This is a genomic window from Bacillus sp. 95MFCvi2.1 (assembly GCF_000374965.1).
Lineage (GTDB): Bacteria > Bacillota > Bacilli > Bacillales > Bacillaceae_G > Bacillus_A > Bacillus_A pseudomycoides.
On the sequence record NZ_KB895714.1, the window covers coordinates 1 to 55,822 of the forward strand.

Below are 55,822 nucleotides of genomic sequence, written 5' to 3' on the forward strand. Positions count from 1 at the left end.
AACCAAATGCCGAATATCATGCCAATGATGGATAATAACCAAATGCCGAATATCATGCCAATGATGGATAATAACCAAATGCCGAATATCATGCCGATGATGGATAATAATCAAAAGCCGAATATCATGCCGATGATGGATAATAATCAAAAGCCGAATATCATGCCGATGATGGATAGTAACCAAATGCCGAATATCATGCCGATGATGGATAGTAACCAAAAGCCGAATATCATGCCGATGATGGATAATAATCAAATGCCGAATATCATGCCAATGATGGATAGTAACCAAATGCCGAATATCATGCCAATGATGGATAATAATCAACCACCGCCAATGATGCCGCAGCAAATACCGATGCCATATCAATCGCAAATGATGCCACAACAGTATCCATATTATCAAATGCCATATCAACAACAGCAAAATCCGTATTATCAAATGCCACATACACAAGGTATGCCAATAATGCCGCACCAAATGCCAGTGCAACATACTTCAATGCCATACCAACCGCAAGCTGGTAATAATGTTCCACAAATGATGCCAGCAGAAGAAGATTGTGGATGTGGTGAGGAAAGAAATTTATATAGTCCACAGCCAGGTGGGCCATATTATCCTAATTCTCCATATTATCCAACAGCTCAAGTCGCATATGCACCGCAGCCAGGTGCGATGAATTATCAGCAAGATCCACCAGAGATTTTTGGAGAACCACTTGCAGAAGATGAGGAGTAGAGAGAGTTGCGTTAACAATAAAGAGGTCGTGTTAGAAAATTCCTAGTGAAATATTAACAAGTGTAAAAATCTCCTTTGTTACTCACTATAAGAAGGAGCTTTTCGAGAGAGAAGTTCAACCTAACAAGGGGGGTTTTTATATTGAGTAAAAAAATTAAAATTATTGCCGCTTCTTTGTTAGTTACCAGTGCATTAGCTGCATGTGGTACACCTAAGAATAAAAGTGCGATGGATGGGCGCAATGCGAACTACAATTATGAACGTACATCTTATTATGATACACAACCATACAGAAATAATGTAGCACGTACAGATCGATATACAGATTATGTAACATATCGAAATGGAAATAGAGTTACAGATAATGTATATGATCGTCGTAATGATGTTGGATATAACTACTACCGTGATGTAAATTACCACGGTCAAATGGCAAATCCATATCCAACTCGTAACGTTACAATGAATAATTCATACATTAATAATGATGGTAAAACTGCAGAAAGAATTACAAATCGTGTTAAGGGTATGAATAATGTGGATCGTGTTTCTACAGTTGTGCGTGGAAATGATGTAGTTATTGCAGTGAAACCACGCAATCCAGTGACAGATGAAAAGGCAATGGCAAATGAAATCCGTCAAGCAGTTGCGAATGACGTGAAAAACCGAAATGTATATGTAACAGTAAAAAATGATATGTTTGAACGTGTAGATGCGATGAATACGCGTCTGCGCAGCGGAACAGTTACAAACAATTTAAATCGTGACATATCAGATTTATTCCGAGACGTTCGTGCTGGTCTTACTGGTACAGTGCGATAACAAAAAAAAGGGAAAGGTTTACGGCCTTTCCCTTTTTACTTTCATAAATATTAAAATAGCGATGCAGAAAGTCATTCATCAATATCCTGCATACGTTTTTTTTTAATAAAGTAACCAACAGAATAAGAAGCTAAAAAGCATAAGAAGAGAATACTTCCCATAAGAATGCCTTCCCATAGCGGTCTTTCAGGGCTGAAAATAACATAAATAATAGCAAAAATGATTCCTACGATAGCAGAGCGTAAAACAAGTTTGTAATAAGGCGTTAGTTTCATTTCTTTTTCATTTTCTTCTGCATCAATAGAGATTCCCATTTGTAAATAGGCTAGAAGTATACTTGTTAGTATGAATAATAACCATAGTGGAGATTTTGTAATTTGATCTATACCTTCATTGAAGCCAATATACCCTAAGATGCCCATTATACCAATTGATTGAAAGAGAAAGGCAATTCGAACGTTCTTTAAATTTTGAAGGATTAAACGTTCATCTTTTATTCTTTTCAATATACTCACTCCTGTTTACCAGATTTTTCATTGTATCTACATTTATTGTAACATATATGTTGCAATAATCAATTTATATTTTACTTTAATGGTTATAGGAATAAATACTGTTATAAAAAGTTAATAAAATTTTTCTATGTTTAGCTTGCGTTCTTTTTACATTAATGTTATATTAGCAAAGCGATGAGCTAATTTACGTAAGACGAGAGATATGCTTAAGTGCTAAACACGCGGATGTGGCCGCCTGGTCTCTCGCCGTAAACGCATCAAGACGCCTGCTATGTGCAGGCGTCTTTCTTATTATATAAAAGTAAATGACTCATGTAGGTAGGGATTACACCTTACCTGCATTTTTTATTTTCATTAAAAATAACCACCGCTGTTACTATGGATAAAACTTCTATTTCCGGAAAAACTACAAACGGAAGTTTTATTTTGCTTAGAAGAGGTGAGCGGAAATGAAATTCATGATGGTTGCAGTTCAAGTTGTAATCGCTATGTTTTGTTTATATCATGAATCAAGTGTGATAGCTGCGGCTTCTGCATTAGAGGTTACGCAAAAAGAACCTCAAGTTACGATTCTATTAGAGCGTATGTATGTAGATGGAGAGGTAAGTGAGGAAATTTTCACTGAAAAAGTAGCAAATTTAGAACATTTTCTTCAGCAGTATAAAGAATGGCAGCTTGTCGATCGTGATGATACGCAAATTGTACTGCAAAAAAAGGTGGATGATATTTCACCACTACTTAAAACGAGTGGGTATTTTGGTGTTTCCAATGAGGGGATACTGCAAATTTTTAACGGTGTACCAAAAAGTGATAATGCGATTCACTCATTCTTCCAAATTGATATGAAAAAGCTAGAAAGTTATGATCGTGCAAAGCTAAAACGTGGTATTCGTATCAAGTCAAAAGAGCGTTTTGTGAAGACGATTGAGAAAATGAAGCAGTATGCAGTGCAAAATAAGAAAACCAGCAGCTGATGTGAGCTGCTGGTTTTCTTATTTGTTTTTATCTAAAATTTGTTTTGCAATTTCATCAATTAGCATATCTTTGCCGATAGGGTTGAATGCTTTTGTGTTAAAGACTTCATTGCTTACTTCGTAAACATGATTATTTTTTACAGCTTTGTTATCTTTCCAAACAGCACTATTTTTGTAGTCATCGAACACTTTATCTGCTTCGCCACCAAAGTTTACGATAAACATTTGATCAGGCTGGAATGCAACAAGGCCTTCTAATGATACTTGTGCCATCGTCTGTTTTAAATCTGTTCCTTTCGTTGCAGGTAGTTTTAAGTCATTAAAGAGAATATCACCATATCCGAAGCTACCATATACACGGAAGTTTTGCGGTGTTACAGCAAGGAACATAAAGTTTTCATCTTTTGTTTTCTCTTTAATTTTTTTAGATAAGGAATCTGCTTTTTTATCGTAGTCTGCAATCCATTTATCTGCTTTTTTCTCTTCGTCAAATAGTTTGCCTACTTCCTTAAATTTGTCGCGCCAGTTTTCTAAGTTTGTTTCTAGAACAACTGTTGGGGCAACTTTTGCTAATTGATCATAAATTTTCAATTGACGGTTGTTTAAAATAATTAAGTCTGGTTTTAAAGCAGTAACCGCTTCTAAATCAACTTTAGGTGCCCAGTACCAACCAACTGCTTTTACATCTTTCAGCTTTTCTTGCAAATGATCTTGGATTTTATCTTTATACGTGTTAGCTGTACCAACAGGTTTATGACCAAGAAGTAATAGTTCTTCAGATGATCCAGATAAGTCGACAATTCTTTTTGGGTTTGTCGGAATTTTAGCTTCACCTTTTGCATGTTTTACAACTTTTGTTTTCGGTTGTTCTTTTGGCTGTGCTTCTTCTTGTTTAGAAGAGCAACCAACAATGGTAAAAATAACAAGAATGAGAGTAAATAGAATAGATAGATTGCGTTTCACCTTTATGTACCCCCCTTTAATTAATATTGATAATCATTATCGTCTTTGTAATATTAATTTGCTTTATGTTGTTCTGTCAATATGAAAAAAATGAAAAAGCTAAATAGAGAACATTTGTTGGGGTAGTCTCGCTTTTCTATCATTAAATATGTTAAAATGGAATACATGATTTGAGAGGGAGAGATCGTATTTTGTTTGAATATGTTACAGGCTATGTGGAATATGTAGGGCCAGAATATGTCGTTCTTGATCATAATGGAATCGGCTATCAAATTTTTACGCCAAATCCATATGTATTTCAAAGAAGTAAGCAAGAAATTCGTGTATATACATATCATTATGTGAGAGAAGATATTATGGCGCTCTATGGATTTAAGACACGTGAAGAGCGTTTGTTATTTACAAAACTTTTAGGTGTATCAGGAATCGGACCAAAAGGTGCACTTGCTATTTTAGCTTCTGGTCAAACTGGGCAGGTCGTGCAAGCAATTGAACATGAGGATGAAAAATTCTTAGTGAAATTCCCGGGAGTCGGAAAGAAAACTGCACGTCAAATGATTTTAGACTTAAAAGGAAAATTAGCTGATGTTGTACCAGATGCGTTTGTTGATTTATTCTCAGATGTAGAACGTTTCGACGAGAAGAAGGGTTCATCAGCTGAGCTTGATGAAGCGCTTGAGGCACTTCGTGCACTTGGCTATGCAGAACGAGAAGTTTCTCGTGTTGTACCGGAGTTATTAAAAGAATCACTTACGACGGATCAGTATATTAAAAAGGCACTTAGTCTTTTACTAAATGGTAAGAGGTGAGTAGAATGGACGAACGTCTTCTCTCAGGAGAATCGGCATATGAAGATGCGGACTTAGAATATTCGTTACGGCCACAGACGCTCCGTCAATATATTGGCCAAGATAAGGCGAAACATAATTTAGAAGTGTTTATTGAAGCAGCGAAAATGCGTGAGGAAACATTGGATCACGTACTATTATACGGGCCACCAGGACTTGGGAAAACGACGCTTGCGAATATTATTGCCAATGAAATGGGCGTTAATATTCGAACGACGTCAGGTCCAGCAATTGAACGCCCAGGAGATTTAGCGGCAGTATTAACGGCGCTTCAACCTGGTGATGTATTATTTATTGATGAAATTCATCGTTTGCATAGGTCAATTGAAGAGGTACTATACCCAGCAATGGAGGACTTTTGTCTTGATATTGTGATTGGGAAAGGCCCATCAGCACGTTCAGTAAGGCTTGATTTACCGCCGTTTACGCTGGTTGGCGCAACAACGCGCGCTGGTGCATTATCAGCACCGCTTCGTGACCGCTTTGGTGTGTTATCACGGTTAGAGTATTATACAGTAGATCAACTATCAGCGATTGTAGAGCGTACAGCAGAAGTGTTTGAAGTTGAAATTGACTCATTAGCTGCTTTAGAAATTGCAAGGCGTGCACGAGGTACGCCGCGTATCGCAAACCGGTTACTAAGACGTGTTCGTGACTTTGCACAAGTTCGAAGCGATGGAACGATTGCGATGGAAATTACACAAATGGCATTAGAACTATTGCAAGTCGATAAACTAGGGCTTGATCATATCGATCATAAATTATTGCTTGGTATTATTGAAAAGTTCCGTGGTGGTCCAGTTGGATTAGAAACGGTCTCAGCGACAATTGGGGAAGAGTCTACGACGATTGAAGATGTGTATGAACCATATTTACTACAAATTGGGTTTTTACAACGAACGCCAAGAGGACGAATTGTAACGCCACTCGCTTATGAACATTTCGGAATGGATATGCCAGGGGTATGACGGATATGCCAAAGCTGCTTATTACAGCTGGTATTCTTCTCATTGTCGTTGGAGTAGCTTGGAAGTTCATCGGAAGGCTTCCAGGCGATATTTTTGTGAAAAAAGGAAACGTTACCTTTTATTTTCCGATCATTACATGTATTGTGTTAAGTATTGTATTATCTTTTGTTATGTATATCATAAATCGATTTAAATAGAAATAGGTGGATATAGTTATGGATATTAATCTGTTTGATTTTCATTTACCAGAAGAACTCATTGCCCAAACGCCGCTTGAACAGCGCGAAACATCAAGATTAATGGTGTTAGACCGTGAAACAGGTGATATAGAGCATAAGCATTTTACTGACATTCTTTCTTATTTACATGAGGGTGATTGTTTAGTTTTAAATGAAACGAAAGTTATGCCTGCTCGTTTGCATGGTGTGAAAGAAGATACAGGTGCACATATTGAAGTGCTTCTTTTAAAGCAAGAAGATGGAGATAAGTGGGAAACGCTTGTAAAGCCAGCTAAACGTGTAAAAGAAGGAACTATCATTTCTTTTGGTGAAGGAAAGTTAAAAGCAACTTGCATTGGAACAGCTGATCAAGGTGGCCGCCAGCTTGAGTTTTCATATGACGGTATCTTTTATGAAATTTTAGATGAACTTGGAGAAATGCCGCTTCCTCCATACATTAAAGAAACACTGGAAGACCGTGATCGTTATCAAACGGTATATGCGAAGGAAATTGGTTCTGCAGCAGCGCCGACAGCTGGGCTTCATTTTACAGAAGAATTATTAGAGAAATTGAAGGAAAAAGGCGTTCATTTAGCATTCATTACGCTTCATGTTGGCCTTGGTACATTTAGACCAGTGTCTGCGGATACAATTGAAGAACACCATATGCATGCTGAGTATTATCATATGTCAGAAGAAACAGCAGATTTGTTAAATCGTGTGAAAGAGAACGGCGGTCGTATTATTACTGTTGGTACAACGTCAACACGTACACTAGAAACAATTGCTACAGATCACGATGGTAAGCTTTGTGCGACATCGGGATGGACGGATATTTTTATGTATCCAGGATATGAATTTAAAGCAATTGACGGTTTAATTACAAACTTCCATTTGCCAAAATCAACATTAATTATGCTTGTAAGTGCATTTGCAAGTAGAGAAAATGTCCTTCATGCTTATAATGAAGCAGTAAAAGAAAAATACCGTTTCTTTAGCTTCGGTGATGCGATGTTCGTTGCATCTCATGCTAAAGAAAGAAGTAAATAAAAAGGAGTAAATCTATGACAGCAATTCGTTATGAATTTATTAAAACATGTAAACAAACGGGTGCCCGTTTAGGTCGCGTTCATACACCGCACGGCTCATTTGATACACCAACATTTATGCCAGTTGGTACACTTGCGACAGTTAAAACAATGTCACCAGAAGAGTTAAAGGCGATGGATTCTGGCATTATTTTAAGTAATACGTATCATTTATGGCTTCGTCCAGGTCATGAAATTGTACGTGAGGCAGGTGGATTACATAAATTTATGAACTGGGACCGTGCAATCTTAACGGATTCTGGTGGTTTCCAAGTGTTTAGTTTAAGTGATTTCCGTCGTATTGAAGAAGAGGGGGTTCACTTCCGTAATCACTTAAATGGAGACAAGTTATTCTTATCACCAGAAAAAGCGATGGAGATTCAGAATGCATTAGGTTCAGATATTATGATGGCATTTGATGAATGCCCACCGTTTCCTGCTACTTTTGAATATATGAAAAAATCTGTAGAACGTACGAGCCGCTGGGCAGAGCGTTGTTTAAAAGCTCACGAACGTCCACAAGATCAAGGGTTATTTGGGATTGTACAGGGCGGAGAGTTTGAAGAACTTCGTCGCCAAAGTGCGAAAGATCTTGTTTCAATGGACTTCCCTGGTTATGCAGTAGGTGGATTATCAGTTGGGGAACCAAAGGATATTATGAACCGCGTACTGGAATTTACAACACCGCTTCTTCCAGACAATAAACCACGTTATTTAATGGGGGTAGGTTCTCCTGACTCATTAATTGATGGTGCAATTCGTGGTATTGATATGTTTGACTGCGTACTTCCAACTCGTATTGCTCGAAACGGTACATGTATGACAAGTCAAGGACGTCTTGTTGTGAAAAATGCGAAGTTTGCAAGAGACTTTGGCCCACTTGATCCAAATTGTGATTGCTACACATGTAAAAAATATTCTCGTGCGTACATTCGTCACTTAATGAAGTGTGATGAAACGTTTGGAATTCGGTTAACGTCTTATCACAACCTTCATTTTCTGTTAAACTTAATGGAGCAGGTGAGACAAGCCATTCGTGAAGACCGTCTTGGCGATTTCCGTGAAGAGTTCTTTGAACAATATGGCTTTAATAAACCGAATGCTAAAAACTTCTAATACATAATTTAAAAGGAGGAACAAAAGATGAATCCAGGTATGATGAATATTGTCATGATTGTTGCGATGTTTGCGATTTTCTATTTCTTATTAATTCGCCCGCAGCAAAAGCGTCAAAAGGCAGTAGCACAAATGCAAAGTGAAATCCAAAAAGGTGATGCTATCGTAACAATCGGTGGCTTACACGGCACAATTGAATCAGTAGATGAGACTACAATTGTTGTTAAATCTGGTGGTGCACACTTAACATTCGATCGCAATGCGATTCGTGAAGTTGTGAAGAAGTAATAGTAAAAAGCCCTGCGAATGCAGGGCTTTTTCAATCTGTACGTTTTGACATGTTAACGCCAAATATGCCTCCAAGTGTACTTGCCCCCATTAAACCAAGTTGATAGAGAAGCTGTGAGTTAGATAAAGCGTGAGAGAAGCCTAAGTAGTTAACGAGAAAAACAAGAATGGCAAAGATAAGTCCGGTTGTGAATCCGACGAACCATCCTTTTCCTTGCGCTTTTTTGCCAGCGATAAACCCGGATATGAGCATGGAAAGAAAAGCGAGTATAAAAATGGTTATAGCCAATGTTCCTTCACTTATATCTGTAAACTTTAATAAAAGAGCAATCAACATACTTGTAATAGAGGCCAATATTAATAAAGTGATAATCCCAAATCCGATTGCTGTAGATAATTTTTTCGTTCCATCCATTATGCATTCCCCCTTTTTAATACAAGCATATTTTCATTTTTGATAAGTTAGACTAGTTTCTTTTTTATAGGGAAACCTATGAGTAGAAAATGTTTAAAAAAGGAGAAAAAAGTAATGGAATGGCTATCGATAATTGGACGGACGATGCTTTTATATGTTGTGATTTTAATTATCTTTCGCCTTATGGGAAAACGCGAAATTGGAGAACTTAGTGTATTAGATTTAGTGGTTTTTATTATGCTTGGTGAGATGGCTGTGGTCGCAATTGAAAATACAGATAAGTCTCTTTGGCATCAACTTGTTCCTATGGTATTGCTCATGGCTGTACAAATAACTTTATCGATGGTTTCTTTAAAAAATCAGCGTATTCGTCATTTAATAGAAGGTGAGCCAGCTGTTATTGTGAATGCAGGAAAAATTGATGAGAAACAGATGCGGAAGCAACGCTATAATATAGACGACTTAATGATGCAATTACGTGAGCAGGGAGTTGGAGATATAAGAGATGTAGAGTATGCTATTTTAGAGCCATCTGGAAAATTATCTGTCTTTCAAAAACAAAAAAGTAAGAAGAGTAAAAATGATACACCGCTGTTTTCGCTTCCTTTAATTATTGATGGGGAAATTCAATATAAACATTTACAGATGATTGAGCATTCGGATGGCTGGCTAGTAGAGAAATTAAAAAACTTAGGGCATAACGATGTGAAAAAAATTTTGTATTGTAGTTTTCAAAATGGACAGTTTTTTGTCGATGTGAAAGAGAAGTAAAGGCTTGCCAGACTAGAGGCAAGCCTATTTACCCAGCTATTTGCGGATAGTGGGGATGGAGAATCCTCTACTGAGTAAAGTTTCACTTTATTTTGAAATCAAAAGTTTACGAACAATAGGAATACGTCGTAATTCTTCTTTACGAATCAGTTTAAAAATAAGAAGAAGCAGAATATAAAGGATAGTGGTTAGTGTAATTTCCCATAATGTTTGTATGCCAAGTGAATGTGAAAAAACAATATATTTATGAAGATAGAATCCGAAAGCTCCTGCAATGGCAATCGTAATTCCCCCGAAAATATAATCTCTCATGTAAATTGTAAATGTAATTTTCTTTAAGACGGTAGCGTAGTGAAGGAATGTTACCGTCACAATGTTAGCGGCAATTGCAAGTGCGACCCCCATCATTTGAAATTCTGGACGTGAAGCGAGTAAGAAAATAACGAGCAGTTTTACAATGGCTCCGATAAACGTGTTCATCATCGCGGCGCGTGCTAAGTTTAAAGCTTGCAAAACAGATGTAAGGGGGCTTTGAAAATAGTGAAATAAAAAGCATGGTGCAAGTAATTGAATGAATGCAGTTGCGCTGTCTGAACCGTACATGAGAGTTAAAACAGGTGAAGCAAATACATAAAGAATAACGACTGACCACCCTCCAGTAATTAAAGAAATGCGGAGCGCTTGTTGCAGACGGTGTTCTACTAATCGATGTTGTTTTTTTGCCATTGCTTCACTAATGGATGGTACGAGTGCTGTAGAAAGCGCATATGTAATAAAGGCTGGCAATGATAAGAGAGGAAATGCATAGCCGTTTAATATGCCGTATTGCTGTGTAGCAACTGAAGCCGCAACACCAGCTAGCGCTAAGCTTTGCATAACGATAATTGGTTCGAAAAAATAAGAGACTGATCCAATTAAGCGACTTCCTGTAGTTGGAAGTGCAATTTCCATAAGTGAATGAAAAGTATGTTTACTTTCTTTGACAGTGTTTAGAAAACCAGTTCGTATAGAAAGATGTTTTTCACGCTGAAATAAAGTAAGTAAGAATAATAAAGAAGCAACTTCCCCAAGAACAGCTGATAACATTGCACCTGCAGCGGCGTATTCAACACCGTAAGGTAAAAATAACCGAATACATACGGCAATAATGGTAATACGGACAACTTGTTCTAACACTTGTGCATATGCGCTTGGTTTCATATTTTGTTTTCCTTGGAAATAGCCGCGCAAAACCGAGGAAACCGCAATAACAGGAACGACAGGTAAAATTGCCATTAGTGGATAGTACGTTCTTTTATCCGTTAATAAAGTTTCAGCTAAGATGGGCGTTAGAAGCATGATGCCGATTGTTAAGATAATACTAATAACGGATGTAACAGCTAATGATACTGTTAATATCCTCTTTACTTTTTGTTTGTCATTTACTGCTTCCGCCTCTGCAACGAATTTTGCAATGGCAACAGGAAGTCCGATTTGTGTTAATGTAATTGCTAAAATAAAGGTGGGGACAGCCATCATGTAAAGACCGACGCCTTCTTCTCCTAAAATACGCGCCATTACAATTCGGTTTATGAACCCGAGAATTTTTGTAATAAAACCAGCTAGCATTAAAATAAATGCACCTCGTAAAAAGCTTTGTCTCGTCATGATCTTCTCCTACCTTCTCAAAATCAATGGAATGATTTACAATAATTTATATGCACGTATGAGACAAGAATGACAAGCATTTAAGAGGATGCGCTTATAAAGTAAGACTTTCATGGGAAAGAGCAGAGCGATAAAACCCTTAAAGACAGTTATTGCTGTCCATTAGAGCGGGATGAAAAGCGACTTTTCGTGCTGAAATCAGAAGGAGATGTGATGGTATGATTGAAAAAGAAGATTTGGTAGAAGCTTACCGCGGACAGTTACAAGTCGTTTTAGAGAGCAAATTAGAAGAATTCCAAATGTTTGGCTATGATCGAGTGACTGTTAATGATATTTGGAAATGTTTAAAAAGTAAAAAGTGGAAAAAAATAAAAAGTGAAATTAGATTGTATGAGCTTGTGAATGATGTGCTAACATTAACAGCAAATGAGTATATGACATATTTAACAGTAGAAGCGTATCAAGCGCCACTTTGGTCATTTGAAGAATATGAAAATAAATAACCGACTGTAATTGGTTTGTTCTTCCTTTTGCAGTATAATGATAGGTATTGATAAAGAGGAATGTATATGTCAGAGATTTTAAGTAAAGGAGGTAGGAAGCAGAAGTCATAAAAATTTGTAGTAAGATATAGGTTGCAGCCCAGCGTCTAAAATGTAGAACTGAGGTTTTGCCTATATGGCTAGTATGAAAGTTGAAAATTCACAGAAAGGAAGCCTACTAACTAGACAAATGCAGAAGTGTAAAGGAATGCCTGTGAATAAACAGAAATGGTTGTTACAGGAAATTGTCTAGCGTAAATGAATGATATGATTTGTTTATGGTTTTAGTAGCAGAAAGAAGGTACATATGGCAAAGCGCGGTACTAGAATCGTCGCGTTTTTTCTCATCGTTTTATTAATCGGTGGAATTATTGGCGCGACAGGAAAAAACATAACAAAAGGAATTAGTCTTGGACTAGACCTTCGTGGTGGCTTTGAAATCTTGTATGAAGTAAAGCCGGCGAAAAAGGGAGATAAAATCGATCATGATGCACTTGTAAGTACAGTAGGTGCTCTTGAAAATCGTGTGAATGTTCTCGGTGTTAGTGAACCGAACATTCAAATCGAAGGGAAAGATCGCATTCGTGTACAGCTTGCTGGTGTAAAAGATCAGCAAAAAGCACGTGAAATCTTATCTACTCAAGCGAAATTAACATTCCGAGATGTGAATGATAATCTTCTCATGGACGGAACAGATTTAAAAGGCGGGGGAGCGAAGCAAACGTTTGATGATCAAGGCCGACCAAGCGTTGGACTTACATTAAAAAGTGCTGATAAGTTTCGTTCTGTTACAGAAAAAATATTAAGTATGAAGCCTGACAATTTAATGGTAATCTGGCTTGATTTTGAAGAAGGTAAAGATTCTTATAAAGCTGAAGCAGCAAAACCAAATCCTAAATTCTTATCAGCAGCAACAGTAAATCAAGTATTTAATCAAGCGGAAGTATCTATCACAGGTGGAAACTTCACAGTTGAAAGTGCAAAACAGCTTTCATCTTTATTAAATGCTGGTGCACTTCCTGTTGATTTAAAAGAAATGTATTCAACATCTGTTGGGGCAAAATTTGGTCAGCAAGCATTAGAGCAAACGATTTTCGCTAGTGCAATCGGAATTGCTATTATCTTCTTATTTATGCTTGTATTCTACCGTTTGCCAGGACTTGTAGCGGTTATTATGTTAGGGTTATATATTTTCGTAACATTGCTTGTCTTTAACTGGATGCATGCAGTCCTTACGTTACCGGGGATTGCGGCGTTAGTGCTCGGGGTTGGTATCGCGGTCGACGCGAATATTATTACGTATGAGCGACTGAAGGAAGAATTGCGAATTGGTAAGTCAATGATGTCAGCATATCGCGCTGGTAATCACCGTTCGTTAGCAACAATTTTAGATGCGAACGTTACGACAATTGCAGCAGCTGGTGTGTTATTCGCTTATGGTACAAGTTCTGTAAGAGGGTTCGCAACAAGTTTAATCGTAAGTATTTTAGTTGGTTTCCTTACAAACGTATTCGGTACTCGTTTCCTACTTGGATTACTTGTAAAAAGCCGTTACTTCGATAAGAAATTATCTTACTTTGGTGTGAAACAGAAGGAAATTATTCCGTTATCGAAAGGTGTAGAACATGCACCAACGAGATTTGATCGTATTAACTTTGTGAATATCGGTCACAAGTTCTTTTTATTCTCAATTGTAGTTGTTATTGCTGGAGCAATTATACTACCAATTTTCAAAATGAACCTTGGAATTGACTTTGCGAGTGGTACACGTATGGACTTGCAGTCAAAACAAGCGATTAGTGTAGATCAAGTTCAAAAAGATTTACATGAGTTGAAAATTGATGTGAAAAAAGAGGACATTGTACCAACAGGGGATGACAATAAAGGATTTGCTGTTCGTACATTAGGCGTTTTATCAAAAGATGAAATTGCGAAAGCAAAAACATTCTTCCACGATAAATATGGTACAGATCCAAATGTAAGTACAGTTTCTCCAACAATCGGGAAAGAGATTGCACGAAATGCATTTATCGCGGTTCTGATTGCTTCAGCGGTTATCATTTTATATGTGAGTATTCGTTTCCGTTTCACATATGCGTTATCTGCCGTATTAGCATTGTTACATGATGCGTTCGTTATGATTGTTGTGTTTAGCGTATTCCGATTGGAAGTAGATTTAACGTTTATCGCTGCGGTATTAACAATTATTGGTTATTCTATCAATGACTCGATTGTTACCTTTGACCGAAACCGTGAGTTATACAAACAGAAAAAACGAATTCGTGATTTGAAAGATTTAGAAGAAATCGTAAACTCAAGTATTCGTCAAACAATTGGTCGTTCCATTAACACAGTTCTAACTGTATTGTTCCCAGTTATTGCACTGCTGATCTTCGGTAGTGAATCACTGCGAAACTTCTCACTTGCATTAATGGTTGGATTAGTTGTAGGTACGTATTCTTCTGTTTTCGTTGCTTCTCAAATCTGGCTAATGCTTGAAAATCGCCGATTGAAAAAAGGAAAAGGCAAGAAAAAAGTAGAAACTGAAGTATCTGAACCACAAGTATAAAGGTTAGAACAGAACATATAAAAAGATGATGCCTCTTTACATTAGAGGCATCTCTTTTTTCGTTTGTGGATACAATAAAGCGATACTTCCTTTAGCGTTTTTTGCTAAAGGTTAGTGGAACTAATCGGGGTGTTAGGGACAGTGAGACTTCCTTTAGCGGTTTTGTTAAAGGTTAGTAGAGCCAGTTACGGAGACTAGTGGGAAGTGATGCTTCTTTCATTATTTTTTGTAACAATAAAAAAGGTAGTTTGAGAAAAGAAGGGATTTCAGTTATGGAAAAAGATGAACGTTTTAAACAGGCCGAGTTTGGTGCCATTGTTGGAATCGTTGGAAATATTGTCTTAGCGATTGTAAAAGCGGTAATCGGCTATATTGGGAATAGTAAGGCGCTTTTAGCGGACGCAGTTCATTCAGCGTCAGATGTAGTTGGTTCGTTAGCTGTGTTTTTTGGATTGCGTGCAGCGAAGCAACCCCCCGATGAAGATCATCCGTATGGGCACGGAAAAGCGGAATCGATTTCAGCGATTATTGTTGCAGTGTTATTATTTATTGTTGGGATTGAAATTGCGATTTCTTCTATAAAGGCTTTTACGCAGTACCTTGAACCACCGAAGGGAATTACAATTTTTGCGGTTATTCTTTCTATCGTGGTAAAAGAAGGGATGTTTCAGTATAAGTATCGATTAGGGAAACGGATAAATAGTGATGCAATTATTGCAAATGCATATGAGCACCGTTCAGATGTGTTTTCTTCAATTGCAGCTTTAATCGGGATTTGTGCAGCTATTATCGGCAATAAACTAGGTTTAGATTGGCTTGTGTATGCCGATCCTGTTGCGGGATTATTTGTTTCTCTACTTGTTGTAAAGATGGCATGGAGTATTGGAAGAGAAGCGATTCATACAACGCTTGATCATGTACTTCATGAAGAAGATGTTATTCCGCTAAGAGAATCAGTTCTTCAAGTGGAAGGTGTGAAAAAAATTGGTTCTTTGTATGCAAGAGAGCATGGACATTATGTCATTGTTGATATTAAAGTGTCTGTTGATCCATATATCACAGTGGAAGAGGGACATCGCATCGGGAAACATGTAAAAGAGGTATTGATGAAACAAGATAATGTACAAAATGTTTTTGTACATATTAATCCGTATTCTCCTGATTGATACGAAATAAGTAAATATTCATCTGTTTATGGAGATATTCAATCATAACTAATAGAGTTTGTATCATATTGTCACCCCTTAATCTGTCTTGTATAATGGACAGGTTAAGGGGTGATTTCGTGTTACAACCGAAGACGCGTTGGAAAGAAAAGTCATTTAATGAGGAACTGGTGAGTGAATTAGCAAGTAAATTGCAATTATCACCGCTTGTTACTTCGTTATTCCTCAGTAGAGGTTTAGATACAGAAGATAAGATTGTGGATTTTTTAAATACAGGACAGCAAGAATTTCACGATCCATTTTTGCTTGAAGGAATGGACCTTACGGTAGAACGTATAGGGCAAGCCATTCAAAATGGAGAACAAATTTTAATATTCGGAGACTATGATGCGGACGGTGTAAGTAGTACAACCGTTTTATTTCTTGCTCTTCAAGAATTAGGTGCGGATGTTGAGTTCTATATTCCAAACCGATTTACTGAAGGGTATGGACCGAATGAAGAGGCGTTCCGCTGGGCACACCGTGCGGGATTTTCTCTTATCATTACTGTTGATACAGGTATCGCAGCAGTCCATGAGGCGCAAGTAGCAAAAGAGCTTGGTATAGATCTTATTATTACAGATCATCATGAGCCGCCGCCAGAACTGCCAGAAGCACTTGCGATTATTCACCCGAAGCTAAAGGGTGGTGTTTACCCGTTTCATTATTTAGCGGGCGTTGGTGTTGCGTTTAAAGTAGCGCATGCACTACTTGGGCGTGTGCCGGAGCATTTATTAGAAATTGCAGTGATTGGTACGGTAGCCGATTTAGTATCACTTCATGGTGAAAATAGATTGCTTGTGCAGCGTGGATTGAAACAAATGCGAATGACAAAAAATATTGGTTTAAAAGCATTATTTAAAGTAGCAAATGTTTCACAAAGTGAGATTACGGAAGAGAGCATTGGTTTCTCAATTGCACCGCGTATTAATGCAATTGGTCGTTTAGAAGATGCGGCTCCGGCAGTTCACCTCCTTTTATCAGAAGATCCAGAAGAAGCGAAAGAGCTTGCTGAAGAAATTGATGAACTGAACAAGCTTCGAAAAGATATTGTAAAGCAAATTACAGAAGAGGCGATTGCAGAGGTAGAAAACAATTATCCGCCAGAGGACAATAAAGTGTTAGTGCTCGCGAAAGAAGGATGGAATCCAGGAGTAATAGGGATTGTTGCTTCTAAATTAGTAGAACGCTTTTATCGTCCAACAATTGTATTGTGTATTGATCCCGAGAAGCAAACAGCAAAAGGGTCTGCTCGTAGTATTGCAGGATTTGATTTATTTGCAAACTTATCAGATTGTAGGGAATTGTTACCGCACTTTGGGGGACATCCAATGGCGGCGGGAATGACGCTTCATATGAATGATGTGGATGAACTGCGCCGCCGCTTAAATGAACAAGCAGATGCGATTTTAACGTCTGAAGATTTTACTCCGATTACAACAGTTGATGCGATTTGCAAAGTGGAGGATGTGACGCTCTCAGCGATTGAGGAAATGCAGAAGCTCGCACCGTTTGGTGTTGGAAATCCGAAGCCGCGTATCGCAATTAGAGATGCGGAGTTAGAAAGTATTCGTGCCATTGGATCTGATGGTTCTCATTTGAAAATGGCACTTCGTGACGGACAGGCGACGTTAGATACGATTGGATTTGGTTTTGGAGCCTATGCGAAAGAAATTTCTCCAGTTGCTCACGTTTCTGTCGTTGGTGAGGCATCAATTAATGAATGGAATAATTTCAAAAAACCCCAACTTATGATTCAAGATATTGCGGTAGATGCATGGCAATTATTTGATTGGCGTAGTATGCGTAATGTGGAATCGAACTTAGCAGAACTTTCACGAGAAAAAATAACAATGGTGTATTTTTCTGAAGAGGTATTAAATAAATTTTCTTTAGAGGAATATAAAGAACAACTTATACATGCTTCAGAAGTGACTGACCTAGATGGTCGTTATATTGTGTTGCTAGATTTACCAAAGTCAACGGATGAATTACGAGGTTTATTTGAGGCAGGATTCCCAGCGCGAATTTATACGCTGTTTTACCAAGAGAATAATCATTTATTTAGTACAGTTCCAACAAGGGAACACTTTAAATGGTACTATTCCTTTTTACACCAAAAAGCACCATTTTCTTTAAGACAACATGGAGAACAGCTATGTCGTCATAAAGGTTGGTCAAAAGATACAGTAAATTTCATGACACAGGTGTTTTTTGAGTTAGAATTTGTTACAATAAAAGACGGTGTCATTTTTATGGCAGAAGAAATGAAAAAGCGTGATTTAATTGAATCGAACACATATCGTGAGAAAATGAACCATTTACAACTAGAAAAAGAGTTGATTTATAGCACATATCAACAATTATATACATGGTTTGAAACGATTCGTAATCATAAAGAAGTAGAACAGTTAGGGTAAAGGCCTTGTATTTACAGACCTTTTATATCTGAGGAGGATTCAGAAATATGGACTTCAAGCAACATATCGCAATTGTACCGGATTATCCGAAAGAAGGTATCGTTTTTAAAGACATCACACCTTTAATGAACGATGGGCAAGCATACAAAGCAGCAACAGATGAAATCGTTGCTTACGCAAAACAAAGAGACATCGACCTTGTAGTAGGACCAGAAGCACGTGGTTTTATTATCGGTTGCCCAGTTTCTTACGCATTAGAAGTAGGATTTGCACCAGTTCGTAAATTAGGGAAATTACCTCGTGAAGTAATTACAGTTGACTACGGTAAAGAGTATGGAAAAGATGTTTTAACAATCCATAAAGATGCAATTAAACCAGGTCAACGCGTATTAATTACAGATGACCTATTAGCTACAGGTGGAACAATCGAAGCGACAATTAAGCTAGTTGAAGAGCTTGGCGGAATTGTAGCAGGGATTGCATTCTTAGTAGAACTTACTTACTTAGATGGCCGCAAAATGTTAGACGGTTATGATGTATTAGTGTTAGAAAAATACTAATTATTATATAGATAAAACTACGGCGATAGAAAAAAAGTACCCGTGAATCTCTTGGAGAGGAGCGGGTACTTTTGTATAATTGTACAAAAAAGTATGATGAAATATCAGTAAAATCTTTTCCTTTTCACAATTCACAATCATTAGGTTATAATGATAGAATAAAATTTATTCTAATGAGTAAGGGAAAAGTCAATTTTCAATAAAAGGTGATTCGATGGCAAATGAGCAAGTACTAACAGCTGAACAGGTACTCGAGAAGGCAAGTCAATATTTAGCGGACGATGATATTGAGCTGGTGGCACGTGCCTATGAATATGCACGTGATGCACATAGCGAACAGTATAGAAAATCGGGCGAACCATATATTATTCACCCGATTCAAGTAGCAGGTATTTTAGTCGATTTACACATGGATCCATCTACAGTGTCGGCAGGTTTTTTGCATGATGTAGTAGAAGATACCGAGGTTACACTAGAAGATATTGAACGGGAATTTAATAAAGAAATTGCCATGCTTGTTGATGGTGTTACAAAGCTTGGGAAAATTAAATACAAATCTCATGAACAACAGCAAGCAGAGAACCATCGCAAAATGTTTATTGCAATGGCCCAAGATATTCGTGTTATTTTAATCAAATTAGCTGACCGTCTTCATAACATGCGTACACTTAAGCATTTGCCTCAAGAAAAGCAGCGTCGTATCGCAAATGAAACGTTAGAAATTTTTGCACCTTTAGCTCATAGACTCGGAATTAATACTATTAAATGGGAGCTAGAGGATACATCGCTTCGCTATTTGAATCCGCAGCAATACTATCGCATTGTAAACTTAATGAAGCGGAAACGTGCAGAACGTGAAGAATATTTAGATGAAGTCATGACGGGTATTCGTGACAAACTGAAAGAAGTAGCGATTCAACCTGATATTTCAGGTCGCCCAAAGCATATTTATAGTATTTATCGTAAAATGGCACTTCAAAATAAACAATTTAATGAAATTTATGATTTGCTAGCTGTGCGCGTTGTTGTAAATAGTATTAAAGACTGCTATGCAGTGTTAGGAATTATTCATACGTGCTGGAAACCAATGCCAGGTCGTTTTAAAGATTATATTGCAATGCCGAAAGCGAACCTATATCAATCCCTCCATACAACTGTGATTGGTCCAAAAGGTGACCCGCTTGAAGTGCAAATTCGTACGAAAGAAATGCATGAAATTGCAGAATACGGAATTGCGGCACACTGGGCATATAAAGAAGGAAAAGCAGCAGAAGCAACAGGTACACTTGAGAAAAAATTAACGTGGTTCCGTCAAATATTAGAATGGCAAAATGAAGCTTCTAATGCGGAAGAATTTATGGAGTCATTAAAAATTGATTTATTTTCTGATATGGTATTCGTCTTTACACCAAAAGGAGACGTCATGGAATTACCACTAGGTTCTGTTCCAATTGATTTTGCTTACCGTGTCCATTCAGAAATAGGGAATAAAACAATTGGTGCAAAAGTAAACGGGAAAATGGTAACACTTGATTATAAATTAAAAACAGGTGATATCATTGAAATTTTAACATCTAAACATTCATATGGACCAAGTCAGGACTGGGTAAAACTTGCGCAAACATCTCATGCGAAAAATAAAATCCGCCAATTCTTCAAAAAGCAGCGCCGAGATGAGAATATCGAAAAAGGTCGCGAGCTTGTTGAAAAAGAAGTGCGTAGCTTAGAGTATGAAATGAAAGAAATATTAGCACCTGACAATTTAAAGCGAGTGGCTGAGAAATACAACTTTGCAAATGAAGAAGATATGTTTGCGGCAGTTGGGTATAACGGCATTACGGCTGCACAAATTGCAACGCGTCTAACGGACAAGTTCCGCAAACAGCGTGACGAAGAACAAGATATTGTGGAAGTAAAAGAAGTTCGTAAACCGATGAAAATCAGAAAATGGGATTCAGGTGTAAAAGTAAGTGGAGCTGACAATTTATTAATTCGCTTATCGAAATGCTGTAACCCAGTTCCAGGTGACGATATTGTCGGATACATTACGAAAGGACGCGGTGTCTCTATTCACCGTCGTGATTGCGTCAATGTGCATACAGAAGAAGCTAAGGAGCGTTTACTAGAAGTAGAGTGGGAAGGTAGTCCAGAAAAAGAGATTGAGTATAACGTTGATATTGAAATTTCTGGTTATGATCGCCGCGGCTTACTAAATGAAGTTCTGCAAGCTGTAACAGAGACGAAAACATATATTTCAGCTGTTTCAGGTAGAAGCGACCGCAATAAAATGGCAACGATCAATATGTCCATTTCTATTCGTAATTTACATCATTTGAAAAAGGTAGTAGAGCGTATTAAAAGAGTTCCAGAAATTTATGCAGTACGCCGCATGATGCATTAATAGGGAGTGTATAAAATATGAGAGTTGTCTTGCAACGATCAAAAGAAGCGTCTGTTACAGTAGATGGTGAGATTGTAGGGCAAATTCCGTTCGGTTTAACATTGCTAGTTGGCATTACACATGAAGATACAGAAAAAGATGCAACATATATTGCCGAGAAGGTTGCGAATTTACGTATTTTTGAGGATGGGAACGGGAAGATGAACCATTCTGTCCTTGATATGGAGGGACAAGTGCTATCCATTTCACAATTTACATTGTACGGAGATTGCCGTAAAGGAAGACGCCCAAACTTTATGGATGCTGCGAAACCAGACTACGCAGAGAACTTGTATGATTTCTTCAATGAAGAACTGCGCAAACAAGGACTGCGCGTAGAAACGGGCAGGTTCGGAGCAATGATGGATGTTTCTTTAATTAATGATGGTCCGGTGACCTTAATTTTAGAAAGTAAATAATGATGCTGGAAGAGAGGATGCATGTCATCCTCTCTTTTTTTATCCCGCTATTCACGGGCGATAATACCTACACTGTTTAAAGTTTTATCTTATAAGTCTTACGAAAGGAATATTTTGTTAATTTGTAATATGATTATTTGGAAAATAACAAAAATAGTAACAAGGGAAATTACAGGGAGGTACATGTTATGGCAACGTTTGTATTTGTTCATGGAGCATGGGATGGAGGATATGTTTGGAAAGAAGTCGCTACATGTTTAAGAAAAGAGGGGCATGAGGTATATACACCTACATTAACAGGACTTGGGGAGAGAACGCATCTCGCACAACCAAGTGTAGGATTGAAAACATATATTCAAGATATTGCTAATGTTATTCAATATGAACAGTTACACGATGTAATTTTAGTGGGACATAGTTATTCAGGCATGGTGATAACGGGGGTAGCTGAAGTTATTCCTGAATCTATTAAAAACCTTGTGTATATAGATGCTATGCTTCCAAATGATGACGATTCTGTTATGGATATTTCTGGACCTAAAATGGCTACTCATTTTATAGAAGAAGTAAAATTATCTGGGGAGGGATGGCGTATTCTCCCTAGAAATGCATCAGATAAAAGAAAATCGGCTATGCCTTTATTAGCTTTTACACAAGCGATTGAAATGAAAAATCCGAAAGTTGACGAGATACCACATACATATGTAGAAATATTAGATCATCCAGAACATTGGCCAATGACGCCTATTTTCCAAAAATCTGCTGAAATAGCGAGAGAAAGAGATTGGGATGTTTTTTCAGTACAAACAGGTGGGCACTGGGTGATGCAAACAAATCCAGAAGTGTTAGTTCGTATATTAAGTCAATATACGAACTAATTTTGAAACGATGAGATATAAGGTGCTCAACTCACCGCGGAAGAAGGGGAATCTGAAGTGGGAGCTGGTATACGATGCTTCAAGAAATGAATATAGCTTTACGTTTTGTATTAGAGTTATGTACCCTTGGAGTTATAGGGTATTGGGGGGGCAGGTGGGGAAAGGACCTGTTATAAAAGGAACATTTGCCGTTGTACTTCCTCTTATCATAGCTGTTATATGGGGATTATTTGGAGCACCAGAAGCAACATGGAAATTACAGGGCGCGTTACATCTGATGTTAGAAATAATAATTTTAGGGTTAGGTATTGTAGCACTCTATCATTTAAGATATGTTGCGTTAGCGACTATATTTATGATTGTCATTTTTACCAATAGCGTCCTTATGTACATATGGAAGCGGTAGTAGATTCCCTTTCTTATTCGTGTATAACTAACTCATTGATATGGAACAATAAAAGTAAAAACATCCATATTGATTGTGAGGGATACGCGTATGCGCATGAATGAAAAAGGACACTCTGTTACAAACGGTGCAAACCAATTATTTAACGTGAATTTTCATGAGTTTATTGCAAGAGAACAAAATAATACCTCTATGGAGCTTGCATCTGAATTTGGTATTTCATTGCAGGATGTAAAACGGTTAAAGAAGCAGATTGAACGCTCCTAGTGCACTTGACAATCGCCCTGAACAAACGTATAGTAATTTTATATTTACATATGAAGAGAACCGATGATAGAGAAGAGTAGATGAGATACACATGAAAAGAGAGGAAATGTCCTAGGCTGAAAACATTTCTACATGATGACTAATCGAATGACACTCTGTAGGTTTCAACTTGAACGGCATAAATGCTTAGTAGGGGTTGAACGCAAGTTTAAGCGTTATTAAAAAAGTGGAAGCATACGTGCTTCAATTAGGGTGGCACCACGGGTAATAATACTCTCGTCCCTACTGGATAATCAGTAGAGGCGGGAGTTTTTTTATTTTTAATAAGATTAAAACAATTTGAGGAGGAACTGAATATGTCTATTCAAATCCCACGCGGAACGCAAGATATTCTTCCAGGAACCGTTGAGTTATGGCAGTATATCGAAGGGCAAGCACGCGAAATTTGCCGTCGTTACAACTATAAAGAGATTCGTACACCAATTTTTGAGCACACAGAATTATTTTTACGCGGTGTTGGTGATACAACAGATATCGTACAAAAAGAAATGTACTCATTCCAAGATCGTGGCGAACGTAGCTTAACATTACGTCCAGAAGGAACTGCACCTGTTGTACGTTCTTATGTTGAAAATAAAATGTATGGTGATGCAACACAGCCAACGAAATTATATTACATCGGTCAAATGTTCCGTTATGAAAGACCACAAGCGGGTCGCTATCGTCAATTCGTACAATTTGGTATCGAGGCAATCGGTAGTAATGATCCAGCAATTGATGCGGAAGTGATTGCACTTGCTGTAGAATTCTACCGCGGCATGGGATTAAAAAACATTAAAGTTGTCCTAAATAGCTTAGGTGATGCAGCGAGCCGTCAAGCGCACCGTGAGGCGTTAATCGCTCACTTTGAGCCTCGCATCGGCGAATTCTGTTCAGATTGCCAATCTCGTTTAGAGAAAAATCCACTTCGTATTTTAGACTGTAAAAAGGACCGTGATCATGAATTAATGAGCACAGCACCGTCTATTACAGAATACTTAAACGAAGAATCAACAACGTACTATGAAAAAGTACAAGAGTTATTAACAATGATGGGTGTCCCATTTGAAAAAGATCCAAACCTAGTGCGCGGTTTAGATTACTATCAGCACACTGTATTTGAGATTATGAGTGAAGCAGACGGTTTCGGTGCAATCACGACATTAAGTGGCGGTGGTCGCTATAACGGTCTTGTACAAGAAATCGGTGGTCCAGAAATGCCTGGTATTGGTTTTGCGATGAGTATTGAACGTTTAATTATGGCGCTGAAAGCTGAAAATATTGAATTACCAATTGAACATAACATTGATTGCTACGTTGTAGCACTTGGAGATAAAGCGAAAGATCACGCAGCAAAAATTGCATTTGATCTTCGTAAAGCTGGATTATCAGTTGAAAAAGATTATTTAGATCGCAAAATGAAAGCACAATTTAAATCAGCAGATCGTCTAAATGCGAAATATGTAGCTGTATTAGGAGAAGATGAGCTAGATAAAGGCATCATCAACTTAAAAGATATGGCAACAGGTGGACAAGAAGAAGTGGCTTTAGATGTATTTGCTTCATATGTAGCAGAGAAATTAATATAGGGGGAACGAACAATGGCTGAAAGAACACATGCATGTGGAAAAGTAACAGTAGAAGCAGTTGGACAAACCGTTCAATTAAAAGGTTGGGTACAAAAACGCCGTGACTTAGGCGGACTCATTTTCATCGACTTACGTGACCGTACAGGTATCGTGCAAGTTGTATTTAACCCAGAAACATCAAAAGAAGCACTAGAAGTAGCAGAAACAATTCGTAGCGAATACGTATTACACGTAGAAGGAACAGTTGTTGAACGTGGTCAAGGTGCAATTAATGAAAATATGGCAACAGGGCGCATTGAAGTACAAGCAACGAAAGTAAATGTATTAAATGCAGCAAAAACAACGCCGATTATTATTGCAGACGATACAGATGCATCAGAAGATGTTCGTTTAAAATATCGTTATTTAGATTTACGTCGCCCTGTTATGTATAACACATTCAAAATGCGTCACGACGTGACAAAAACAATTCGTAACTTCTTAGATTCAGAAGAGTTTTTAGAAGTTGAAACACCAATTTTAACAAAGAGTACACCAGAAGGAGCACGTGACTATTTAGTACCAAGCCGTGTGCATGAAGGTGAATTTTACGCGTTACCTCAATCTCCACAGCTATTTAAACAGCTTCTAATGGTCGGCGGATTTGAGCGTTATTATCAAGTAGCACGTTGTTTCCGCGATGAAGATTTACGTGCCGATCGTCAACCAGAATTCACACAAATTGACATCGAGGCATCATTCTTAACACAAGATGAAATTCTAGAAATGATGGAACGTATGATGACAAAAGTGATGAAAGATGCAAAAGGCGTAGAGGTTCGTGCACCATTCCCTCGTATGAAGTATGCTGATGCAATGGCTCGCTACGGTTCTGATAAACCAGATACACGCTTTGCAATGGAGCTTACTGACTTATCTGAGTTTGCAGCAGATTGCGGCTTCAAAGTGTTCACAAGTGCTGTAGAAAGCGGCGGGCAAGTAAAAGCAATTAATGCAAAAGGTGCAGCAGGTAAATATTCTCGTAAAGACATTGATGCATTAACTGAATTCGTAAAAGTATACGGAGCAAAAGGTTTAGCTTGGTTAAAAGTTGAAGAAGATGGCTTAAAAGGACCAATTGCGAAATTCTTCGGTGAAGAAGATGCAAACGTACTAATGAGCACATTAGATGGGGCTGCGGGTGACTTATTATTATTCGTTGCTGATAAAAAGAGCGTTGTTGCAGATAGCTTAGGTGCACTTCGTTTACGCTTAGGTAAAGAACTTGAGTTAATTGACGAAAGCAAATTTAACTTCCTATGGGTAACAGATTGGCCGCTTCTTGAGTATGATGAAGATGCTGATCGCTACTTCGCAGCGCATCATCCATTCACAATGCCATTCCGTGAAGATGTTGAGTTATTAGAAACAGCACCAGAAAAAGCGCGTGCACAAGCATATGACCTTGTATTAAACGGTTATGAGCTTGGTGGTGGTTCACTTCGTATTTATGAGCGTGATGTACAAGAAAAAATGTTCAAAGCTCTTGGATTCTCTCAAGAAGAAGCACAAGAACAATTCGGATTCTTATTAGAAGCGTTCGAATATGGTACACCACCACATGGCGGAATCGCATTAGGTTTAGACCGTCTCGTAATGTTACTTGCAGGCCGTACAAACCTTCGTGATACAATTGCATTCCCGAAAACAGCAAGCGCAAGCTGCTTATTAACAGATGCTCCAAGCCCTGTTGCAGAAGCGCAGCTTGAAGAGCTATACTTACAATTAAACGTAAAAGAAGAGAAGTAAGAAGGAGTCCTAGATGGTTATACTAAACCCATCTAGGATTTTTTTTAGTGGAAGTTTAAAAAATCTGGTTCAGATAGCAGTCGCATTTCTTCGTTGCTTCGCCAGTCCGGTGCTCGAGTAAGTAATCCTACACTCCGCACCTCCTGGCGTCAGCGCCTCGAACAGCTCGGCTCTCTGGATCCTCCTTTTTAAACGTGGATTGGAAGAGGAAGTTTAAAAAATCTGGTTCAGATAGCAGTCACATTTCTTCGTTGCTTCGCCAGTCCGGTGCTCGAGTAAGTAATCCTACACTCCGCACCTCCTGGCGTCAGCGCCTCGAACAGCTCGGCTCTCTGAATCCTCCTTTTTAAACATAGATTGGAAGGGAAATTTAAAAAGTCCGGTTTAGCTAGTAATCCTTTTTTTGAATATGTATTTTTAGGAATTCTATAACTTTTTCTATACAAATAGTCGGAAAAACGCTAGAATACATGGTAGACCATTTTTGTAATAGGAGTGTAGAGCTGAATGTTACATCAATTTTCACGTAATGAATTAGCCTTCGGAAAAGAAGGTCTTGAAATATTAAAAAATAGTACAGTTGGTATTCTAGGAATTGGCGGTGTAGGTTCATTCGCAGCAGAAGCGTTAGCGCGTTCTGGCGTAGGACGTCTTGTATTAGTTGATAAAGACGTTGTAGATATTACAAATGTAAACCGTCAAATTCATGCTTTAGTATCTACTGTAGGACGTTCAAAAGTAGAATTAATGAAAGAGCGCATTGCAGACATTAATCCGGAATGTGAAGTAATTGGACTAGAAATGTTTTATACAGATGAAACATATGAAGAGTTCTTTAAACACGGCTTAGATTTCGTAGTGGATGCATCTGATACAATTACGTTCAAAATTCATTTAATTAAACAATGTTTACGTCGTAAAATTAAAATTATCTCAAGTATGGGCGCAGCAAATAAAATGGACCCAACTCGTTTCCGTATTGCGGACATTTCTAAAACACATACAGATCCAATTGCGAAAGTAATTCGTACGAAGCTTCGTAAAGAGGGTATTAAAAAAGGTGTAAAAGTTGTCTTCTCTGACGAAAACCCAATCGTAATTCGTGAAGAAGTACGTAAAGAAATCGTACCAGACGAAAATGCGAAAATTCGTAAAGCGAAATTACCACCTTCCTCAAATGCCTTCGTACCATCTGTGGCTGGTTTAATTATGGCGAGTCACGTTGTACGTGAACGTATTAAAAACGTAGAAGTGAAGCGTGTAGGGCAAGAATAAAAAATAAAAAAGCGTATATTCCATGAGGAGTATACGCTTTTTTATTTGTATGAAAAGATGTTAAAGAAATATCCATATCGGTAAAACGATAGATTCAAAAGCGATTAAAAATAATAAATAATTCTCGTATTTGTCCGATTTGTATGCAGAAGTCTTTTTTAAACCTCTAATTGTGAAGAATCCTAAAAGTAACACAAGAATCCCAAGTGTAATTTTGAAAATTGTTAATGAAATAGATAACCTCTCCTTTCAGTAACAAGTCTTGTTATGTTTATAATAGCATAAAAGTAATATATTTCCTGTTGCTTTAGAGTATTTTAATTTTCTGCCGAATATATAATATCTAAATTCCCGTTTTGATCCGTTTTAAAAATAGGTGCAATTTGATCTTGCTGTTCATCTACTAACACAAGCTTCCGGGCACGGTCCATAATTCTAACAAGCATCGCATAATCTTCTTCGATTGCTTGTTGTTTTTTCGTTAAAGATGCTAGTTTGACTTCTAGTTCATCGTTTGTTTTTTGTAAGGAGGCAAGCTTTGTATGCAAGTCTTCATTTTCAATTTGTATCTTTTCTAAGTGAGGATTATTATGCCCTAGGTTTTGCAAGAATGAGATTACATCTTGCATTGTAAGAGAATGTTTATTAGAAACGATTGCTTCGGAAAAATCAGCATCAATTACGACTTTTTGTTTTGGTTTTAGCTTTAATAGTTGCTCTTTTTCTACATTTGCTTCCGAACGCTTTAACTCTTTTCTTTGCTTCTTAGCGAGCTGTACAGCATCCTCATAATTTTGTCTGACTTCAGCATTCCAGCGAAAACCACAAGCAGCTGAAGTCCGGTTTAATTTGTCTCCAACTTCATCGAACGCTTTCAGCTGAGTACTTCCACTGCGAATATGTCGTAAAACGGTTTCTGCTAAAAGGAGATCGTCTTCTCTTGTCCATGCATCTTGGCGCGTTTTCATAAGCGAAACCTCCATTATCATGTCGTTTTCGCTTAGATTACCCTTTTGGTTTGCTTTTATGCGAACTTTGCAATCTTTCATATACGCCTGAAAGTGCTTGTTCGAATTTCCCCGTTGTTTTCGGCTTATAATATTGCTTGTTTTTTATTTTATCTGGTAAGTATTGCTGCTGTACCCATCCATTTGGATAATCATGTGGATATAAGTATCCAATACCTCTACCTAATGATTCAGCACCTCTATAGTGACTATCTTTTAAATGACTTGGGATATCGCCAGTTTGTCCGTTTCGCAAGTCGTGAAGTGCTGCATCAAGTGCCTTGTATGCTGAATTTGATTTTGGAGAAAGACAAAGTTCGATAACTGCATTGGCAAGCGGAATGCGAGCTTCTGGAAAACCAACACGTTCTGCCGACTCAATCGCAGCAAGTGTACGGGGACCTGCTTGCGGGCTAGCCAGTCCAATGTCTTCATATGCCATAATAAGAAGACGTCTCCCGATACTTTGTAAGTCACCAGCTTCAATAAGGCGCGCTAAATAATGAAGTGCAGCGTTCACATCGCTTCCGCGAACTGATTTTTGAAAGGCAGATAGGACATCATAATGAGCATCTCCACCTTTGTCGTGAACAAAACTCTTTTTCTGTAAACATTCTTCAGCAATTTCTAATGTGATTTCGGTTGATTGATCGTCTGTTGTAAAGCTAGATAAAACAGCAAGTTCAAGTGCGTTATAAGCCGATCGCATATCTCCGCCAGAGGCATTTGCAAAGTGACACATTGCTTCATCTGTAACTGTTACATGATATTCACCTAAACCTTTTTCTTTATCTTCAAGCGCTCGTTTTAAGCCGATTAAAATATCATTTTCTGTTAGTGCGTGTAGTTCAAAGATTTGACATCGGCTACGAATGGCAGAGTTAATCGCATGGAATGGATTACTTGTTGTTGCGCCAATTAAGGTCAGAAGCCCGCTTTCTAAGTGAGGTAATAAGAAGTCTTGTTTTGCTTTATCTAAGCGGTGAACTTCATCTAAAATTAAAACAAGGTGGCGGTGCATCTTTGCTTCTTGCACGACAACTTCCATGTCTTTTTTATTATGAGTAACAGCATTTAATAGGCGAAAGGGCGTCCCTGTACTGCCGGCAATTGCACTAGCAATCGATGTTTTTCCAGTTCCAGGTGGACCGTATAAAATCATCGATTGGAAATGGTTTGCCTGAACCATTCGCCATAAAATTTTCCCTTCACCAACTAAATGCTCTTGACCAATTATTTCTTTAATATTTGTCGGACGCATTCGGTGTGCGAGTGGTTGTTTCATTATGACCGTCTCCCTTAATATGTAATCATATTCTATGGTATCATCTTTTTTATGGAAAATTGAAATATACTACTGTATTTATAAGTAATTCTGCTTAATTTTTTCATTCTTCTCTTTATTGTAATAATTACCGAGTTTTTCAATGTGATTTTATGTTATCATTTTGATACATAAGTTGAAATTTCTTATAATACTATATTATGCTATAATTTCATAGGATTTTGATTTTAAAATTGTGTTCTTCTTACGAATAAAGATTTAACTAATAGAAGTGAAATTTTGAAAAGAGGTGCGAAATAGATGAAAATTTCAACGAAAGGCCGTTACGGCTTAACAATTATGATTGATCTTGCGAAGAAGTTTGGTGAGGGTCCAATTTCTTTAAAATCAATTGCGCAAGCGCATGACCTATCTGAACATTACTTAGAGCAATTAATCTCTCCACTTCGTAACGCTCGTCTTGTAAAAAGTACGCGTGGTGCATATGGTGGTTATGTATTATCTGACCAACCAGCTAATATTACGGCTGGCGATGTAATTCGTGTTTTAGAAGGCCCAATTAGCGTTGTTGAAATGATAGAAGAGGAAGAACCAGCACAGCGCCAGTTGTGGATGCGTGTTCGTGATGCAGTACAAGAAGTATTAGATAGTACAACTCTAGAAGATTTAGTACGTTATGAGGAAGAGAATCATGGGGGTTATATGTTTTACATTTAATTCCTTGTGAAACGATTTGGAAAGAAGGAGATCTGATGGAACGCATTTACTTAGATCATGCTGCGACATCTCCGGCTCACCCAGAAGTAGTCGAAAAGATGATTCCATATATGACAGAAATATTTGGTAATCCGTCTAGTATTCATTTTTATGGACGCCAAACGCGCCATGCTGTAGATGAAGCAAGACGTGTTTGTGCACGTAGCATTCATGCAAATCCAAATGAAATTATTTTTACAAGCGGTGGTACGGAGGCTGATAATTTAGCACTTTTAGGTGTGGCACGTGCAAACCGCAATAAAGGAAATCATATTATTACGACGCAGATTGAACATCACGCTATTTTGCATACATGTGAAGCATTAGAGCGAGAAGGCTTTGAGGTGACGTATTTACCGGTTGATGAAACGGGTCGTGTTCAAGTTTCTGATGTAAAAGAGGCGTTAACAGATGAAACGATTCTCGTATCTGTTATGTTTGGAAATAATGAAGTTGGAACGGTTCAACCGATTGCAGAAATTGGAGAACTGTTAAAAGAACATCACGCTTATTTTCACACGGATGCTGTACAAGCCTACGGTTTAACAGCAATTGATGTGAAAGAGTTAGGCATTGATTTATTATCAATCTCAGCTCATAAAATTAATGGTCCAAAAGGTGTAGGTTATTTATATGCTAGCGCGCAAGTGAAGTTTGAACCGTTATTAACGGGCGGGGAGCAAGAGCGAAAACGTCGTGCAGGTACTGAGAATGTACCTAGCATCGTTGGGCTAGAGCAAGCTGTTAAGTTGGCAGAATCAACGCGTGAGCAAAAAATTGCCCAATATGAAGGATTTAAAGATATAATGGTATCTGTCTTTCAAAAAGAAGACATTACTTTCGAGGTAAACGGAAACTTAGAATATCGCTTACCACATGTGTTTAATGTAAGTTTCACAGGAATGGATATTGAGCCGTTTCTTGTAAACTTAGACTTAGCAGGTATTGCAGTATCAAGTGGTTCTGCATGTACAGCTGGTTCTATTGACCCATCGCATGTGTTAGTGGCGATGTTTGGAAAAGATTCCGATCAAATACGTTCATCCGTACGTTTTAGCTTTGGTCTTGGTAATACGAAAGAACAAGTGGAAAAAGCAGCGTACGAAACAGTGAAAATCGTGAAGCGATTAACACAAAAATAGCATGGGAGGTGACATGATGAACAAACTACCTCACGAAACGCGCGTTGTCATTGGGATGTCCGGTGGCGTCGATTCATCTGTAGCAGCTCTTTTATTAAAAGAGCAAGGTTATGATGTAATCGGGATTTTTATGAAAAACTGGGATGATACAGACGAGAATGGTTTCTGTACAGCAACGGAAGATTACAATGATGTAATCGAAGTGTGCAATCAAATCGGTATCCCCTATTATGCAGTAAACTTTGAAAAACAATATTGGGATAAAGTATTTACGTACTTTTTAGATGAGTACCGAGCTGGTCGTACGCCAAACCCAGATGTAATGTGTAACAAAGAAATTAAATTTAAAGCCTTTTTAGAACATGCGATTGCGCTTGGTGCCGATTATGTAGCGACAGGTCATTATGCACGTGTTGCTTATATCGATGGCGAATATAAAATGCTACGCGGTGTTGATGATAATAAGGATCAAACATATTTCTTGAATCAATTAAGCCAAGAGCAACTATCAAAAACAATGTTCCCGTTAGGCGAATTAAAGAAACCACAAATTCGTGAAATGGCAAAAGAAGCTGGTTTAGCAACAGCGACGAAAAAAGATAGTACAGGTATCTGCTTTATTGGTGAGCGTAACTTTAAAGATTTCTTAAGTAACTACTTACCAGCTCAGCCAGGTGTGATGCAAACACTATCTGGCGAAGTGAAAGGGAAACATGACGGTTTAATGTACTATACAATTGGACAACGTCATGGTCTTGGTATTGGTGGTAATGGTGATCCTTGGTTCGCTGTTGGGAAAAACTTGAAAGAAAATATTTTATATGTTGATCAAGGATTCCACAATGAGCTTTTATATGGTGATGAAGTCATTGCTACGAATATAGGTTGGGTAAGTAACAGAGCGAAAGAAAAGGAATTTAAGTGCACAGCGAAATTCCGTTATCGTCAAGAGGATAACAAGGTAACGGTTCAAATCGTTGATGATAATACAGTTCGTATTCTTTGCGATGAACCAATTCGTGCGATTACGCCAGGACAAGCAGTTGTTTTCTATGATGGAGATGAATGCTTAGGCGGTGCTACAATTGATGAAGTATACCGTAGTGGTAAGAAACTAGACTATTTAGGATGAAAAACGAGAAGCCTCTGCCGATTAGCGGTTAGAGGTTTCTTTTTCATAACAGCGAATTTTTGTTCGCTTGGAAAATAGATTATTTGTTATAATTTGTTGTAGAGGTGAAGAACATGTCAAATAAGCTTGAAGCAGGCATTCAATATATGCAAGAAGGAAACTGGGAAGAAGCAGCTAAAAATTTTACAGAGGCAATTGAAGAAAATCCGAAAGATGCACTTGGATACATTAACTTTGCGAATTTATTAGATGTGTTAGGAGATAGCGAACGTGCGATTTTATTTTATAAACGCGCATTAGAACTAGATGGGAAATTAGCTACTGCCTATTATGGACTTGGAAGCATATATTATGGACAAGAGCAATTTACAGAAGCAAAAGCTGCATTTGAGCAAGCAATGCAAGCTGGATTACAATCAGCTGATGTGACATTTATGCTAGGGATTACGTATGTACAGCTTGGAAATGATCGTCTTGCACTGCCATTTTTACAAAGAGCAACTGAATTAGATAGGGCAGATGTAGAAGCGGTATTCCAATGCGGATTATGCTTTGCGCGACTAGAACATATTCAGGAAGCGAAACCTTATTTTGAAAAGGTTTTACAAATGGATGAAGAACATGCAGATGCGTACTATAATTTAGGTGTTGCGTACGTGTTTGAGGAAAATAATGAGAAAGCACTTGCTTTATTTAAGAAGGCGACTGAAATTCAACCAGATCACTTTTTAGCAGGGAATGGCATTCGTTTATTAGAGCAAGAAGCCGAATAGAAATCGTACCTTAACGCGCAGTTACCCCTCATCTAATGATAAGTAGAGAGGTGGGGGCTTTACTGCTCGTTAGAGTGAGAGAAATCGGAAAGGAGAGGAAACATGGGAAATCAACATGCAATGGATTTGTTTGAGGAAGAGCAAAAATTTATAAAAGCACAAGTTCTTCATACCATTTTCCACAACGAAGAAAACCTCTATTCCGTTGTCAGTATGAAAATCATTGAAACAAATGAAACATACGACGAAAAAAAAGTGATGATCAACGGTCACTTTCCCCGTATGCATGAAGATGAAGTATTTACATTGACAGGTCACTTTAAAGACCACCCAAAGTACGGAAAGCAATACTTAGTTGAAACATTTAAAAAAGAATTACCTCAAACAAAAACAGGTATGGTGCAATATTTAGCGAGTGATTTATTTAAAGGAATTGGGAAGCGAACAGCAGAAAAGATTGTTGATCATCTCGGAGAACATGCGATTTCTAAAATTATGGACGACCCTGCTGCATTAGAAGGTGTTGTAAACAAGCAGAAAGCGCAAGAAATTTATGACACAATTATTGAACACCAAGGGCTTGAAAAGGTCATGAGCTTTTTAAATGGTTATGGTTTTGGAACGAAGCTCTCGATTAAGATTTATCAGCAGTATAAAGAAATGACGCTTGAAGTGATTCGAAATAATCCATATCAGTTGATTGAAGAAGTCGATGGCATCGGTTTTGGAAGAGCTGACGATATAGGACGAGCGCTAGGGATATCTGGTAACCATAATGATCGTGTGAGAGCAGGATGTTTCTATACGTTAGAAAATGTTTCGCTCCAAGAAGGTCATGTGTTTATGGAAAAGGGTCAACTAGTTCGAGAAACCGTATCGCTTTTAAATAATCAAGAGGGTAATGTGACGGAAGAAGATATTTTGCAATGCGTTGAAATGATGCAAGGTGAAGGGAAAATCATTATAGAAGAAGACCGCATTTATTTAGCTTCGTTATTCTATTCCGAAAAGGGCGTTGTCAAATCAATCCGCCGTCTCATGAACCAAGAAGAGACGCCTTCGTTTCCTGAAGCGGAAGTATTATTAACGTTAGGGAAAATTGAAGAGCAGCTAAAAGTACAGTATGCGCCGCTTCAACAAGAGGCAATTCAAACTGCGCTTCATAAGCCGATGATGTTATTAACCGGCGGACCTGGTACAGGGAAGACGACCGTTATTAAAGGAATTGTCGAAATGTATGCTTCCTTGCATGGTTTATCATTAAGCCCGCAAGATTACAGTGATGATAATCCGTTTCCGATTCTGTTAACAGCTCCGACAGGCCGCGCTGCGAAGCGGATGAGTGAGTCAACAGGGCTTCCTGCTTGTACGATTCACCGCTTACTTGGTTGGACGCCAGAAGGATCTTTCCAGCGTAATGAAACGGACCCTGTACAAGGAAAGTTACTTATCATTGATGAGTTTTCAATGGTTGATATTTGGCTCGCGAATCAATTGTTTAAATCATTACCAACAAACATTCAAGTAATTGTTGTAGGTGATGAAGATCAATTACCTTCTGTAGGGCCTGGACAAGTGTTGAAAGATTTATTAGATGCTGGTGCAATTCCGACAGTGAAGTTAACAGAGATTTACCGTCAAGCAGAAGGGTCATCCGTTATTCAGCTTGCCCATGCGATAAAAAATGGTACGCTGCCACCAGACTTAGCACAAAATAAAAAAGATCGTTCGTTTATTGGTTGCTCAGGTGCTCAAATTGTTGAGGTTGTAAAACAAGTATGTGAAAACGCGAAGACGAAAGGGTTTAATGCAAGAGATGTCCAAGTGTTAGCGCCTATGTATCGCGGTCCGGCAGGTATTAATGTGCTAAATGAGGCACTCCAAGAAGTATTTAATCCGAAGAAAGAAAAGAGTAGAGAAATTGCCTACGGTGATGTTGTGTATCGAACGGGTGATAAAGTATTGCAGCTCGTAAATCAACCAGAAAGCCAAGTGTTTAATGGTGACATTGGAGAAATTGTTTCTGTATTTTATGCAAAGGAAAATGTGGAGAAACAAGATATGGTTGTTGTTTCGTTCGATGGGATTGAAGTAACGTATATAAAGCCAGATTTAAATCAAATTACACATGCGTATTGTTGTTCAATTCATAAGTCACAAGGAAGTGAATTTCCAATTGTAATTATGCCGATTGTAAAGAGTTATTACCGCATGTTACGCCGTAATTTAATTTATACAGGTATTACGAGAAGTAAAAAGTTTCTAATTATTTGCGGAGAAGAATCAGCCTTTCAATCTGGTGTGAATCGTCTTGATGATTCCATGCGGCAAACAACGTTAGCTGGTCGCTTGCAGGAATCAAAAGGGGAAGTGCAAATGGTTACGATTGATGGCCAGGAGATGGATGTGGAAAACATTTCACCGTATGATTTTATGTAGCAAGGTGAAATTATATAGTGAAACTTTCAATATAGAGAGCGTTATTTTGAAAGTGTAAGGCAGTTCTAGTATGTATAAATGAGTGCAGTTTGGACATAATGGCGAATAGAATCTGGGAGACTGTAAGGAGATGAAAGCCATATGTTCAGTTGTCCAAATTGCAAAGGGAAAGACATTGGAAAAATAGGTGTCAACCAATTTTATTGCTGGAATTGTTATATTGAATTATCGGTTTCAAAGGGGAAAATCCATACGCATCAAGTAGAAGAAGATGGATCGCTTAGTTCTCTTGATGATTTATTTGATGAGAATGAACGAACCATCGGATAGTCAAAAAGGGGGATTTACTTTGAACGTACGCAATTCATTAATCGCATTAGGTATTGGAGCTGCGGCATATCAATATGCACGTAAACAAGATGTGTTTTCCAAACGTAATATGAAAAGAGCACGCAAAATGATTAAGTCTTATTTATAATCATTTCTATAAAGTGAAAAACTCCCTTCATTCTCAGGGAGTTTTTTCATGTGCTCGTATATAAATAAAAAAGTCCAATTTTAGAAAAAAGATAAGAAAGTCCGTAACATCCAATACCAAGAACTCCGTAATACCACAGCTGTTTCGCACGTTCTTTTCGTGTTGAACGCGTGAAGAGTCCCTTCCAAATACCAAAGCCAATGCAGATCCATTCTAGTATCATGAAAAGTGTTGAAAGAATTAACATAAGCCAAACCATTTTATTCCTCCTCACATATTTGCGAGCTGACCTAAGTGCTTGTCCGTATGATGTTAAATATATGTAAGTTTTTTTAAAAACAGTATGGTCTGTATGGAAATATTTTAGTCCAGTAATTTTTTAAAAGTTTTACACATAACCTTCTCTATTTCTTTTCAAAATAAGGATGGAGGAGGTTTTTCGCTTGAAGAATCTTAAAATTATTTGGATCTATCGATTAGGGTTATTGTTATTAGTGTTTTTATGTTTGCTCGTCTTTTTAAAAATTAAACCACTATGGGCGCCAATCATATTCGTGTTTAAAGTAGCAATTACACCATTTTTAATTGCTTGTTTCATCGCGTATTTACTGCATCCTTTAATTGAAAAATTATATAAAGAGGGAATGCCACGTACACTTGCGATTTTGCTTATTTATATTCTCTTTTTTGGTGGTCTCGGTTATGGAATTTATAAAGGGACACCGGTTGTGATTGCGCAGCTACAAGAAATCAATAAGCAATTCCCGCAGTTTATGAAAATGTATGATTCTTGGATGGACGGTGTGACAGAACAGACAGACAATTTCCCATCGTTTATTCATGAGAAAGTAAAGCAAATATTTGTCGGCATTGAGATGAAGATACAAGCACTTTTAAATAAGGTGATGAGTACAGCACGTGGTGTACTGGATTCATTACTCATCATTTTCTTGATTCCTTTCATTGTATTTTACATATTAAAAGACTATGGAGAGTTTTATCACGTTTTTTGGAAGCTTGTTCCGAGTAAATGGCGTAGTACAGGACAAGTATTGGCGAAGGAGATCGATAAGTCACTTGGAAGTTATATTCGAGGGCAATTATTTGTTTGTTTAGTTTTAGGAGGAGTGTCCGCTCTTTCATTTTGGTTTATTGGGATGAAGTACCCACTGTTATTAGGCATTATTGTTGGAGTTACCGATATTATTCCTTACTTTGGACCAATTTTAGGGGCGATTCCGACGTTGATGATTGCGGCAACCGTATCCACGAACCTTTTTATTAAAGCGGGCATTGCACTTGCCATTTTACAATTTGTTGAAAGTAACATTCTCTCCCCATATATTGTTGGGAAGTCGTTACGTATGCATCCTGTTATTATTATGCTTGCTCTTCTGATTGGGGGAGAAATAGGTGGAATCGTCGGTCTTTTAATAGCAGTTCCTATTTTGGCGGTGATTCGAACCGTCATTGTTCATATAAAGCCACTCTGGAAACATTGACAAATGGAAACGGATTCGCTACAATTTTGGCATATAGCATATGATTTTAAATTGATGACGGAACGAGTATGTCACAGTCCATTTTTAGAGAGAAACTTCCATCGGCTGAAAGAAGTTTTAAATGAAGGGTGACAGAACGCTAATCCTGAGAGCAGCTAATCCCTGCCGTCTTGCCACGTTACGGCACCATGAGGTGATGAATCGAGAATGTATAAATCGGTTCATAATTAGGGTGGTATCGCGAGTTAACTCTCGTCCCTTTTATAGGGACGGGAGTTTTTTGTTTTTATGAAATTTCTTAAAGGAGGAAATATAGATGAAACAGTTAACAGGAGCACAAATTCGTCAAATGTTTTTAGACTTTTTCGAGGAAAAAGGGCATGCAATTGAACCAAGTGCATCATTAGTTCCGCATGAGGATCCATCTCTTTTATGGATCAACAGTGGTGTAGCGACATTAAAGAAATACTTTGATGGTCGTGTAATCCCGCAAAACCCACGTATTACAAATGCGCAAAAATCAATTCGTACAAACGATATTGAAAACGTTGGGAAAACAGCTCGTCACCATACATTCTTTGAAATGTTAGGAAACTTCTCAATTGGTGACTACTTTAAAGAAGAAGCAATTACATGGGCTTGGGAATTTTTAACGAGCGACAAATGGATTGGATTCGATAAAGAGTTACTATCTGTAACAATCCATCCAGAAGATGAAGAAGCATTTACAATTTGGAATGAGAAAATGGGTGTTCCGAAAGAGCGCATCATTCGTTTAGAAGAAAACTTCTGGGATATTGGTGAAGGACCAAGTGGACCGAACACAGAAATTTTCTATGACCGCGGTGAAGCTTACGGTAACGATTTTAGCGATCCTGAGTTGTATCCGGGTGGAGAAAACGAACGTTACTTAGAAGTATGGAACCTTGTATTCTCTCAATTTAACCATAATCCGGATGGCTCATATACGCCACTTCCAAAGAAAAACATCGATACAGGGATGGGTCTAGAGCGTATGACATCTATCGTTCAAGATGTACCTACAAACTTTGATACAGACCTATTTATGCCAATGATTGGTGCAACAGAATCAATTTCTGGTGAGAAATATCGCGGTGGCGATGTAGAAAAAGATATGGCGTTTAAAGTAATTGCAGACCATATCCGTACAGTAACATTTGCTGTTGGTGATGGAGCTCTTCCTTCTAACGAAGGCCGTGGCTATGTATTACGTCGTTTATTACGCCGTGCTGTACGTTATGCGAAGAAATTAAACATTAACCGTCCATTCATGTTTGAATTAGTACCGGTTGTTGGCGAAGTAATGAAAGACTTCTATCCAGAAGTTCTTGAAAAGAAAGACTTTATTGCAAAAGTTGTGAAAAATGAAGAAGAGCGTTTCCATGAAACACTTCATGATGGAGAAGCAATTTTAGCAGAGGTTATTGCAAAAGCAAAAGAAGAAAAAACGACTGCTATTTCTGGAGTAGATGCGTTCCGTCTATATGACACATATGGTTTCCCAATTGAATTAACAGAAGAATATGCAGAAGAAGCTGGTATGACGGTTGATCATACAGGTTTTGAAGCAGAGATGGAAAAACAACGTGAACGTGCACGTGCAGCACGTCAAGACGTTGATTCTATGCAAGTTCAAGGCGGCGTACTTGGAGAAATTAAAGTAGCGAGTGAATTCGTTGGTTATGGTACAGTTGCGACAGAAAGTAATGTTGTTGCACTTGTGAAAAATGGCGAGTACACAGATAGCTTACAAGCAGGCGAAGAAGGACAATTAATGCTTGATGTAACACCATTCTATGCTGAGAGTGGCGGACAAATCGCAGACCGCGGTTACCTTCTTGCTGACGGTGTGAAAGTTCTTGTAAAAGACGTACAAAAAGCACCAAATGGTCAAAGCTTACACAAAATAGTTGTGGAAGAAGGAACGTTAACAAAAGAATCAGCTGTAAAAGCTATTATTGATACGAAGAACCGTAGCAGTGTTGTGAAAAACCATACAGCAACGCATATTTTACACCAAGCATTAAAAGATGTACTTGGAACACATGTTAACCAAGCTGGTTCTCTTGTAACATCAGAACGTCTACGCTTTGACTTCTCTCACTTCGGTCAAGTACAAGCTGACGAATTAGAAAAAATTGAGCGTATTGTAAACGAAAAAATTTGGGAAAGTATTGATGTTGAGATTTCTCAAAAAGCAATTGAAGAAGCAAAAGAAATGGGTGCAATGGCATTATTCGGTGAAAAATACGGAGATGTTGTACGCGTTGTCCAAGTAGGCGATTATAGCTTAGAACTTTGCGGTGGTTGTCACGTTGATAACACAGCATCTATCGGTATTTTCAAAATTGTTGCTGAGTCTGGTATCGGTGCTGGAACTCGTCGTATTGAGGCAGTGACTGGTAAATCTGCATACGAATTAATGAACGATCAAGTAAGTTTATTAAAAGAAGCTGCAGGCAAAATGAAAACAAATCCGAAAGATATTTTAACAAGAGTAGACGGTCTATTTACTGAAGTGAAACAACTTCAAAAAGAGAATGAATCTCTTGCTGCAAAATTAAGTAACATTGAAGCTGGAAACTTAACAGATTCAGTTGTTACAGTGGATGGAGTAAATGTATTAGCAACAAAAGTAAATGTTGCAGATATGAATAACTTACGTACAATGATGGATGACCTGAAAAATAAATTAGAGTCTGCAGTCGTTGTATTAGCAGCTGTAAATGAGGATAAAGTAAATATTCTAGCAGGTGTAACGAAAGATTTAATCAATCAAGGTTACCATGCAGGTAAACTTGTGAAAGAAGTTGCTTCTCGCTGTGGCGGTGGCGGTGGCGGCCGTCCTGACATGGCTCAAGCAGGTGGTAAAAACCCAGCGCAAGTGGATGATGCACTTGCATTTGTAGAAGAGTACGTTAAATCTGTTTCAAAATAAAGAGATAGTAGTGTACAATAGTAGGGAGAGGAGAGATTCTTCTCCCTATACTTACTACTTATAAGTGAGGTGCTTAAAATGGACGGTTTTGATAAAACAATGAAGTTTAACTTTCAAGATGAAAAACAGAGTGTCCATGTAAACGATGTACTTTTAACTGTGTATGATGCACTTCAAGAAAAAGGCTATAATCCGATTAACCAAATCGTCGGTTATTTATTAAGTGGAGACCCAGCATACATACCTCGTCATAAAGATGCACGAAGCATTATTCGCAAGTTAGAACGTGATGAATTGATTGAAGAGCTTGTGAAGTCTTATTTGAAACAACATCGTGAGGAGTAGTTTATGCGGATATTAGGTTTAGATGTTGGTACAAAAACAGTCGGCGTTGCGATTAGTGACGAAATGGGCTGGACAGCACAAGGTTTAGAAACGATTAAAATTAACGAAGAACGAGGTCAATTTGGTTTTGATCGTATTTCTGAGTTAGTAAAACAGTACAATGTGGACAAGATAATAGTAGGATTGCCAAAGAACATGAATGGTACAATCGGACCACGTGGTGAGGCTTGCCAGCAATTTGCACAATCCTTACGTGAACTGTTACAATTAGACGTCATGATGTGGGACGAGCGTCTGTCAACGATGGCAGCGGAACGTCTTCTTATTTCGGCTGATGTAAGTCGAAAGAAGCGAAAGCAAGTGATCGATAAGATGGCTGCAGTCGTGATTTTGCAAGGATATTTAGATAGTAAATAAGAGGTGACCAGAATGGAAGAAAATCAAATTACAATTGTAGACGAAAAAGGTAACGAGCATTTATGTGAAATTATTTTCACTTTCGATGCTGAAAAATTTGGCAAAAAATCTTATGTAGTCTTTTCTCCGATTGGTGAAGTTGACGAAGATGGCGAACAAATTTATGATGCAATGGCTTTCGAACAAAACGAAGAAGAGTCAGGTGGAACATTACTTCCAATCGAATCTGAAGAAGAGTGGGAAATGGTACAAGAAATGTTTAACACACTTGCTGAAGAAGAAGAGGGCGAAGCGTAATTCAGGTGAAGAAGATGGGCTGTACATGCAGTCCATCTTTTTTTTGTATTCTCGTGCAAAATGACAGATTTTTTGTCGAAACTACATAATTGTTTGTAGTATAATGAGACGGATTGTATAAAATAAAAAACTATCTGCAAATGAATGAGCTTTGCTTTGGGTTTGTAGGGCATTGTATAGAGGATGTACATATGGTCTACAATGGAATAAGGAGGAAGAACTTTGATAGAGAATCAAGTGAAGAAGAAGCGTAGACACACACTTTTAATAGTGGTTATTGCACTACTTGTGGTCTGCGTGTCAGTCTATGCGTATATTTCATCTGCGTTAAAACCAGTTGATAGCGGGAATAAAAAAGAAATTGAAGTAGAGATTCCAAAAGGTTCATCTACAAGTAAAATCGGAGAGGTTTTAGAAGAAAAAGGCGCTATTAAAAACGGTACAGTATTTAGCTTCTATGCAAAAGCTAAATCTAAAAATTTGCAGGCAGGTACATATTTGCTAAATTCGTCAATGAATGTAGATGATGTAATGGAACAAATGTCATCGGGTAATGTCCATCGTCCAGTTGCTTATAAATTGACGATTAAGGAAGGTGCACAAGTTGTTGAAATTGCAGATATAATTGCGAAGGAACTGAAATGGAATAAAGATGATGTTGTGCGCCAATTAAACGATAAGGCTTTTATTCAAAAAATGCAGCAAAAATATCCGATATTATTAACAAATAAAATTTTTGATGCCAATATTAAATATCCGTTAGAAGGCTACTTATACCCAGCGACATATTCTTTCTATAAAAAAGATACAACATTGGAAGAAATTGTGACGTCAATGCTTGAAAAAACGAATGCATTAATTGTTCAAAATGAGGCGAAAATGAAAGAAAAGCAGCTGGACGTTCACCAGCTTTTAACATTATCTTCTTTAATTGAGGAAGAGGCGACAGGGTTTACAGATCGTCAAAAGATCTCTAGCGTCTTTTATAATCGTTTAGCAAAAGGGATGCCGTTACAAACAGATCCGACAGTATTATATGCGCTTGGAAAGCATAAAGAACGTGTATTATATGAGGATTTAAAAGTAAATTCACCGTATAATACGTATGTTATAAAAGGATTACCTGTTGGACCAATTGCGAATTCTGGCAAGCATTCAGTACAAGCAGCGTTAGAACCTGCACAAACAGATTATTACTATTTCTTAGCAGCACCAAGTGGTGAAGTGTATTATGCAAAAACGTTAGAAGAACATAATGCATTAAAACAAAAATATATTACACAAAAGAAATGAAAATAGGAGGGAGAGCGAAAAGGGTCGCATATCCCTCTTTTTTATGATAAAATATATCGGGTTAAAAACTGGCAGAAGAATCGTTTTTAATATCAAAACGGGACGTACAAGCTAAGGGTGAAGCTGGCTTGTATTTTTATTGCATTCTATGTGTGAAAAGATAGAAACTGACACGTCATAGAGGCACTTCTCCATGTAAATAAGGAGGACCATTTATGGAGGATGCAGTTAACGAGTACCTATTATCATTTATTGATCCAAAAGATAAACTTATTCTTGAAATGGAACAGTACGCAGGTGAACATCATGTGCCAATTATGGATCGTCTTGGAATGGAGTTTATGTTGCAATTTTTACGTTTAATTGGGCCAAAAAGCATCTTAGAGCTCGGAACAGCAATTGGTTACTCCAGTATTCGTATGATGCAAGCTATCCCTAATTCTCGCATTGTGACAGTAGAACGAAATAGCGATCGATATGAAAAAGCACTTGAATATATAGAGCGTTCTTCTGTAAAAGAGCGTATTTTCGTTATTTATGGTGATGCATTAGAAACAGGTGAACAAGTGAATGAACATGGAACATTTGATGTTATTTTTATTGATGCCGCAAAAGGACAATATCGTCGCTTTTTTGACTTATATGAACCGTTATTAAATCCGGGGGGTGTCATTATTTCAGATAATGTTATGTACCATGGACTTGTAACGACAAAAGAAAAAATTGAAAATAGACGTACGCGTGGTTTGATTCGTCGTATTAAGACGTACAATGAATGGCTAATGAACCATGAAGGATATGATACAACTATTTTTCCGATTGGTGATGGAGTAGCCGTGAGTAAAAAGAGAGGGTGACAACAGTATGAAAAAACCTGAATTGTTAGTAACGCCAAGAGCGGTGGCGGACATTGAACCTCTTGCAAAAGCAGGAGCAAGTGCAGTAATGATCGGTGAGCAAAAGTTTGGCTTACGTTTAGCAGGGGAGTTCACGCGTGATGATGTGAAACAAGCTGTAAGCATTGCACATGAAAATGGTATGAAAGTATACGTAGCGATGAACGCTATGTTCCATAACGACAAAGTAGAAGAATTAAAAGGCTACGTTGCATTCCTGCAAGAAGTACAGGTAGATGCAATCGTCTTTGGAGATCCTGCAGTATTAATGACTGTGCGTGAAGTAGCACCAAACATGCAAATGCATTGGAATACAGAAACGACAGCAACGAACTGGTTCACATGTAACTATTGGGGCCGTAAAGGTGCAAAACGTGCTGTGCTTGCACGTGAATTGAGCTTAGATGAAATTGTTGAATTAAAAGAAAACGCTGAAGTTGAAGTAGAAGTACAAATTCACGGTATGACATGCATGTTCCAATCAAAGCGTTCATTAGTTGGAAACTATTTTGAATATCAAGATCGTAATCTGGAGATTGAAAAGAAAAAGTATGAAGAAAATATGTTTTTACATGATCCAGAGCGTAATAACAAGTATCCGATTTATGAGGACGAAAATGGTACTCATATTATGAGTCCGAATGATATTTGTTTCATTGATGAGTTAGATGAACTTATCGATGCTGAAATCGATAGCTTGAAAATTGATGGTGTGTTAAAAAGCTCTGAATACATTATCCAAGTGACAAAGAAATATCGTAAAGCTATTGATTTATGTGTAGAAGATCGCGATGCGTATTATGACATGAAAGACGATTTATATAAAGAGATAGAAGAAATTCAACCAGTAAATCGTCCGTTAGATACAGGATTCTTCTTTAAAGAAACGGTTTACTAAACGAGGAGGGTGTAGGATATGACTGTACAAGAAATTTCACGAGTAATCGATGGAAAACGCGTTATTGTGAAAAAACCTGAATTGTTAATCCCTGCAGGTAATTTAGAGAAATTAAAAGTAGCTATTCATTACGGTGCAGATGCTGTATATTTAGGTGGACAGGAATTTGGTCTGCGTTCAAATGCAGGGAACTTTACGCTAGAAGAAATGGCAGAAGGCGTAGAATTTGCAAAGAAATATGGCGCAAAAATATATGTAACAACAAATATCTTTGCACATAATGAAAATATGGATGGATTAGAAGATTATTTAAGAGGGATTGAAAAAGCTGGTGTAACAGGTATTATTGTTGCAGACCCGCTTATTATCGAGACGTGTAAACGTGTAGCTCCTTCTGTTGAAGTACATTTAAGTACACAACAGTCTCTATCCAACTGGAAAGCAGCGCAGTATTGGAAAGAAGAAGGCTTGCATCGTCTTGTATTAGCTCGTGAAGTCGGCTATGAAGAAATGAAGGAAATTAAAGAAAACGTTGATATTGAAATTGAAGCGTTCGTCCATGGGGCAATGTGCATTGCATACTCTGGAAGATGTACATTAAGTAACCATATGACAGCACGTGACTCAAACCGTGGCGGTTGTTGTCAATCATGTCGTTGGGATTATGACCTAGTTCAAGCAGTATCACAACATAAAGAAGCAGAAGAGCTTCCTTTATTCCAAGAAGGCGATGCACACTTTGCAATGAGTCCAAAAGACTTAAACTTGATCCTTTCAATTCCGAAAATGATTGAAATTGGAATTGACAGCTTGAAGATTGAAGGACGCATGAAATCTATTCACTACGTAGCAACAGTAGCAACTGTGTATCGCAAAGTAATTGATGCATATTGCGCGGATCCTGATAACTTTGAGTTTAAACAAGAATGGTTAGATGAGCTCGATAAATGTGCAAATCGTGATACAGCGCCTGCATTCTTTGAAGGAGTTCCAGGATACCAAGAACAAATGTATGGAAATCATAGTAAGAAAACAACGTATGATTTTGCTGGTTTAGTGTTAGATTATAATGAAGAAACAGGCATTGTCACAATCGAACAACGTAACTACTTCAAACCAGGGCATGAGGTTGAGTTCTTTGGGCCAGAAATAGAAAACTTTACACAAACGGTGGAGAAAATTTGGGATGAGGATGGAAACGAATTAGATGCAGCGAGACATCCGTTGCAAATCGTGAAATTCAAAGTGGATCAACCAGTGTATGTGAATAATATGATGCGAAAAAGCATACATCAATAAGAAAGAGTGGTAGTTGAATGGGGACGAATAAGCCGGTTGTAATTGGAATCGCTGGTGGTTCAGGATCAGGTAAAACAAGTGTAACAAAAGCAATTTTTGATCAATTTCAAGGTCATTCCATTTTAATTTTGGAGCAAGATTATTATTACAAAGACCAAAGTCATCTGCCAATGGAAGAGCGTTTAAAAACAAATTACGATCATCCATTAGCGTTTGATAATGACTTATTAATTGAGCACTTACATCAGTTGCTTGCATATAAGCCGGTTGAGAAACCCGTATATGATTATACATTGCATACACGCTCAGAAGAAATTATTCCAGTAGAACCGAAAGATGTAATTATTTTAGAAGGGATTCTTATCTTAGAAGACCCGCGTCTTTGTGATTTAATGGATATTAAGGTGTTTGTTGATACGGATGCTGACCTTCGTATTTTACGTCGCATGCAACGTGATATTAAAGAGCGTGGCCGTACAATGGACTCTGTTGTTGAGCAGTATGTAAATGTTGTACGTCCAATGCACAACCAATTTATTGAGCCTTCTAAGAAATTTGCGGATATAATTATTCCAGAAGGTGGACAAAATCATGTTGCAATCGATATTATGGTCACAAAAATTGCAACAATTCTTGAACAAAAAGTGAATTTGTAATAGCATAGTAAAAGATATACGATAGGAAGGGATTTTTTCCCTTCCTATCGAATACAATGAAACATGCCAACCTCATCTATCTATAGGTGAGGGCATATTTATATGAACTTTCCATACATATCTTCTTTATATGAGGAAGAATTGGAAAATACGGGGTTGTATGTGACAACTCCGCTAGTACATGTGTACTAGAAACCTCCGCTATAGGATAAAGCGGAGGAGTTTTCATATTGAACTCCTCTTTTTTTCGGGGGATTGGTATATAAAAGGAGTGGAAAACATGGCAACAGAAAAAACATACCCTATGACGCAAGAGGGTAAACAAAAATTAGAAAACGAAATTGAGCAATTAAAAACAGTAAGACGTAAAGAAGTTGTAGAGCGTATTAAAATCGCACGTAGCTTCGGTGATCTTTCTGAGAACTCGGAGTACGATGCAGCGAAAGATGAGCAAGCATTCGTAGAAGGACGTATTACACAACTAGAAAATATGATTCGTAACGCAGTTATCATTGAAGATAATGGCGAAGAGTCTACAGTTGTAACATTAGGTAAAACTGTAGTATTCAAAGAATTACCAGATGGAGATGAAGAAGCTTACACAATCGTTGGTAGCGCAGAAGCTGATCCATTTGAAGGAAGAATTTCTAACGATTCTCCAATCGCAAAAAGCTTATTAGGTAAGCAAATTGGTGAAAAGGTAGCAATCCAAACGCCAGGCGGAGAAATGCAAGTAGAGATTATCTCTGTAAAATAATAAAAAAGGTTCACTCATATGGGTGAACCTTTTTTATTTTATTATCCCATTGCTCTCAAGATTCTGAGTGAAAAGTGCTATATAATCGTCCATGATAGTTTGGTTTGAGCGATAAAAGAGAAAGGATCCTTAAGGGAGTTTTCACTTTATTCGACATAATATGACGATGTAAGAGCTTTAATTCTGATATTATAAGTGAGGAATTTTATACTTTTATGTTTTGAAGTGTGAAGAGAGTTTAAAAGGGATAAGGAAGAGGGACAGTTCATGAAAAAGAAATTATTTGCAGCACTCACTTGTGGCGTTATGATGACAGGATTAGCGGCATGTGGATCTAGTGAGAAAACAAGTGCATCAAACGAATCGAAACCGAAACAAGAAGAAAAAAAGGATGATGCAGCAACTTCGTCTTCAAACAGCACACCGAATACAAAGGGGAACACGGAATTAGATAAGGATAAAAAGGAACAGAAATTCGAAGACTTTGCTCTAGAGTATCAGTTAGCTATTGTAATGAGAATGTTTCAGGATGTGACGATTAAGTATGATTATGCGATTGGTAATCCAGAATATTTGTTACAGGATACAATGGATCAGAAGACAATAGATGATATGAAGAATATGTTACAAGAACAGGCAAAGAATAATGATAAACTTTTTAAAGATGAAGTGAATCAAGCGTATACTTACTTAAATCAATCTAAAGTAAGTAATAAAGATGAAATTCAAAAGTTAATTAACGCAGAAAATGAATATTTAAAGATCGTAGACAGATCGCATGTATTGATTCTGTAACGGTTGAGAATGCAAAAGAAAAAAGAAGTGAAATGCAAGCTTTACAACCGGATTATTTAAAAGCAGCAGCTCAAGTAACAACTACTACAATTGAGGTTGCAAAAAATTCAGGAATAGATGAAGAGAGTTTTAGGTCAATTCTTATGAAATTTCTAAAGCAGCCAAAAGATTTATAAAAATCATTCAATCATACAAGAAAAATACAAACTCTAATAATATTTCGTTCTGTATAAAAGGAATGACACCTCGTCTAAACTGAAAAGACGAGGTGTTTTTTATGAAAATCAAACGGAGAATTATCATCACCTTATTATGCTTTACATGCATCATGTTGCTATTGCTTGGAAGATTGGTACAAATACAGCTTATATCTACTGAATCATTTACAGATAAACATATAAATTTAATTGAAAAGAGTGTTACCCAGCGTACACAAGCAGTTACAGTGGATGATGGTAGGGGACGTTTTATTGATCGAAATGGAGTAGAACTTGGTGAAGAAAAGTATTCAGTGTTAATTATTTTTCCATTTCTACAAATAAAAAATGACATGTTAGAGAAAATTGCGCATATCATTAGTGTGCCGGGACAAGACATAAATCTGCAAATGAAAGACAAACGAAAACCATTTATATTTCAAAGAGGTGATAAACCGTTTCAATTAACGAAAGAACAGGTGGAAAAGATTAATCGTGCGGATATGTTAGGCATGGTTGCAACTGAAGTAAGGGTGAAACAAATACCAGAAGCAGAACATTTAATTGGTGCAGTAGGAGAAAACGAGAATGAATTTCAAAAGCGATACGGGGAAATGAAGAAGTTCCCTATTCAAACACCGATTGGTATTTCAGGACTTCAACAATCATTTGATGAATTTTTAATGACTGATGGTGAAACGAAAGTGTTGTATCAAGTAGACAGACAGGGCGAACCGATTTTTGGGAAACGTGCAAAATATACATCTCCTGGAAATCCTTTTTATCCAGTTACGATTCAAACAACGATAGAAAAGTCTTTGCAACAAAAAGCAGAAGAGCTTGTGCAAATGCATGGAATAAAAAACGGTGGATTAGTACTACTTGATGTGAAGAAGAGTGAAATTTTAGCAATGGTGAGTAAACCATCTTTACAGACGAATGATAAGCGTACGTATCAAAAAACGATGGAAAACCAAATGCTAACGCCTCATTTTCCTGGTTCTATTTTTAAAACAGTTGTAGCGGCCGCGGCAATTGATAATGATATAATTCAATCTCATCGTATGTTTAACTGTGATACAGATCCGTATGGCGAAAATACTCCGCAGGTTATGATGGGGAAATTAAGCTTCACAGAGAGCTTTGCTAGGAGTTGTAACAGGACATTTGCTGTGCTTGGTGATGAATTGATGCAAAAGGATAAACATGTAATGGAAACGTATTTAGAAGCGCTAGGAGCGAGTGAGAAGGTAGGATGGAAAGGGCAAGTGTTTCATACGTCTGGGTTTAAACAGTTGATAGAAGAGAAAAAAGCAATTGTTTGGAATGAAGAAGAAACTAAGATGAGTCACAAAGCAATCGCCCAAACGGCGATTGGGCAAAAGGATGTAAGAATATCCCCTTTAGCTGTTGCAAATATGATGGCGACGATTGCAAGAAATGGAGAGAAGAAAGAAGTAAAAGCTGTAAAAGAAATACGGTACAAAAATGGCACAAGATTTTTTCATTTTGAAGATCATAAATTGGAGGGGCGACAACTCTCTTATCATACAGTGAAACAAGTGCAATCACTATTAAGAAAAGTAGTAACGATGGAGAAAGGAACAGGTACTACTTTTCAGTCATTACCGCTATCTGTTGCCGGAAAATCTGGGACGGCACAAACAGGAAAAGGAAATCGTGTAAATCGTTGGTTTGCGGGTTACTTCCCGTATGAAAACCCAAGATATGCGTTAGTAGTTGTTGACTTAGAAACGAATAATGAACAAAATACTGTAACACCGATTTTTAAAGAATTTGTAGAAGAGATTGCTCACTTGGAAAGTAGAAGGTAATCTTGCAATTTATTATCAAATGTTTTCATTTCGTGAAAAAATTACTGTAGTTATTCAACCTTTTAAGATTTAGTGTTACAATAGCAAGTAGGAAAAACTGCATGGAGGTTTGAAGAATGGCAGGAGGATCTAGATTCCAACAGAAACAACAAAAACGTCGTCAAAACGGTGTTTTAAATATTGCAATTGCTATTGTGTTATTAGCAGTACTTGTTGTAGCGTATCAAGTATTCTTTACTTCTGATACAACAGAGCAAGCATCTTCTCCAGACAAGAAAGTATCTCAGCAAACAACGAAAGATAATAAAGCTGAGAAAACGAAAGAGAAAGAAGAAGCTAAGAAACAAGAGCAAGCAGCAGCGAAGAAAAAAGAGGACGAAGAGAAACAAAAAGCTGAGGAAGAAGCAAAAGCAAATGAAAAGACCCCAGCTGAAAAAACACAGCCTAAAGCAACAGATGCTTATACGAAACCTTCTTGGAAGCCAGTTGGTACAACGCAAGGTGCAACACCGGCAATGACATTTCAACAAGGATCAGCAGATTGGAATGAGATGAAACAAGCAATTTCCGCTGCAATCGAAGTTCCAGTGGAACAATTGGTTATTCACCGCATTGGGAATAACGGTAAGCAAAAAGCGTACGGTAATGTTCAAGATAAACAAACTGGTAAAAGATATTATGTAAATATTGATTGGGTAGAAAATGAGGGTTGGAAACCAGCACTTGTTCAAACTCTAAACTAAAAAAGAGAGAGGTTCTTAGAACCTCTCTCTTTTTTAGTTAGCGTAATTTTTTTAATTTAAAATGAACAACTGCGCTGTAATAAGGTCTTTTGCTCTCGGGATCCATAACCATTTGATGAGAAATATGATGAACTTCCAGCATAAGTGCTTTGTTATTGTCAATTTGTTCGTTAATTTTCTTTTCTAAGGAAACTAAGTTTGGTGCTTCAAAAAATTCTACTTTATCTTCCAGCATTTCAAACGTAAATGACACAAAAAACGCTCCTCTCCATATAATCAAGTTAAGTGTAACAAAGAAAAGAAGGAAATACCATTTCCGTTTCAATTGACATTTTCGTAAAGAAAGCATATCATACTGATAAAACCGATAAGAAAAAGGGGAATTTTATATGGGTACAGAATTTAACGGTTTATTTGATGAGTGGGCTCATACGTACGATTCATTCGTACAAGGCGAAGATATACAATATAAAGAAGTTTTCGCTCGTTATGAGGAGATTTTAGAGGATGTAGTAAATAAATCATTTGGAAATGTATTAGAATTTGGTGTTGGCACTGGTAATTTAACAAATAAATTATTACTTGTTGGCCATACTGTTTACGGGATAGAGCCGTCACGTGAAATGCGTACAATCGCAAAGAAAAAGCTACCAGAAGGATTTTCAATTACAGAGGGAGATTTTCTTTCTTTTGATGTTCCCGATTCTATTGATACAATTGTAAGCACTTATGCGTTTCATCATCTAACAGATGAAGAAAAAGATGTAGCAATTGCGAAGTATAGTCAATTGCTTCATAAAGGTGGTAAAATAGTGTTTGCTGATACGATATTTGCAGATCAAGAAGCGTATGATAAAACTGTTGAAACTGCAAAACAAAGAGGTTTTCATCAGTTAGCAAACGATTTGCAAACAGAATACTATACACGTATTCCGATCATGCAATCTATTTTTGAAAACAATGGCTTCCATGTAACATTTACGAGATTAAATCATTTCGTTTGGGTAATGGAGGCAACTAAGCAATAGAAAGAGGGATTAGATTGAGAATTGCTGTAATTGGAGCAATGGAAGAAGAAGTACGTATTTTACGTGACAAATTAGAACAAGCAGAAACAGAAACCGTTGCAGGTTGTGAATTTACGAAAGGAACATTAGCAGGACATGAAGTAATCTTGTTAAAGTCTGGTATTGGTAAAGTAAATGCGGCTATGTCGACGACAATTTTATTAGAGAGATACCAACCTGAAAAAGTAATTAATACAGGCTCAGCTGGTGGATTCCATCAATCTTTAAATGTTGGGGATGTTGTCATCTCAACAGAAGTTCGCCATCATGACGTGGATGTAACTGCATTTGATTACGAATATGGTCAAGTGCCAGGGATGCCACCAGGATTTAAAGCGGATGAAGCACTAATAGCATTAGCTGAGAAATGTATGAAATCCGAAGAGAACATTCAAGTTGTGAAAGGAATGATTGCAACAGGGGATTCATTTATGAGTGATCCAAACCGAGTTGCAGCAATCCGTGATAAATTTGAAAATCTTTACGCAGTAGAAATGGAAGCAGCAGCGGTTGCGCAAGTATGTCATCAATACAAAGTACCATTTGTAATTATTCGTGCACTTTCTGATATTGCTGGTAAAGAATCAAACGTTTCATTTGATCAATTTTTAGATCAAGCAGCTCTCCATTCTACAAACTTTATTGTAAAAGTGTTAGAAGAGTTAAAGTAATGTAACAAAAAGGCAACTGTCTCATATAAAGAAGATACATACAGTTGCCTTTTCTTTATTGGCAAATAAGGAGGAGAACACGATGAAGGTGTATCGTGGAGTTCATGAATTAATCGGTCATACACCGATTGTAGAAATTACTCGTTTTTCACTTCCAGAGGGCGTTCGTTTATTTGCAAAGCTTGAATTTTATAATCCAGGTGGAAGCGTGAAAGATCGCTTAGGAAGAGAATTGATTGAAGATGCACTAGCAAAAGGACTTGTAAAGCCTGGGGGAACAATTATTGAACCGACGGCAGGGAATACTGGCATTGGACTGGCACTCGCAGCACTAGAGCATGATTTACATGTAATTGTTTGTGTTCCAGAAAAATTCAGTATTGAAAAGCAAGAGCTGATGAAAGCACTTGGTGCAACAGTTGTGCATACGCCAACTGAACAAGGAATGACAGGCGCAATTGCGAAGGCGAAAGAATTAGTAAAAGAAATTCCAAATTCATACTCTCCAAGTCAATTTGCAAATGATGCAAATCCACGTGCCTATTTCAAAACATTAGGCCCAGAGCTGTGGGAAGCGTTGGATGGAGAGATTAACATATTCGTAGCAGGTGCAGGTACTGGCGGTACATTTATGGGAACTGCCTCCTATTTAAAAGAACAAAATCGTGAAATTAAAACGGTGATTGTAGAACCAGAAGGATCTATTTTAAATGGTGGTGAAGCAGGTTCACATGAAACAGAAGGAATCGGTCTTGAATTTATTCCGCCATTTTTAAAATCATCATATTTCGATGGAATTCATACCATTTCTGATCGAAATGCATTCAGACGTGTGAAAGAATTAGCGCAGAAAGAAGGCCTTCTTGTTGGTAGTTCTTCAGGAGCAGCATTTCATGCGAGCCTATTAGAGGCTGAAAAGGCAAAACCAGGTACAAATATTGTAACGATTTTTCCAGATAGCAGTGAGCGTTATTTAAGTAAAGATATATACAAAGGGTGGGAATAAAAAATGAGAGCAAAAACAAAGTTAATTCATGGTATTCGCATAGGAGAACCTTCAACTGGATCTGTAAACGTACCGATTTATCAAACAAGTACGTACAAACAAGAAGCAGTTGGTAAACATCAAGGATACGAATATTCACGTACAGGTAATCCAACGCGTTCAGCATTAGAAGAAATGATTGCCGTATTAGAAAACGGTCATGCAGGATTTGCATTTGGTTCAGGAATGGCTGCTATTACAGCAACTATTATGTTATTCTCAAAAGGAGATCATGTCATTTTAACAGATGACGTATATGGCGGAACATATCGTGTGATTACAAAAGTATTGAATCGTTTCGGTATTGAACATACATTTGTAGATACAACAAATTTAGATGAAGTAGCAGAAGCAGTACGTCCAAATACAAAGGCAATTTATGTAGAAACACCAACAAATCCATTATTAAAAATTACAGATATTAAGCAAATTTCTACATTTGCAAAGGAAAAAGGTCTATTAACAATTATTGATAATACATTCATGACGCCATACTGGCAGTCACCAATTTCTTTAGGAGCAGATATTGTACTTCACAGTGCAACGAAATATTTAGGTGGACATAGCGATGTTGTTGCCGGATTAGTTGTTGTTAATAGTGCGCAATTAGCAGAAGACCTTCATTTCGTTCAAAACTCAACAGGTGGTATTCTTGGACCACAAGATAGCTTCTTGTTACTTCGTGGTTTAAAAACATTAGGAATTCGTATGGAAGAACATGAAATAAATTCACGCGCGATTGCTGAGTTTTTAAATAATCATCCAAAAGTTAATAAAGTATACTATCCAGGCCTTGAATCACATCCGAATCATGCATTAGCAACTGAACAAGCGAATGGATATGGTGCAATTATTTCATTCGATGTCGATAGTGAAGAAACGCTAAATAAAGTACTTGAGAAACTGCAGTATTTTACGCTTGCTGAAAGTTTAGGAGCAGTAGAAAGCTTAATTTCTATTCCAGCTCAAATGACACATGCATCTATTCCAGCAAATCGTCGTAAAGAGCTAGGAATTACAGATACATTAATTCGTATTTCTGTCGGTATTGAAGATGGCGAAGATTTAATTGAAGATTTAGCCCAAGCATTAGCATAATAAAAAAGCACTGCTAAAATGAAGTGACCCCTGTCAAGTAGACTGTATTCAAAAAGCACAACTAAGTAACCTGAGTTCTATATTTATATGGACTCAGGTTATTTAATTTCTTTTGAAATCTTTGGTGATTATAAAAGTGTATATATTTGCGCACGGCAAATTTAACCTCATCAGCTTTACGGAAAGAGTATAAATGAAAACACTCTGACTTAAAGTGGCTGAAGAAGTTTTCTATACAAGCATTGTCCCAACAGTTTCCCTTCCGAGAC

54 protein-coding genes, 3 pseudogenes and 2 other annotated features are annotated in these 55,822 nt (G+C 37.6%); of the genes and pseudogenes, 48 read left to right on the forward strand and 9 right to left on the reverse strand.

Annotated features, from left to right (window positions below; all coding sequences use genetic code 11):
- Both C568_RS34890 and C568_RS0124150 read left to right on the forward strand, forming a co-directional pair.
- A pseudogene (locus tag C568_RS34890) lies at positions 1–741 on the forward strand (SafA/ExsA family spore coat assembly protein); the annotation flags it as partial.
- A 141-nt stretch (positions 742–882) separates the two neighbouring features.
- Positions 883–1,563 (forward strand): YhcN/YlaJ family sporulation lipoprotein, encoded by a 681-nt coding sequence (locus C568_RS0124150; protein WP_003200431.1) that lies wholly within the window; start codon positions 883–885, stop codon positions 1,561–1,563.
- A gap of 71 nt (positions 1,564–1,634) precedes the next feature.
- Here the strand turns inward: C568_RS0124150 and C568_RS0124155 are convergent, their stop codons facing one another.
- Positions 1,635–2,069, reverse strand: a complete 435-nt coding sequence (locus C568_RS0124155; RefSeq protein WP_018765908.1) for a branched-chain amino acid ABC transporter substrate-binding protein — start codon at positions 2,067–2,069, stop codon at positions 1,635–1,637.
- Between the two features lie 458 nt (positions 2,070–2,527).
- Between C568_RS0124155 and C568_RS0124160 the strand changes: the two genes are divergently transcribed.
- Positions 2,528–3,052, forward strand: coding sequence for a BofC C-terminal domain-containing protein (locus tag C568_RS0124160; protein ID WP_018782982.1), 525 nt, complete (start codon positions 2,528–2,530; stop codon positions 3,050–3,052).
- 18 nt (positions 3,053–3,070) lie between these two features.
- Here C568_RS0124160 and C568_RS0124165 read toward each other — a convergent pair whose 3' ends face one another.
- The gene (locus tag C568_RS0124165) at positions 3,071–4,015 is read right to left on the reverse strand and encodes an iron-hydroxamate ABC transporter substrate-binding protein (RefSeq protein WP_006096028.1); all 945 of its coding nucleotides are present in this window, start codon (positions 4,013–4,015) and stop codon (positions 3,071–3,073) included.
- Between the two features lie 191 nt (positions 4,016–4,206).
- On the opposite strand from C568_RS0124165, the gene ruvA reads away from it, so the two are divergent.
- Genes ruvA through yajC form a run of 6 tightly spaced genes read left to right on the forward strand, consistent with a single transcriptional unit; the run spans position 4,207 to position 8,541 of the window.
- Positions 4,207–4,824 carry a Holliday junction DNA helicase RuvA gene (ruvA, locus tag C568_RS0124170; RefSeq protein WP_016116459.1) on the forward strand — a complete coding sequence of 206 codons (618 nt, stop codon included), beginning with the start codon at positions 4,207–4,209 and terminating at the stop codon, positions 4,822–4,824.
- 5 nt (positions 4,825–4,829) lie between these two features.
- Positions 4,830–5,831 (forward strand): Holliday junction branch migration DNA helicase RuvB, encoded by a 1,002-nt coding sequence (gene ruvB / locus C568_RS0124175; protein ID WP_003200439.1) that lies wholly within the window; start codon positions 4,830–4,832, stop codon positions 5,829–5,831.
- Positions 5,828–6,028 carry a DUF2905 domain-containing protein gene (locus C568_RS0124180; protein ID WP_026008581.1) on the forward strand — a complete coding sequence of 67 codons (201 nt, stop codon included), beginning with the start codon at positions 5,828–5,830 and terminating at the stop codon, positions 6,026–6,028. Before ruvB ends, C568_RS0124180 begins: the two co-directional genes overlap by 4 nt.
- Positions 6,029–6,046: 18 nt before the next feature.
- On the forward strand, positions 6,047–7,099 hold the full coding sequence (gene queA / locus C568_RS0124185; RefSeq protein WP_018782983.1) for a tRNA preQ1(34) S-adenosylmethionine ribosyltransferase-isomerase QueA: 1,053 nt from the start codon (positions 6,047–6,049) through the stop codon (positions 7,097–7,099).
- A 14-nt stretch (positions 7,100–7,113) separates the two neighbouring features.
- The gene (gene tgt / locus C568_RS0124190; protein ID WP_018782984.1) at positions 7,114–8,253 is read left to right on the forward strand and encodes a tRNA guanosine(34) transglycosylase Tgt; all 1,140 of its coding nucleotides are present in this window, start codon (positions 7,114–7,116) and stop codon (positions 8,251–8,253) included.
- A gap of 27 nt (positions 8,254–8,280) precedes the next feature.
- A complete protein-coding gene (gene yajC / locus C568_RS0124195; protein WP_018782985.1) occupies positions 8,281–8,541 on the forward strand; it encodes a preprotein translocase subunit YajC in 261 nt (86 codons plus the stop codon).
- A 31-nt stretch (positions 8,542–8,572) separates the two neighbouring features.
- Here yajC and C568_RS0124200 read toward each other — a convergent pair whose 3' ends face one another.
- Complete coding sequence (locus tag C568_RS0124200; RefSeq protein WP_016116453.1) at positions 8,573–8,956, reverse strand: TIGR04086 family membrane protein; 384 nt, start codon at positions 8,954–8,956, stop codon at positions 8,573–8,575.
- Between the two features lie 114 nt (positions 8,957–9,070).
- Between C568_RS0124200 and C568_RS0124205 the strand changes: the two genes are divergently transcribed.
- Positions 9,071–9,727, forward strand: a complete 657-nt coding sequence (locus tag C568_RS0124205; protein WP_018765902.1) for a DUF421 domain-containing protein — start codon at positions 9,071–9,073, stop codon at positions 9,725–9,727.
- 87 nt (positions 9,728–9,814) lie between these two features.
- Here C568_RS0124205 and spoVB read toward each other — a convergent pair whose 3' ends face one another.
- Positions 9,815–11,374 (reverse strand): stage V sporulation protein B, encoded by a 1,560-nt coding sequence (gene spoVB, locus C568_RS0124210; protein WP_003200453.1) that lies wholly within the window; start codon positions 11,372–11,374, stop codon positions 9,815–9,817.
- Between the two features lie 218 nt (positions 11,375–11,592).
- Between spoVB and C568_RS0124215 the strand changes: the two genes are divergently transcribed.
- From C568_RS0124215 to C568_RS0124280, 13 genes and pseudogenes are all read left to right on the forward strand, one after another.
- Entirely contained in the window at positions 11,593–11,877 is a 285-nt protein-coding gene (locus C568_RS0124215) for a post-transcriptional regulator (protein ID WP_003200455.1), read from the forward strand.
- Positions 11,878–12,223: 346 nt separating this feature from the next.
- Positions 12,224–14,485 carry a protein translocase subunit SecDF gene (gene secDF / locus C568_RS0124225; RefSeq protein WP_003200458.1) on the forward strand — a complete coding sequence of 754 codons (2,262 nt, stop codon included), beginning with the start codon at positions 12,224–12,226 and terminating at the stop codon, positions 14,483–14,485.
- Positions 14,486–14,757: 272 nt separating this feature from the next.
- A complete protein-coding gene (locus C568_RS0124230) occupies positions 14,758–15,651 on the forward strand; it encodes a cation diffusion facilitator family transporter (RefSeq protein WP_018765899.1) in 894 nt (297 codons plus the stop codon).
- 119 nt (positions 15,652–15,770) lie between these two features.
- Positions 15,771–18,110, forward strand: coding sequence for a single-stranded-DNA-specific exonuclease RecJ (gene recJ / locus C568_RS0124235; RefSeq protein ID WP_018782986.1), 2,340 nt, complete (start codon positions 15,771–15,773; stop codon positions 18,108–18,110).
- Between the two features lie 47 nt (positions 18,111–18,157).
- Positions 18,158–18,670, forward strand: a complete 513-nt coding sequence (locus C568_RS0124240) for an adenine phosphoribosyltransferase (protein WP_003200465.1) — start codon at positions 18,158–18,160, stop codon at positions 18,668–18,670.
- A 214-nt stretch (positions 18,671–18,884) separates the two neighbouring features.
- Positions 18,885–21,071, forward strand: coding sequence for a GTP diphosphokinase (gene relA / locus C568_RS0124245; RefSeq protein ID WP_003200467.1), 2,187 nt, complete (start codon positions 18,885–18,887; stop codon positions 21,069–21,071).
- A gap of 17 nt (positions 21,072–21,088) precedes the next feature.
- On the forward strand, positions 21,089–21,529 hold the full coding sequence (dtd, locus tag C568_RS0124250) for a D-aminoacyl-tRNA deacylase (RefSeq protein ID WP_003200469.1): 441 nt from the start codon (positions 21,089–21,091) through the stop codon (positions 21,527–21,529).
- A gap of 188 nt (positions 21,530–21,717) precedes the next feature.
- Complete coding sequence (locus C568_RS0124255) at positions 21,718–22,407, forward strand: alpha/beta fold hydrolase (protein ID WP_006096036.1); 690 nt, start codon at positions 21,718–21,720, stop codon at positions 22,405–22,407.
- Between the two features lie 74 nt (positions 22,408–22,481).
- Positions 22,482–22,813: pseudogene (locus C568_RS32085) on the forward strand (YrdB family protein).
- Positions 22,814–22,903: 90 nt separating this feature from the next.
- The gene (locus C568_RS34895) at positions 22,904–23,080 is read left to right on the forward strand and encodes a hypothetical protein (RefSeq protein WP_003200475.1); all 177 of its coding nucleotides are present in this window, start codon (positions 22,904–22,906) and stop codon (positions 23,078–23,080) included.
- 54 nt (positions 23,081–23,134) lie between these two features.
- Positions 23,135–23,367 (forward strand) — a binding site (T-box leader).
- A gap of 69 nt (positions 23,368–23,436) precedes the next feature.
- Positions 23,437–24,708 carry a histidine--tRNA ligase gene (gene hisS, locus C568_RS0124270; protein ID WP_006096038.1) on the forward strand — a complete coding sequence of 424 codons (1,272 nt, stop codon included), beginning with the start codon at positions 23,437–23,439 and terminating at the stop codon, positions 24,706–24,708.
- Between the two features lie 12 nt (positions 24,709–24,720).
- Positions 24,721–26,496, forward strand: a complete 1,776-nt coding sequence (gene aspS / locus C568_RS0124275; RefSeq protein ID WP_003208580.1) for an aspartate--tRNA ligase — start codon at positions 24,721–24,723, stop codon at positions 26,494–26,496.
- Between the two features lie 507 nt (positions 26,497–27,003).
- A complete protein-coding gene (locus tag C568_RS0124280) occupies positions 27,004–27,771 on the forward strand; it encodes a tRNA threonylcarbamoyladenosine dehydratase (RefSeq protein WP_000903177.1) in 768 nt (255 codons plus the stop codon).
- 317 nt (positions 27,772–28,088) lie between these two features.
- On the opposite strand, the gene C568_RS0124285 is transcribed toward C568_RS0124280, so the two are convergent.
- Positions 28,089–28,739, reverse strand: a complete 651-nt coding sequence (locus tag C568_RS0124285; RefSeq protein WP_018765894.1) for an RsfA family transcriptional regulator — start codon at positions 28,737–28,739, stop codon at positions 28,089–28,091.
- A gap of 37 nt (positions 28,740–28,776) precedes the next feature.
- Positions 28,777–30,063 carry a replication-associated recombination protein A gene (locus C568_RS0124290; protein ID WP_018782987.1) on the reverse strand — a complete coding sequence of 429 codons (1,287 nt, stop codon included), beginning with the start codon at positions 30,061–30,063 and terminating at the stop codon, positions 28,777–28,779.
- Positions 30,064–30,363: 300 nt separating this feature from the next.
- Between C568_RS0124290 and cymR the strand changes: the two genes are divergently transcribed.
- From cymR to C568_RS0124325, 7 genes are all read left to right on the forward strand, one after another.
- A complete protein-coding gene (cymR, locus tag C568_RS0124295; protein ID WP_000704116.1) occupies positions 30,364–30,780 on the forward strand; it encodes a cysteine metabolism transcriptional regulator CymR in 417 nt (138 codons plus the stop codon).
- Positions 30,781–30,815: 35 nt separating this feature from the next.
- On the forward strand, positions 30,816–31,961 hold the full coding sequence (locus C568_RS0124300) for a cysteine desulfurase family protein (protein ID WP_006096041.1): 1,146 nt from the start codon (positions 30,816–30,818) through the stop codon (positions 31,959–31,961).
- A gap of 16 nt (positions 31,962–31,977) precedes the next feature.
- Positions 31,978–33,093 carry a tRNA 2-thiouridine(34) synthase MnmA gene (mnmA, locus tag C568_RS0124305; protein ID WP_018782988.1) on the forward strand — a complete coding sequence of 372 codons (1,116 nt, stop codon included), beginning with the start codon at positions 31,978–31,980 and terminating at the stop codon, positions 33,091–33,093.
- 113 nt (positions 33,094–33,206) lie between these two features.
- Positions 33,207–33,866, forward strand: a complete 660-nt coding sequence (locus tag C568_RS0124310) for a tetratricopeptide repeat protein (RefSeq protein WP_006096042.1) — start codon at positions 33,207–33,209, stop codon at positions 33,864–33,866.
- A 102-nt stretch (positions 33,867–33,968) separates the two neighbouring features.
- A complete protein-coding gene (gene recD2 / locus C568_RS0124315) occupies positions 33,969–36,305 on the forward strand; it encodes an SF1B family DNA helicase RecD2 (RefSeq protein ID WP_006096043.1) in 2,337 nt (778 codons plus the stop codon).
- A 141-nt stretch (positions 36,306–36,446) separates the two neighbouring features.
- The gene (locus C568_RS0124320) at positions 36,447–36,635 is read left to right on the forward strand and encodes a hypothetical protein (RefSeq protein WP_000490499.1); all 189 of its coding nucleotides are present in this window, start codon (positions 36,447–36,449) and stop codon (positions 36,633–36,635) included.
- Between the two features lie 19 nt (positions 36,636–36,654).
- Positions 36,655–36,783, forward strand: coding sequence for a YrzQ family protein (locus C568_RS0124325; RefSeq protein WP_001102898.1), 129 nt, complete (start codon positions 36,655–36,657; stop codon positions 36,781–36,783).
- A 46-nt stretch (positions 36,784–36,829) separates the two neighbouring features.
- Here C568_RS0124325 and C568_RS0124330 read toward each other — a convergent pair whose 3' ends face one another.
- Complete coding sequence (locus C568_RS0124330) at positions 36,830–37,042, reverse strand: hypothetical protein (RefSeq protein ID WP_018782989.1); 213 nt, start codon at positions 37,040–37,042, stop codon at positions 36,830–36,832.
- Between the two features lie 166 nt (positions 37,043–37,208).
- Between C568_RS0124330 and C568_RS0124335 the strand changes: the two genes are divergently transcribed.
- The 14 genes and pseudogenes from C568_RS0124335 (at position 37,209) to C568_RS0124400 (ending at position 51,672) form a co-directional block, all read left to right on the forward strand.
- Complete coding sequence (locus tag C568_RS0124335; RefSeq protein ID WP_170957066.1) at positions 37,209–38,285, forward strand: AI-2E family transporter; 1,077 nt, start codon at positions 37,209–37,211, stop codon at positions 38,283–38,285.
- Positions 38,286–38,330: 45 nt separating this feature from the next.
- Positions 38,331–38,548 (forward strand) — a binding site (T-box leader).
- Positions 38,549–38,601: 53 nt separating this feature from the next.
- Positions 38,602–41,244, forward strand: a complete 2,643-nt coding sequence (alaS, locus tag C568_RS0124340) for an alanine--tRNA ligase (protein ID WP_003200499.1) — start codon at positions 38,602–38,604, stop codon at positions 41,242–41,244.
- Between the two features lie 78 nt (positions 41,245–41,322).
- Positions 41,323–41,589, forward strand: coding sequence for an IreB family regulatory phosphoprotein (locus tag C568_RS0124345; protein ID WP_000348589.1), 267 nt, complete (start codon positions 41,323–41,325; stop codon positions 41,587–41,589).
- Positions 41,590–41,592: 3 nt separating this feature from the next.
- Positions 41,593–42,006: a Holliday junction resolvase RuvX gene (gene ruvX / locus C568_RS0124350; RefSeq protein ID WP_003200502.1), complete on the forward strand. Its 414-nt coding sequence runs from the start codon at positions 41,593–41,595 to the stop codon at positions 42,004–42,006.
- 12 nt (positions 42,007–42,018) lie between these two features.
- Positions 42,019–42,303, forward strand: coding sequence for a DUF1292 domain-containing protein (locus tag C568_RS0124355; RefSeq protein ID WP_003200504.1), 285 nt, complete (start codon positions 42,019–42,021; stop codon positions 42,301–42,303).
- 222 nt (positions 42,304–42,525) lie between these two features.
- Positions 42,526–43,596 (forward strand): endolytic transglycosylase MltG, encoded by a 1,071-nt coding sequence (mltG, locus tag C568_RS0124360; RefSeq protein ID WP_018782990.1) that lies wholly within the window; start codon positions 42,526–42,528, stop codon positions 43,594–43,596.
- A 215-nt stretch (positions 43,597–43,811) separates the two neighbouring features.
- Positions 43,812–44,453: an O-methyltransferase gene (locus C568_RS0124365; RefSeq protein WP_018782991.1), complete on the forward strand. Its 642-nt coding sequence runs from the start codon at positions 43,812–43,814 to the stop codon at positions 44,451–44,453.
- A gap of 7 nt (positions 44,454–44,460) precedes the next feature.
- Positions 44,461–45,390 (forward strand): peptidase U32 family protein, encoded by a 930-nt coding sequence (locus tag C568_RS0124370; RefSeq protein WP_003200512.1) that lies wholly within the window; start codon positions 44,461–44,463, stop codon positions 45,388–45,390.
- An 18-nt stretch (positions 45,391–45,408) separates the two neighbouring features.
- Positions 45,409–46,689: a peptidase U32 family protein gene (locus C568_RS0124375; RefSeq protein WP_003200513.1), complete on the forward strand. Its 1,281-nt coding sequence runs from the start codon at positions 45,409–45,411 to the stop codon at positions 46,687–46,689.
- Between the two features lie 17 nt (positions 46,690–46,706).
- A complete protein-coding gene (udk, locus tag C568_RS0124380; protein WP_003200515.1) occupies positions 46,707–47,345 on the forward strand; it encodes a uridine kinase in 639 nt (212 codons plus the stop codon).
- A gap of 280 nt (positions 47,346–47,625) precedes the next feature.
- Complete coding sequence (greA, locus tag C568_RS0124385; RefSeq protein ID WP_003208577.1) at positions 47,626–48,102, forward strand: transcription elongation factor GreA; 477 nt, start codon at positions 47,626–47,628, stop codon at positions 48,100–48,102.
- A 267-nt stretch (positions 48,103–48,369) separates the two neighbouring features.
- Positions 48,370–49,073: pseudogene (locus C568_RS32090) on the forward strand (hypothetical protein).
- Positions 49,074–49,174: 101 nt separating this feature from the next.
- Positions 49,175–50,929, forward strand: a complete 1,755-nt coding sequence (locus C568_RS0124395) for a peptidoglycan D,D-transpeptidase FtsI family protein (protein WP_029427706.1) — start codon at positions 49,175–49,177, stop codon at positions 50,927–50,929.
- Positions 50,930–51,045: 116 nt separating this feature from the next.
- Positions 51,046–51,672 carry a YrrS family protein gene (locus C568_RS0124400; RefSeq protein WP_006096049.1) on the forward strand — a complete coding sequence of 209 codons (627 nt, stop codon included), beginning with the start codon at positions 51,046–51,048 and terminating at the stop codon, positions 51,670–51,672.
- Between the two features lie 37 nt (positions 51,673–51,709).
- Here the strand turns inward: C568_RS0124400 and C568_RS0124405 are convergent, their stop codons facing one another.
- A complete protein-coding gene (locus C568_RS0124405) occupies positions 51,710–51,925 on the reverse strand; it encodes a YrzA family protein (protein WP_000010988.1) in 216 nt (71 codons plus the stop codon).
- 136 nt (positions 51,926–52,061) lie between these two features.
- Here C568_RS0124405 and C568_RS0124410 point away from each other — a divergent pair, with 136 nt between their 5' ends.
- From C568_RS0124410 to C568_RS0124425, 4 genes are all read left to right on the forward strand, one after another.
- Positions 52,062–52,700, forward strand: a complete 639-nt coding sequence (locus C568_RS0124410) for a class I SAM-dependent methyltransferase (protein WP_006096051.1) — start codon at positions 52,062–52,064, stop codon at positions 52,698–52,700.
- Between the two features lie 14 nt (positions 52,701–52,714).
- Positions 52,715–53,410, forward strand: a complete 696-nt coding sequence (mtnN, locus tag C568_RS0124415) for a 5'-methylthioadenosine/S-adenosylhomocysteine nucleosidase (RefSeq protein WP_003200530.1) — start codon at positions 52,715–52,717, stop codon at positions 53,408–53,410.
- An 82-nt stretch (positions 53,411–53,492) separates the two neighbouring features.
- The gene (locus C568_RS0124420) at positions 53,493–54,416 is read left to right on the forward strand and encodes an O-acetylserine dependent cystathionine beta-synthase (protein ID WP_018782994.1); all 924 of its coding nucleotides are present in this window, start codon (positions 53,493–53,495) and stop codon (positions 54,414–54,416) included.
- Positions 54,417–54,419: 3 nt separating this feature from the next.
- On the forward strand, positions 54,420–55,553 hold the full coding sequence (locus tag C568_RS0124425; RefSeq protein ID WP_018782995.1) for a bifunctional cystathionine gamma-lyase/homocysteine desulfhydrase: 1,134 nt from the start codon (positions 54,420–54,422) through the stop codon (positions 55,551–55,553).
- A gap of 61 nt (positions 55,554–55,614) precedes the next feature.
- Here C568_RS0124425 and C568_RS36555 read toward each other — a convergent pair.
- Positions 55,615–55,822: IS3 family transposase (locus C568_RS36555; protein WP_155895717.1), on the reverse strand; the 208-nt coding region annotated here is incomplete at its 5' end.

Bases quoted from the DNA above. Each gene is read 5' to 3' on its own strand.
- C568_RS0124160 (WP_018782982.1), top strand. From the start codon at position 2,528: ATGAAATTCATGATGGTTGCAGTTCAAGTTGTAATCGCTATGTTTTGT.
- ruvB (WP_003200439.1), top strand. From the start codon at position 4,830: ATGGACGAACGTCTTCTCTCAGGAGAATCGGCATATGAAGATGCGGAC.
- C568_RS0124180 (WP_026008581.1), top strand. From the start codon at position 5,828: ATGACGGATATGCCAAAGCTGCTTATTACAGCTGGTATTCTTCTCATT.
- queA (WP_018782983.1), top strand. From the start codon at position 6,047: ATGGATATTAATCTGTTTGATTTTCATTTACCAGAAGAACTCATTGCC.
- tgt (WP_018782984.1), top strand. From the start codon at position 7,114: ATGACAGCAATTCGTTATGAATTTATTAAAACATGTAAACAAACGGGT.
- yajC (WP_018782985.1), top strand. From the start codon at position 8,281: ATGAATCCAGGTATGATGAATATTGTCATGATTGTTGCGATGTTTGCG.
- C568_RS0124200 (WP_016116453.1), bottom strand. From the start codon at position 8,956: ATGGATGGAACGAAAAAATTATCTACAGCAATCGGATTTGGGATTATC.
- C568_RS0124205 (WP_018765902.1), top strand. From the start codon at position 9,071: ATGGAATGGCTATCGATAATTGGACGGACGATGCTTTTATATGTTGTG.
- spoVB (WP_003200453.1), bottom strand. From the start codon at position 11,374: ATGACGAGACAAAGCTTTTTACGAGGTGCATTTATTTTAATGCTAGCT.
- C568_RS0124215 (WP_003200455.1), top strand. From the start codon at position 11,593: ATGATTGAAAAAGAAGATTTGGTAGAAGCTTACCGCGGACAGTTACAA.
- secDF (WP_003200458.1), top strand. From the start codon at position 12,224: ATGGCAAAGCGCGGTACTAGAATCGTCGCGTTTTTTCTCATCGTTTTA.
- C568_RS0124230 (WP_018765899.1), top strand. From the start codon at position 14,758: ATGGAAAAAGATGAACGTTTTAAACAGGCCGAGTTTGGTGCCATTGTT.
- C568_RS0124240 (WP_003200465.1), top strand. From the start codon at position 18,158: ATGGACTTCAAGCAACATATCGCAATTGTACCGGATTATCCGAAAGAA.
- relA (WP_003200467.1), top strand. From the start codon at position 18,885: ATGGCAAATGAGCAAGTACTAACAGCTGAACAGGTACTCGAGAAGGCA.
- dtd (WP_003200469.1), top strand. From the start codon at position 21,089: ATGAGAGTTGTCTTGCAACGATCAAAAGAAGCGTCTGTTACAGTAGAT.
- C568_RS0124255 (WP_006096036.1), top strand. From the start codon at position 21,718: ATGGCAACGTTTGTATTTGTTCATGGAGCATGGGATGGAGGATATGTT.
- C568_RS34895 (WP_003200475.1), top strand. From the start codon at position 22,904: ATGCGCATGAATGAAAAAGGACACTCTGTTACAAACGGTGCAAACCAA.
- hisS (WP_006096038.1), top strand. From the start codon at position 23,437: ATGTCTATTCAAATCCCACGCGGAACGCAAGATATTCTTCCAGGAACC.
- aspS (WP_003208580.1), top strand. From the start codon at position 24,721: ATGGCTGAAAGAACACATGCATGTGGAAAAGTAACAGTAGAAGCAGTT.
- C568_RS0124280 (WP_000903177.1), top strand. From the start codon at position 27,004: ATGTTACATCAATTTTCACGTAATGAATTAGCCTTCGGAAAAGAAGGT.
- C568_RS0124285 (WP_018765894.1), bottom strand. From the start codon at position 28,739: ATGAAAACGCGCCAAGATGCATGGACAAGAGAAGACGATCTCCTTTTA.
- C568_RS0124290 (WP_018782987.1), bottom strand. From the start codon at position 30,063: ATGAAACAACCACTCGCACACCGAATGCGTCCGACAAATATTAAAGAA.
- cymR (WP_000704116.1), top strand. From the start codon at position 30,364: ATGAAAATTTCAACGAAAGGCCGTTACGGCTTAACAATTATGATTGAT.
- C568_RS0124300 (WP_006096041.1), top strand. From the start codon at position 30,816: ATGGAACGCATTTACTTAGATCATGCTGCGACATCTCCGGCTCACCCA.
- mnmA (WP_018782988.1), top strand. From the start codon at position 31,978: ATGAACAAACTACCTCACGAAACGCGCGTTGTCATTGGGATGTCCGGT.
- C568_RS0124310 (WP_006096042.1), top strand. From the start codon at position 33,207: ATGTCAAATAAGCTTGAAGCAGGCATTCAATATATGCAAGAAGGAAAC.
- recD2 (WP_006096043.1), top strand. From the start codon at position 33,969: ATGGGAAATCAACATGCAATGGATTTGTTTGAGGAAGAGCAAAAATTT.
- C568_RS0124320 (WP_000490499.1), top strand. From the start codon at position 36,447: ATGTTCAGTTGTCCAAATTGCAAAGGGAAAGACATTGGAAAAATAGGT.
- C568_RS0124330 (WP_018782989.1), bottom strand. From the start codon at position 37,042: ATGGTTTGGCTTATGTTAATTCTTTCAACACTTTTCATGATACTAGAA.
- C568_RS0124335 (WP_170957066.1), top strand. From the start codon at position 37,209: ATGGAGGAGGTTTTTCGCTTGAAGAATCTTAAAATTATTTGGATCTAT.
- alaS (WP_003200499.1), top strand. From the start codon at position 38,602: ATGAAACAGTTAACAGGAGCACAAATTCGTCAAATGTTTTTAGACTTT.
- C568_RS0124345 (WP_000348589.1), top strand. From the start codon at position 41,323: ATGGACGGTTTTGATAAAACAATGAAGTTTAACTTTCAAGATGAAAAA.
- ruvX (WP_003200502.1), top strand. From the start codon at position 41,593: ATGCGGATATTAGGTTTAGATGTTGGTACAAAAACAGTCGGCGTTGCG.
- C568_RS0124355 (WP_003200504.1), top strand. From the start codon at position 42,019: ATGGAAGAAAATCAAATTACAATTGTAGACGAAAAAGGTAACGAGCAT.
- C568_RS0124365 (WP_018782991.1), top strand. From the start codon at position 43,812: ATGGAGGATGCAGTTAACGAGTACCTATTATCATTTATTGATCCAAAA.
- C568_RS0124370 (WP_003200512.1), top strand. From the start codon at position 44,461: ATGAAAAAACCTGAATTGTTAGTAACGCCAAGAGCGGTGGCGGACATT.
- C568_RS0124375 (WP_003200513.1), top strand. From the start codon at position 45,409: ATGACTGTACAAGAAATTTCACGAGTAATCGATGGAAAACGCGTTATT.
- udk (WP_003200515.1), top strand. From the start codon at position 46,707: ATGGGGACGAATAAGCCGGTTGTAATTGGAATCGCTGGTGGTTCAGGA.
- greA (WP_003208577.1), top strand. From the start codon at position 47,626: ATGGCAACAGAAAAAACATACCCTATGACGCAAGAGGGTAAACAAAAA.
- C568_RS0124395 (WP_029427706.1), top strand. From the start codon at position 49,175: ATGAAAATCAAACGGAGAATTATCATCACCTTATTATGCTTTACATGC.
- C568_RS0124400 (WP_006096049.1), top strand. From the start codon at position 51,046: ATGGCAGGAGGATCTAGATTCCAACAGAAACAACAAAAACGTCGTCAA.
- C568_RS0124410 (WP_006096051.1), top strand. From the start codon at position 52,062: ATGGGTACAGAATTTAACGGTTTATTTGATGAGTGGGCTCATACGTAC.
- C568_RS0124420 (WP_018782994.1), top strand. From the start codon at position 53,493: ATGAAGGTGTATCGTGGAGTTCATGAATTAATCGGTCATACACCGATT.
- C568_RS0124425 (WP_018782995.1), top strand. From the start codon at position 54,420: ATGAGAGCAAAAACAAAGTTAATTCATGGTATTCGCATAGGAGAACCT.